Here is a 56,555-nt window from a genome sequence, read left to right as displayed (position 1 = left end):
TTGTAGAAGTCGTTGATCCAGGTTGCGATCTTCACGCGAGCCTCGGCCCGCGTCCGGAAGCGCTGCCGATACACGTACTCGACCTTGAGCGTGCTGTTGAACGCCTCGGCCGCGGCGTTGTCGAGAGCGCATCCCACCCGGCCCATCGACTGCACGACGCCGTGCTTGCGGCATTCGACCTGGTAACAGGCAGCGGTGTACTCCGACCCGCGGTCGGAATGAAAAATCACCCCGTCCACATTCCCGCCCCTGGTGGCCACCGCCATCTGGAGTGAAGCGACGGTCAGTGCCGCGTCGTGGTGCTCGGACATGGCGTAGCCGAGCAGCCGACGAGAGAACAGGTCCTCAACCGTGGCCAGGTACAGCGACCCTTCATCGGTGTCGATCATGGTGCCGTCGCCGACCCACAGCACGTCCGGCGCTACCGCGGTGAACGTGCGGCCGACCAGGTCCGGCGCCGCTCGCCGTTTGCCCTGCCGGGTCAGCGACCGGCGCTTCTTGGGCGGACGGCCGGCCAGCCCGAGCTCAGCCATCCGGGCTGCGACCGTGTTCTCCGACACCTTCCAGCCCTCGGCGTGCAGGTCCTGCGTGATCCGAGGCGAGCCGTAGGTGCCGCCCGATGCCGCAAACAGGCGCTTGATCTCCTCATCCAGGCGCGCCCGCCGCTGCTCACGCGCCGTCGAGGCGGTCTGGCCGATGCGGTTCTTCCACTTGTAGAACCACGACTGCGACACCCCCAGCGCCCGGCAGGAGGTGGCATGGTCGATGTCATGGTCGGTCTTCTGGGAGCAGATGAAGGCCGCCACGCTCACCGGCCCATCGCCTCTTTCACCCACAAGACCACGGAGCGCTTGAGAACATCACGCTCGTCTTCCAGCTCAGCGCGTTCCTTCTCCCACGCCGCCTTCTCTCGAGCGTGCTCCTTGACCAGCTCGGCCTTCTCCCGCCGCAGCCGCGCCAGCTCCTCGCTTTCGGACTCCTTCAGCGTCCCGCCTCCGCCGCTGTTACCGCCGGCCTGCCCGTTGGCGTGCCGGTCCATCTGCACCCAGTTGTGCAGCGTGTACTCGTTGATACCAAGGTCCCGCGCGACGTGCGAGACGGGTTTGCCGGTCTCCTTGACGATGCGCACCGCTCCAGCCCGAAACTCCGGATCAAAGCGGCGCCTCGTGGTACCTGCCACGACCAAACCTCTCTCGGTTCGGTCTCCACGCTAAGAGGGGAAGCTCAGACCGCTCACACATAGGGAGCACTCGCCTTCCGCAGCAGTGCCCGCACAGCGATGCCGCCAACGCCCACCGAGCATGGCCCCAATCCTGATGTTCCCGGCCAGGGATCAACGTCCGTGCCCTACCACGAAACCGTGATCTCACCGTTGAGCACCTTCATGGCGTTGGCGAGGCGAGCCTCGTTGAGCAGCCTGATCGTGTTCAGCCGGCCACGATGATCTCTGATGATCTTGTCTTGGTGCTCCGTGTACACCGCCTTACGTATGCCGTAGTAGTCGACCTCCCAGCGGCACGCGGAGTCCGCAAGCGCGGTGCGGATCTCCTCCGGTGTGCCGCGTGGCAGTTTTATCTCGTCGTTCGCGGCGGTCGTCGCCCAGCGCGGGTCGCCCAGCGCGTCGGACGTGGTCCGGTAGTCGAAGCCAGCCCGCTTCATGCAGTCGCTCCAGGACCGCTCGGCCGCCGCGACACGCTCGTCCCGCCAGGCCGCTTCGGCCGCTTCGGAGACCAGCATGCCGAGCTCGTCCTGGTTGAACCTCTTCACGATCTCGGCGGCGGGGACGCCCCTAGCTCCCTGATTGAGCACGCTGTCGACCTTGGTTTCGCACCCACCAGACGGCACCGCCTTGCCGTGGAAGCGTTTGACCCTTCCCACCAGCACCTTGAACTGCTCATCCGTGACCGAGTACGAATCGAAACCGTCCTCTGCCTTCCTTGACGCGTACCCAGGCGGCCCGGCATATCCGTACCGTCCGACCTGCAGATCCTCTAGCCATCCCAGCAAGCCGGCGTTCTTCGGATAGGTCGCCGGTTCGACGGCGGGCGCCTGGAAATCGATCCGGTACTGCCGCAGGCATTCCGTAATCAATCCGAACCGGGCGCGCAGCACCTGTGCGCGATCGACGGGACCGAGTTCGTAGGCGTCCAATGGAAGCACCAGATCAGCTGCCGTCCTGGGCGTGGGAATGCCGTCCCCGAAGACGCCGCCGATCAGACCGCATCCCGCGAGCGTGGCACCACACAGCGCCACCATGGCATGCCTGAGACCTCTGCGCATCGCCGTAAAGATCATCAGCCATTTGTATCCGACCGGCGGGAGTCACGTCTGTCAGAATCCAGAAAGATCCGCCCCGACTCAAAAAGCGAAAGACGGCCGGCCCCTTCCACAACGGCCGTCTCCCTCTCTCGCTCTCAGGTACAGGCAAGCAGGCGGCTTCGCCGGCCGCCCCGAAGGCGCCCTCGGCTGTGCCTGCCAGCCCTACCTCACCGCCCCCGGCATCTGTGCAGGCACCGCCCGCGACATCAGCTCCGAAGGACTCCCGGAGCCCGGCCATTTAGCGCGGACAGTTCCGACGGCAATCGGTTGCGACCTCATGCGTGCTCAGTGACAACTTTGTTAACTTCCGGCAAACGATGCACATCGTATGAAACCGGGCGGAAAGGGTAACGTAAGATCATATCTAGTATTAGACGTACGGAAGGTAGCTTTGTGGCGGATGCGTTCGAGGTGGGGATCAGGGAGCTCGCGGCCGAGATCAATCAGCAGATGACCCGCGTTCGCGAAGCGTACGGAGAGCTTTCCGTCATGGAGCACACGGCGCGTTCAGCGGACGGGATGGTGAGCGTAACCGTTGGCCGCCACGGTCAGCTGCTCGGCCTCAAGCTGAACCCCAGGGTCTATCGCTCTCTGTCCGCCTCGCAGTTGGCCGACGTGATCATGCAGGAAGTCAACAAGGCCACCGCCGCGGTCTCTGAGCAGAGCAAGCAGCTCTTGCAGCCCCTTATGCCGGAGAGCGTGCCGTACGAGGAGGCCTTCGGAGAGCAGGTCATGCTCGACGCGTTCTTCCCCAAGCCCGTGGAGCCGACCCCGTGAGCGGCTATTCCGTGCAGCCGGGGGCGCTGCATCGACAGTCCAAGGTCTACGACGAGTTGGCGCACAGCGCGGAGGAGGCTCGTGTCGAACTCCGCGCCGCCTTCGACCGGGACAGGAGCACGCTCGGCGACGACATGTACGGCGCCGAGCTGGCCAAGAAACTGCCTGGAATGGAAGGCGGCATCTTTGCCGCCCTGAAGACGCACATCGACGCGCTCGAGCGGGTCGCCGCAAACCTGAACGTCAGCGCTCGCAACTACGAGGCGGTGGAGCATCCCCCCGTCAAGCGCAGCTGATCGTCCATGGGCTTCGACGGGTTCCTCATCCCCGACTTCGCCAAGCCGTACGTCGGCTGGGTGGTTGGCATGGACTGGCCGGAAGGGGACGAGGCCGGCTGCTTCCGGTTGGCCGACGCCTGCATAACCGCCGCGCACCGACTCGTCCAGGGCACGGGGGCCGACCAGCCAGGAAGCGCAACCAAAATCGGTGCCGACTGGGACGGGGAGGCCCATCTCGCCTTCGCCGCCCACGTCAACAAGGTTGCCGGCGGTCAGCTCGCCGATGTGGTCAGGCGACTCGTGCGGACCGCTGTCGCGCTCAACGGCGTGGGGGTGCAGATCCAGTACACCAAGTACATGATCCAGATCACCGTCTGGCTGCTGGTCGCACAACTGATGTATCTGCTGGCCGCAGCCCTGGCCAGTGGCGGGGCGAGTCTGGCGCTCATCCCCGCGCGGGTACAGCTTGCCCGGATGACGGTTGCACAGATCGCCAAGAATTGCCTGCGCAACATGGCGATTTTCGCCGGGATTGTGGCCGGCATGGACCTGGGCGTCCAGACCCTGCAGATGATCAAGGGCCGCAGGGACGAGATCGACCTTCAGCAGCTCGCGACCTCGGCGCTGACCGGTGCCGCCATGGGCGGGCTCACGGGGCTGCTCTCCGGCGGGCTGAGCCGGCTGGCCACGTCGGCCCTGCGGGCCGGCCTGACCAGGGCTGAGATGACCATGGCGGAGAAACTGCTGGCCGCGGCCTCTTCGTCGTTGTACGGGCAGGCCGCGCAGTTTGCCGTGACCGGCGGGATCACGACCGCGGGAAGCTTGTTGGTCAACGGGGACTTCAGCTGGGACACGTTGGCCAAGGGCATCACGTCCAGTGCGCTCGGTGCGGACGGGCAGCACGGGGCCGCGGCCCTGCTCCATCGCGCCGACGGTTCGCCCTCATCCCACCCGGCCTCTCCGCCCGAACGTCCTTCGTCCGACCCGGCTGCCGGCCTCAAAGGCGTGCCCGAGCCCAATGCCGAAGCGACTCTGGCGGCGATGAGACATAACCAGGAGACCATCACGTCGCCTGGCTGGAAGAGCCCTGACACGCTGGTCCCACAGACCGAAGTTCCCGCGTCTCACCTGGCCTCCTATACGGAGTCGCCGCAGCCGACGGCGTATGCCTCTGCGTCGTCCCGGCCTGATGGTTCGCCGGTGTGGAAGCAGGCTGAGGGGTCGCGGTCGGAGGCGGTGAATGCCGCGCATCCGGTGAGTGGGCCGGTGTTGCGGCCTGATGGTTCGCCGACCTGGAAGCAGCTTGACACGTCGCCCAAGCCGGTGATCCATCCACCTCGCACCGTCGAGATCGGCGCCTTGGGCGAGACGGCCGTACACGACGTCAAGGTCCCGGAAAACGCGACGGCGGCGGCTCGGGCTCTGACCGACGGCATCACGGGTGTCACCCCGCGGGAACGACGCGCGATCCGCGAGTGGCTCGCGGAGGCGCTTTCCGACGGCAACCGCGACACCTGGACAGACCACCTCCAAAGGGGCGTCGCGCTCAGCGTCAATGACACCGTGATCTACCTCAAGCTGAGGCCGAGCGAGTTCACGCACGTGGAGCACCCGAGCCTGGCGCCCGAGAAGCCGGTCGCTTTCGGCGGGGACGGCGTGGAAGGAAAGTCCGCGCAGGCCTCCTCGCTGGATCGGACCGCGGGTCTGATGAAGGGGCTGTACCACTCGCCGGACGAGGCCGAGGCGAGCGCCCTGCCTCGTACGGGCATCAACAACACGTCGCGCACGACCCACACGAACGGCATCGAGGTCATCAGCGGTCACAAGGCTGTTTCCCCGACGCATGACTACTTCGTCGCGGGAATCTCCCTCGACGTCTACCGCAACGGTGCAAAGGTCACAGAAACCGCGGCAGTCTCCGAGCTGGCGATGACCCTCCCCTTCCCCCGGCAGTTCACCCGTGAAGGGCCGCTCCTGTCCGCCGACCACCCACCGTCGCTCCCTCGCCACGAGGTCCCGATCGGAGCCGAGCACAAGTTCCGTGATCACGGAATCGCCATCACCGGGATGGACGTCACACCTCTGGTGCTGGAGGTCCAGCGTCGGGCGTTGTCGGCAGGCGTGCCCGCGGGTGAGGTGGTCAAGATAGTTGCTCACCTCACGTCCACCGTGCTCAGCGAACAGGGAATGAAGAACCGCAGCCAGTCGATGCTGTCGAGCGGGGCCGCCTCCGAGGCGGTCCGGTACAAGAGTTCCGCGCTACGATCCGCGGAGGACTCTGTCAGGGTCACTGGCCGGATAACGCGGATCGAGCCCATCGACGGAAGCGCGCGGCCACCGATCGAGACGATGTTCCGGGACGACATGGGGCGGCGCGAGAGCGACGGGACGGCGCATCGCCAGGGAGCGAGCGTCAATGTCAATGCGGGCGGCAAGATCGGCTTGGCCCTTGGAGAGGGGACGGAGGTCGCCGCCAAGGCCGTTGGCGGGTTCGGATTCGGAACGGACCATGTGACGTCCACCAACCGGTCACACGGCAACCACACCGTCTTGACCAGGGTCGACGACGTCACCATGTACGACGCCCACATGGTGCTGCAGGTCGAAACCGAGAGGATGGGCACGTTCGAGGTCGGGGTGAAGGCCGAGCTGGTCGTACCGGCTCGCGACGCGCCCCGGATGGAGCGGGACGTCTTCGGGCGCGACCTCCGGCCGCCCGGGGAATTCAACGACATCCGGCGGAGACTCGCCGATCTCCACCGGGAGATGGACGAAGTACGTGCGGAGTACGCGCGGAGCGAGCCGCTCGGCGAATATCCGTCCAGGGGTGAGCATCCGAACGGTGGCTACGACCCTCACGTGCTGGAGCCGGAGACGCTCGCGGCCGGGCGGGGCACCGGACTGGGCAGCGGCGTCCGCGTCCACTCGGAGACGCTTCTCAGCGGGGAGATCCGCCAGGCTGTCGACCAGGCGCTGCCCGACCTCCCGCCGGGGATCAGGCGGCAGATCATGCGGGACGTCGAGAGCCGCTTCGGCGGCCCGGCCCTGGAAGCCGACCTGACGCATGCTCTCCACGGAATCAGATATGAGAAGACGATCGGCGGCCACACCTTCGAGATCGTGGCCGAGGGCGCTCTCGGCCGGCGGCACGAGGTCGGCTCGACCGAGATGAAGGTGAACGAGCGCAGGATCACGTCGCAGACCAGCACCAGCCAGCGGGAGACGTCAGCCGCAGGCCATGGGGAGGTGCTTGGTGTCGCGCGCGTCGAGGTGAACGACGGGCTCAAGATCGACCCGGTGAACCTTTCTCTCGCCGGCAGTGGCGCCAAGGCGGAGAGCGCCGGCTTCTCCGCTGGTCACACGAGGTACGACCGCACGGAGACCGGTGGCGGCTTCACCATTACGCGAGATCTCTCCTTCGACGTCAGGATGAGGATCTCGCGAAACGGCACAGAGGTGACGAACGCCCGGTGGGAGGTGCACGGAAGCAAGGCGGAGTTCCTCGTACCGAATGCCCACCTGCCGAAGTCGCCAGTACTCGCGCAGGACGTCGCACATGTGGGACGCGTGCGGTCGTCGACCGAACTGCCCGGTGATGTATGGCGGCCTCGTGCGGACGAGCTGTCCGCCATCGTCCGTCTGGGTGCCATGCCCGACCTGCCCGGGGCGGTGGCCGAGGCCTACGCCAGATGGGCGGGACTGCCGGCGCCGGCGGAGCGCCTGGACGTACCGCATGTGTTCGAGACCGCGACTGATGTGATCAAGCTGGAAACCATGGTCACGTCTCATCCTGACGGCCTGTACTACACAGTGTCCGATTCAGGGGGATCGCGGCACGATGTGCAGGTGAAGGTCCACGTGGCCGACATGAAGCACGTCAAGTCGGAGACCGGAGTAGAGCACGAAAGCTACTCGAACAGTAACTCGAGGATGACGGATGGCGAGCGCAGCAGACAGGACCTGGGCGGGCACGCCCGGAGTGGTCTGCGGGTCGCCCTCGGCGACGGTGAGGCGGCGGGCGGAACCGAGCGGAAGCTCGTGGCACGAGCGGGTGTGCACGGCGCCACGAAGCGGATGACCCAGGAAAGCTCCTACCTGGGTGGCAGCGACGTGGCCCGGGTCACCTACTCAGATGGGCACCCCTCGCACTGGTACCGCGCAGACCTGGTCGTGGAGGTGACACCGACCAGAACCGACGGGCGAACGGTCGAACGGGGCCCGACCACATACGTCCGGGTAGAAAAGATCATGGACCTCGTCCTTCCGGACGAGGTGGCGCGCCGTCACGGATTGGACGGCCCGGAGACCGTGGAGCCCGCCAAGCAGGCAGGGGACACGACCCGCGCCTATGCCGCGCCCGAGGCGGCGATGAGCGCCGCCTCCGTTCAGCATCTCGACGCGCACGGCGTACTCCCGAAGATCGTCGAGATGCTCCGCGACGACAGGCTGCTCTTCCCGGACCAGGAGTTCACGAACCACCCGGTGGCCGAGCACCTGCGTGGCCACTACGGCCAGGATGCGCTCGGCACGAGATTGGGGGAACTCCGCGGAAACGGAGTGTCCTCCTGGTTGTTCGTCACAGATGAACACGGCCGAGTCACCGAACGCGTGGGTATCCGGGTCACGGCCGAGGTCGGCGACGGAGTACACGTCGGTGAGCGTCCGGACACCGGCCTCATGCTCCGCAGCGAACGCCTCAGTGGCGACATGAAGGTGCGCGAAGCGGGATCGGACCGCGGCGCGGAACTGCTCGCGCGCTACCTGGAGTCCTCGGACGATGTCAGGGGGATCGAAGCGGGGTACTCGAACTACCGCGACTCCCACACCGCGGACACGCACGGAACGAACGAGAAAGCGATCAACCGGTACCAGACACGCGAAACCCCGCAGGAGTTCAGGCATCCGGTCGCGTACGAGATCACGCTTGAGCGCGTCCCGGTCCGCCCTGTCCTGGAACCCGTGCAGAACGCCACCCGCAACATGCTGCTCAAGGTGGGCGAGGTAACCGGACACGACGGAGCCGGGAGGTTCTTCGACAGGCATGTCGGGGTCACCTCGACGTCCAGGGCGGCCGCGAACGGTGAACTCGGCGTCCTGGTGCCGGGACACCTCACCACGGAGGTGCCGCAAGGCACCCCGGTCACGGCGCGTACGCCGGTCGTCGCCGCGGACCCGCGATGGGCGGAGACGGCGGGGCCCAACAGCATGTCCACCACGCTTGGGAACGGTGTCCCCAAGGGAGACGTCAGCCAGGTCGCGCTCCCCGCCGCCACCCTGGTGGAGGAATGGGCGCCGATGGCCGCGGTACCGCCGAAGCTCCGGGCGGAAGTGCCCTCGCTGGCCGACCGGCCGGGCGGATTCGAGCTCTCTCGCCCGGACGGCATGTCCCTGGCCGAGGCCACCAAGGAAAGGACCATGCGCGCCCATCTTGAGCAGTTGCTCGCGCATGACTACGAGCTCCCAGGGATCGGCAGGGTGGGGATCGACGTCAACGGGGCCCACGAGATCGCCGGTGCGCTGGTCAAGCAACGCGTCTACGCGCAGACCATGAGCACGAGCGGACACGGCCAGGAGCAAGGCCGGGGCCGGTCGCTTCGGGGTGGCGGGTCCGCCGGATCGAGTACCGACGGGAATCAGGCTTTCGGCGGCATCGGAGGCAGCACGAAGACGGCGGACGAAGCCGGTTCGCGGAACGCCAACATCGTCGAACGTAACTTCCTGGAGGAGCAGCACGAGAACACGTACCTCGCGTTGGACATCTCCATCGTGCTCTATGGCAAGGGCAAGCCTCTGGTGCTGGACGTTCCCGGCGGCCTCTACCTGCGGCTCACCCCTGAAGGGCTCGCCGGGTTCGATGCCGCGCATCCCGGGGTGATCACGCGCTGAACCTGCGAGGACGGTGCCCTGTACCGCTTCACAACGGAGATCACGACGTCATAGGGATTGTCCTGCCACGGGCTGAACGCGCGCACCGCGCGGGACCGCGTGGTCAGCGTCGATCGTTCGAGTGTCATCCGCCTGACAGAACGGATGCGATCGTGTGCGGACTCCCGTATGGGGAGGATGGCAGGACTGGCGCGGGAAGCTCGGCTTGGTCGAGCCGATCGTCGAGTTGGTCCACTGCCACCGAGGAGCCCAGGAGGGTGATGGTGGTCAGTGCCAGCAGTCCGACGGCGATGGCGCGGCGCGGGCGTGGTGCCGGTGCCAGCAGGGCGGCCGCACGCTGGGCGACCTGTCCACCGGTGGCCGACAGGCTGACGGAGGCGGTGCCGGTGGATCCTTGGCCGAGGACATCGGCGCGCAGCGCGGCCGCCTTGGCAAGTGCCGCACGGGCCAGCGCGCGGGCGACCAGCCGGCGGTTCCCGAGCCGGCGCGCCGCGGCTTCATCGGCGGCTCGCTCGACCGCGAACCGCACCGCGCGGGCGGTGGGGCGCAGGAGGGGGTTGGTCGCGGAGGCGAGGCGCGCCACTTGGACGTAGAGGTGGTGTCGGCCGGAGACATGGGCTGCCTCGTGGGCGAACAGCACACGGCTTTCCTCACCGTCCAGAGCGCTCAGCATGGCGGTCGTCACGACAACGCGTGCGGGGGTTCCGGGTAGGGCTGGAAGCGTGTAGGCGTCCGGCACGGCACCGGGAAGGATGACCACCCCGTCGGGGCCCGGTACCAGTCGCCGGGCCGTACCCGCGACTCTGACCAGCTCGCGAACCACCCGCGCCATCGTGTGGAAACCCGCGGCGAGCAGCAGTGCGGCGCATGTCCCCGCCATCGCCTCGGCCGTCACCGGCCACGGCTGTTCGGCGCCGAGCCGGCTCGCGGACCAGCTGCCGAGCCGCGCCACCTCGGGTACCTGCGCGAATGACAGGAATCCGAGTGTGGTCAGCACCGTCCCCGTGCCCATGGCCACGACCACCATCGTGATCGGGACCAGCCGGACGGCCAGCCCGGGCGGCAGGGTTCGCGTGATCCATGGGCCGAGAAGGCCGAGCACGAGATTGGCCACCAGCGGCGACCACACCAGCCACGCCACCGCTCACTCGCCCGTTGTCCGGCGGGTACTCCCCCGCCCCTGGCGACCGTCTTCGAGGCCGCGCAGCAGCTCGGTGAGCAGCCGCTCGTCCTCGGGATCGAGGTCGGCGACGAAGTGAGCGAGAACGCCGGCACGGTCGCCGCCCTTCCCGAGCAGGCGGCTCATCTGCGTGGCCACGGCGATCGACTGCGCCGCCTCGGCGTCGGAGGCCACCCGGTAGGCGTAGGCGCGGCCGGCGGGCTCGCGCTCGGCCAGCCCTCGCTTGTGCAGCCGGGCGAGGGTGGTCATGACGGTGGTGTAGGCGAGCTCGCCGCCTAGCCGGGTTTGCACCTCACCGGGGGTCAGCGGTCGACCGGCCTCGGTCAGGCAGTCCAGGATCTCCTGCTCCAGGACGCCCGGGGGACGCCTGCCTGACCTTCGCGACGGCTTGGTCATTCCCACCCCCGGGTCTACTACAGGCGCCAATCGTAGCTTGCGCCGTCGAGGTGCGGGCTCAGGCCTCCAGGTGTTTCAGGGTCTTCTCAAGGGTCCTCATCGCCGCGCCGCATCGCGCCTGGCTCGGGGAGTCGGCCCGCAACGCGGTCAGCGCCCCGTCGATCGCACCGTCCAGAGCGTGCCAGTCACTCGGCGAGCGGGGCTTGAGACCGGCCTCGGCGGCGTCCCAGGCCACCTCGAGATCCTTTCCCGGGCTTCATCGGCCAGGCGCTCGCTCTCGACCAGCAGCGACGCCTCTTCCGGAGATGGATCACCGGTCTGCCTGGGCTGTTGCCCACGCCTGACCGCAGCTTGATCTTCGTTTGCTGATCAGCCGGTGTTCACGTGGCCCTGGAACCCTCTCAGCCGAAGGCTGGCCTTCATCACCCCGGAGAAAGAAGCAGTAGTTGAAAGGCATCAACCGGTTCACCGCCGGTCCCGTAGTCCTGCTGATCGCGGCTCTCGTGTTCGCAGGACTTGGAGCGTCCCCCCCATCCGCGACCGCCGCGGATACAGGAACGGTCCACAATATCCTTGACCGCACCCGGCCCTGGGCCCTGACCAAGGCGGACAGCGCCGATGTGACGTGGCACGGCGACAGCGTGACCATGAGGAACCGGGTCGTCAACAGCACCGCGATGGTCGGCTGGCCCAGCATCGCCACCAAGGTCACGGACGTCATCGACCTGGGCGAGACGCCGTACCTCTATCTCGACATCGACGTCACGCCTGACGTCACCACCAGCGCGTGGAACATCTACTTCACCAACACGGCCGGCGCGAGCTCGGACATCGCGGTTCCCTTCGGCTACCCCCGGCAGAGCCAGGTGCCGCTGTCGGCCAAGGTGAAGGTGGACGCGGCGTCGGCGCTGAGCAGCATCGCCGTGGACGGCAAGATCAGCCTGAGTGACGTCTCGGTCTTCGCGGTCACCGAACTCGACACTTCGGTGACCTTCAACAGGATCTACTTCGCCGCCGGCAACGCGCCAGGCGACACCGCCACCTACGGGCCGCCGCCCGAGCGGCCTTCGGCCCACATGCCGCTGACCGTCGCCACCGGCGCCGATGACGGGTTCGACCCCGACAAGGACTACCAGCTCAACATCAAGGACGGCGCGAAGCTGAATGGCGACGTCAAGTTCGCCTACAAGGCGAAGACGCCGGGCGGCCTGGAGGTCAGGCTGGACGGCAAGCCGCTGACGGGCACCGACGTCCCGGACCCGGCGGCGTTCTCGCTGCTGCACATGGGGCTGGACGCAAAGAACTTCCCGGGTGACTCGCTGCTGGTCAACGGCCGGTTCTCCCAGCGCTTCACCACAAACAGCGCCAGCCCGAACGCGTGGCTGACCACACCGGACGCGCTGAACGTGGCGATCTCGGACCTGAAGGTCGGGACGAACGAGATCGCGATCACCCCCGGCACGGCGAGCGACTACTACAAGCTGAACGAGACGCCCTACGGCGTCACCAACGTCAACGACTTCAACGTCAAGCAGGTGCGGCTCACCATGCCGGACGGCACCGTGCTCACGCCGACGAAGGTCGTGTACTACAAGCCGGTCGCGATCGGCAGCACCGACTACACGACCGTGGACAAGCCCTACGCCGACACGACCGTCTACTCGGTCGGCGACGGATACCCGGCGGGCAGCGGACTGCCCGCCGGAATCCCGGTGGCAGCGGGCGTGGTCTTCGACGTGAGCGCCGCCAACCTCGTTCCGGTCGTACGGTCCAAGAGCTACGAGCTGGATACCGCCACGCTGACCGACGGGGCGCACACCTTCCAGCTGTACGCGCACGGCGAGCAGAAGGCGACCGTGAAGATCACGGTCGACAACAGTGCCGCGCGCATGGCCAACCAGCCGGTGTACAGCGTGGCCTCCTCTGTCCAGGAGAAGCAGCACCAGGTGAACGCGAGCCTCTCGGTCTCCTCACCGACCACGTCGGCGCTGGACGTCAACTTGTTCACGGCGAAGCCGCTGCCGGTTACCGCCAGGGCGAACACCGACGAGGGCCTGGTCCCGTTCAGCTCCAGCCAGCAGATGGGACTCACCGAACTCGGGCCCACGGTCGAGACGACCGGCAGCACCGCACGCCCGTACCACGAGTTCACGGTGTCCACCGGTGCGTACAAGGGCGACGTCGCGCTCTCCTACAACGGATCCTCCTCGACGGGTGAGCGGGTCCGCCTGTCGGTGCTGAACCCCGCCACCCGCCAGTACGACGAGCTGGGCACCGGCACGACCTCCCTGCAGGCCTCGGCGGTCGTCAACGCGGGCAGGTACGCGGAGAAGGGCGTCATCACGGCCCGAGCCGAGATGGTGCTCGTCGACAACGGCAGCGACACCGTCGCCTGGTTGAGCGACCCGCAGTATTACAGCTACTTCCAGGACCTGGCCCCGACGTACAGCGCCGTCATGAACTACTTCGCCGGCCAGTACCAGGACAAGAAGATCGCCTACTTCACCAACACCGGCGACATCGTCGAGGACCAGACGCGGCGGTCCAACTGGCAGGTCGCCGACGACGCCTTCAAGATCCTCGATGACGCGGGCGTGCCGTACGGCTTGGTCGCGGGCAACCACGACGTGGGCAACCACAACGCCGCGTGCGGCACCTCGACCTGCGGCGACTACAGCCAGTACGTCAAGTACTTCGGCGAGAGCCGGTACAAGAACAACGCCTGGTGGGGCGACGGCCTGGCGGACAACACCAGCCACTACGACCTGGTGACGATCGGCGGCCACGACTTCGTCTTCCTCTACCTGGGGATGGGGCGTGAGGGCGGCGACGCGACCGTGGCCTGGGCGAACAAGGTGCTCGCGCAGTACCCGAACCGCAACGCGATCGTCGCGCTGCACGAGTACCTGGACTTCGACGGCTCGCTCTACAAGGACCAGTTCGGGGACAACGTGGCGGTCGGCCAGACCGTCTACGACAAGATCGTGACCCCGAACTCCAACGTGGTGATGGTGCTGTGCGGCCACGTGGAGGGCGTCGTCACCACCATGCAGAAGGTCGGGAACCGTACGGTTCCCGCGATGCTCGCCAACTACCAGTCGGTCAACATCAGCCGCAAGCAGAAGTCGACCGACAACTTCTTCACCTCCAACGGCGACGGGTTCGTCCGGCTGCTGAGCTTCGGCAAGAACGCGGTCAAGTTCACGACGTACTCGCCGACGCTCAACCGCTACAACGCCTACACCCCGTCCGTCGACACCGGCGAGGTGCCCGTCAACCTGATTCCGGCCAAGCGCCAACTGGTGACCAACACGTTCTCGGCGGTCGCCGTCCCCGGCAAACCCGCGGCAGCGCTCAGCGGAGTGGCCAGCGGCACGGTCGTCAACCAGCACCTGACCGGACTCTCCGAGGGCGAGGGATGGTACGCGTCGATCACCGACAAGGACGGGGTCGTGACCTACTCACCGGTGACCGTGCAGCGCCTGACGGATCTGAAGGTGACCGGGACCGCGGCGGTGACCGCCGGCGACCGCCAGACCCTCACCGTGACCGGCGTCTATTCCGACGGCTCAACGCCCGCGCTGACCGACGGGCTGGAGATGACCAGCAGCGACCACAGTGTGGTCAAGGTCGAGCGGGACGGCTCACTCCGTGCGATCCGTGCGGGAACCGTCGTCGTCACGGTGTCCGTGGGCGGCATCAGCGCCAAATTCACGATCACCGTCGCCAAGCGCTGAGGCGGCCGTGACCGGCCGGGCCGAGGGAGGAGCGCTTCCCCGGGCCCGGCCGGCTCGCGGTGCTCGATGCCGGGGATGGCATGGGCGGTGAGCGTGGCCGGGACGACGCGGATGTCCCAGGCCCCTCGGGCGGACACGGGAAGGGCGGTCACTTCGGCCAGACGCCGGAGGAGCCGCGACGGTGCGAGCCGACGAGGTGGGTGTCGATGACGCCGATGGCTTCCATGAGCGCGAACATGGTGGTCGGCCCGACGAACGCGAAGCCTTCGGTGCGCAGCGCCTTGGACAGTGCCTCGGACTCGGGCGACCGGGTGGGGATCTGATCGAAGGTGACCGGCTCGGGGGTCACATCGGGCTGGAACGACCACACGAAATCGGCCAGGCCTCCCTTGTCGCGCAGGCGGATCGTGGCCTGGGCGTTCGTGATCGCTGCGCGGATCTTCGCGCTGTTGCGCACGATGCCCGGGTCGGCCAGCAGCCGCTCCACGTCCGAGTCGCCGTACCCTGCGACGACGTCGGGGGCGAAGCCGTCGAACGCGGCCCGGAACGCGGGGCGCTTGCGCAGGATCGTCGCCCACGACAGGCCGGCCTGGAACGCCTCCAGGCTGATCCGCTCGTACATGCCCTGCTCGTCGCGCACGGGCATGCCCCACTCGGTGTCGTAGTAGTCGCGCAGCAGCGGGTCGACGGACGCCCAGGCGGGTCGAGGCAGGCCGTCCTCGCCGATCACCACCCCAGGGTCGGGCCGCGCGGCGTCCAGGGCTGACTGTTCGGCGGTGGGTGCGTCGGTCATGCTCGTGCGGGTTCCTCGTTCTCGAGTCGATGCGGGCCGTCAGCCGGCGAGGCCGGTGACGCGCATGGTGATGTTGATCCGCCCGGTGTCCAGACCGCACCCGTCGGGGGCGCTGCGGGAATGGACCTTGGGGATGCCGTGGTAGGCGAGCCGTGAGGGCCCGCCGAAGACGAACAGGTCGCCGGAGGCCAGGGCGATGTCCTCGTAGGGCTTGTTCCGGTTCTCGGTGTTGCCGAAGCGGAAGGTGCAGGTGTCGCCGATGGACAGTGACACCACCGGGGCGAGCGAGCGCTCGTCCTTGTCCTGGTGCATGCCCATGCGGGCGGTGTCGTCGTAATAGTTCACCAGGGCGGTATCGGGAGTGTAGTCGTCGCCGGCGTGCGGGTCGCCGGTCGCCTCGACCAGTGCCCGGCGGCCCAGGCGAACCATCCAGTCGGGAAAGCCGAGCACCCGGTTGCCGTTCACGTCCACGGCCTCGCGTGTGTACTGGTAGGGCCGCCAGTGCCAGCCCAGGCACACCGTCTTCACGCTCATCTCGTGCCCCCCGACCATCGCCGCCCGCAACGGCACCGGGCCGCGGATCCACTCGTGGAACCGGGCGACGATCCACGCCTGCTGCTCAAGCGTCAGCCAGCCGGGCACCCACACCGCCCCGGGTGCGAGCTCCCGCCGTGGGCGATCCACAAGGTCATCGCCGAACAATGTGCTCATGCGTGCCTCCGTCCGCCTCGCGGCGCGGCCGCCTCCGCCCACGTGATCGTGGTGGCCAGGCCGTCGCGGATACACCAAAAGGTCCCGTCTTCACCGGCGCCGGCGAGGCCGTCGAGAACGCCGAGCCCGGCCAGACGCGCCGTCTGGTCGATGCCGGCGCGGGCAGCGAGGGTACGGCGCGGCGTCCAGGGGGTCGACCACACGAGGCGGCGGGTCATCTGGGCGAGCCCCACCGGGGTCCCGGCGAACACCCACAGGTCCGGCTCCGAGCGAGTGAGCCGGTGCGCCTGCCGCAACCAGGACGCCGCCTGCTCCGGCCAGTCGACCATCGCGACCACCTGGCCGCCCGCCTGCCTCCATGCGGTGGCGAAGCGGCGCCCGGCGTCCACGGATGCCGGGTCGCGGCCGGTGCCGACGGCGACCGTGGCCGCCCGTCGCGCCCGCGCCATCCGGACGAGCCCGGCCAGCTCGTCCTCGCTCATGGACGAACCTCGGTGCCGGCTCCATGCGGCGGTCGTGCCGTCGGGAAGTCGCGGCGATACCAGCGCGGTGTTCATCGGTGCTCCCGCTTCCAGGCCTGGTATTTCTCGGGTAGGCAGGTGCCGCAGGGGCGATAACCCGCGGCGATGGCGGTGGCCTCGTCGGCGAAGAACACCCGGTGCTTCACATACATGCCCTTGGCTATCGCCCGCAGCGCGGCGGGGCAGTTCAGGCGCCCGTAGACCTTCGAGCAGCTGTGCCCGCCCAGCTTGCCGGGCACGGCGGAGGAGTAGGGGCGCCGGTCGGCGTCCAGGAGGGTGTAGACCTTCCCGGCGCCGACCGGTGCTCCCCCGGTCTTGTCCGTGCCGCTCGTGTCGTGATCCGTCATGCGGCGTCGTGGAAGACGAGCGCGAGCGTGTGCCGCTCACCGGATCGGATCGCCGAGACACCGTGCCTCACCGGCGCGGCCGACCAGCCTCGCGCGGACTCCACCGGGCGGTCGCGCGTGGTGAACACGTAGCCGTGGCCCTGGGGCAGCAGGAACGCGGTGCCACGCGACTGAGCGCGGGGACGCTGCTCCAGCAGCAGGAACTCCCCACCGGTGTGGTCCACGCCCGGGTTGTTCAGATTGATGACCACCTGAAGAGGGAACACCAGATCCCCGTACAGGTCGCGGTGCAGCGCGTTCCAGTCCTTCTCCCCGTACTTCAACAGGATCGCGGTCGACTTCGTCTGTCCCGCCTTGTGGCACATCTGGAGCCACTCGTCCAGCGTGTCCGGCCAGACCTGATCCCGGCCAAGCTTGCCCCACCAGTCCCGGGCGATCGGCAGCAGCCGCGGGTAGAGGGCCTGTTTGAGCGGTTCGATCGGCTCCGGGTAAGGCGTGTTGAAGTACCGGTACTGGCCCTCGCCGAAGCGGTGCCGGCCCATGTCGACCGTGGTACGGAACACCCCGCCCTGGTCGTCGTACAGGGCGCGGATGCCGGCGGCCTCCTCAGGGGTGAGCAGCTGCGGCAGCAGCGCGCCGCCGTACTCGTTCACCTCCTGGGTGATCGCCTCCCAGTCCCCGGACGCGACGCGTTCCGCGTACACGTCCGAACCGGCCGTGGACGGGGTGTCCGCCGCCTTCGAGGTCTTCGTCATCGTGCTGATCGTGGTCATGCCGCCTTCTCCAAGGTAAGCAGGCTGGTCTTCGCGTCCAGGCCGCCGATGTAGCCACCCAGTCCCCCGTCGGTGCGCAGCACCCGGTGGCATGGCACGACGACCGGCAGCGGGTTGGTCGCGCACGCCGTGCCGACCGCGCGGACGGCCTTCGGGTTTCCCACCTGCTCGGCGACCTGCTTGTAGGTCAGGGTGTGCCCGTAGCCGATGCGGGGCAGGTAGTGCTGCACCGTCTGCCGGAACCCGGCCGACAGGGCGTAGTCCAGCGGCACGTCGAAGGCACGCCGGGTGCCGGCGAAGTACTCCTCCAGCTCCCGCGCGACGGTGTCCAGCCGCTTCGGGGCGGCCATGACACGCGGGCTGATCTTCGCCGCGAGTGTGTCCAGGACCTGGTCGAAGCGCTCACGTTCGAAGGCGACCCGGACCAGGCCGCGCTCGGTCGCGGCCAGCAGCAGCTCGCCGACCGGAGTGGCGACAGTGCGGTAGGCCACGTCCAGCAGGTCGCTGTCGGACGCCGCCTGCGCGAGGCGGGCCTGCAAGGCCGCGAGGTGCGTCTCCGGCACGGGCAGCAGGGCGGTCACGTCCGGCTCCCCGGCCTCGCCGTCCCAGCCGACATCGTCGATGATGATGTTCATCGGGGTGCTCCTTCCTGTGCCCCGCCCGCGTGATATCTCTTCCGTAGCGTCTTGACCCCATCCGCGGCGGCCCGGCGCACCGCCTCCGGGGTCCCGCCGATCAGTTCCGCCGCCTCGGTGTGCGGCAGCCCACCCAGGTAGTGGTACGCCACCGCGAGACGTTGCCGCTCCGGCAACGACCGGACCGCTCCCCACAGCTCCACGGCCTCCGCGTCGGGGATGTCGGCGGTCGAGGCCTGCTCCGGCAGCTCGTCGGTGGGGATCGCGTGCCGGGCTCGGGCTCGGGTGATGTCGATCGCCTTGCGGTGCGCGACCCGTACCAGCCACGCCTGCACGTTCGTATCCTCGTCCAGCCCCGGCCACGCGCGCAGCGCGGCCAGGAACGTCTCCGACCAGGCATCATCCGCGTCCGGGCCCGGGCCGAGCACGGCACGGCAGACCCGCAACACAGTCGCGCCATGCCGCTCCACGGCCTGCTCAAACGGTGCTCTCATAGTCATCACCCTGTAGACGCCCCAACCCCGCCGAACGTGAGATCAGGGCGGCGAATCAATCCCGTCGTCCCGCGCCCGGCGGCACAGGAGGTTGCGTAGCACTCGCCCGCGGCGCCGATGACCTGCCGCATTGCGCTCCGGCTCTCGATCCACTCCTTGGTGATCGCCGAATCGGTCGCGCCCTGCTAGTGCCCCTCCCGTCAATCTTTGCCCCGTCGCGTCGCCCAGGGCGGCACCTCGCGGCGTTGTCGTCGTCGGCCGTAGGCTCCGCTACGGCCTCCTCCTCCGCCTTGCGATGCACCACCCTGGACCACCGCTCCGTCCGGGCAAACCTTGCCGGTCACGGCACTAGAACAGGCGCCCCGCCCGCGCTTCCTCGGGCTCCTCCAGTTCCAGGAGCCGCCGTTTGCGTTCCAGCCCACCGGCATATCCCGTCAGTGCCCCATCGGCTCCGATCACCCGGTGGCAGGCCACGAACACGCACAACGGATTCCGCCCGACCGCCTGCCCGACTTTCTGCGCCAGGCGCCGGTCGCCGAGCTGCTCGGCCAACGCCCCGTATGTCGTCGTCCGCCCGTAGGGAATCTGCCGCAGCAGCGCCCACACCCGGGCCTGGAACTCGTCACCGCGAGCGGCCAGCGGCACAGCGAACTCGCGCCGCAGCCCAGCCAGATATTCGTCCAGCTCATGGGCGGCCTGCGCCAGGAGCGGATCCGAGGACGCGTCGACCTGTTCGCCGAAGGTCGAGGCATCCGGCCGACTCCAGTGGTGCGGAAAATACAAGCCCACCAGTTCGCCTCCGTCGGCGACCAACGTCACGTCGCCCAGCGTGCTCACCACCGGTGCGTAGCGTCGTGCGCTCATCTCAGCTCCTTCCATCACCAAGAAGACGCGGCAGGGAGCTGAAACGTGAGCCTGTCGCGAGCTGTGACCTTCTGGTCGAGACCGGGCTGCTCGGAAGTCATTAGGTCTTGACGACTGCTCCGCCATGGCCCATGGCTATGACCTGGACAAATGACATTATCGGCAGGCGCACTGCTCTACGTGGCACTCACCTGCGGCAGGCAGACGAGCACCCTCCTTTCTCCTGCCGAATTCTGAAGCGCATGGGAGTAGGCGGGCGTCCAAGGCGGACACCCGCAGACCGAGCCCTGCTGGCCTTCCGCGCATGGGAGCACCGATCCCGATGCCTGAGGTCAACGACAAGGGATAGGTGTCTGTCACCGCCGCACCCATTTTTGTCAATCTGACAAAAAGCTAGCCTCGCCGCATGACCGATGAGCAATGGACACCTCCCGTCGTTCTACTTGCCGTCGACTTGGTGATCTTGACCTTGCGTGAGTCACGCCTGCAGATACTGCTCGTCGAGCGCGGGATCGAGCCGTACAAGGGTGCGCTGGCGCTGCCGGGCGGTTTCCTTCAGCACCCCGAAGAGAGCCTCACCGCCGCGGCTCACCGAGAGCTGTCGGAGGAGGCCGACATGGACGTCGCGACCCTCACCCTGGAGCACTTGGGCGTATACGGCGATCCAGGTCGCGATCCGCGCGGCCGGGTGGTGTCCGTCGCCTTTCTGGCCATCGCTCCGTGGTTGCCCGAGCCGACCGCCGGAACGGACGCCGCCAACGCCGAATGGCAGGAGATCGATCGGGTGCTTTCCGGAGAGTTGGAGCTCGCCTTCGACCATCGGCGGATCGTGGCGGACGGTGTGGAGCGCGCCCGCGTCAAGCTCGAACATTCCGCGCTCGCGACGGCCTTCTGCGGGCCCACCTTCACGATCACCGATCTTCAGGAGGTGTACGAGGCGGTATGGGGGATCCGGCTCGACCCCAGGAACTTCTACCGGAAGGTCCAGAAGACCGACGGATTCATCGTCGCGGCCGGTTCGGAGCGGAAGTCCGCGACCGGGCGGCCCGCACGGCTGTTCAAAGCAGGACCGCGCAAGGTCTTGTATCCGCCGATGGTCCGTCCCACCGAGTTGTTGACACCCGAGGAGCAGTAGTGAACCACCGACCTATCGTGATTCTCGCCGCACTGGACCTGGAATACCAGGCGATCCGGGAGAAGCTGGTCGACCCGCGCGTCCACCGGCACCAGCAAGGCACCCGCTTCGAGGTCGGCCGTCTCGTGGACAGCCAGTGCCGAGTGGCGCTGGCGCACGTCGGCAAGGGCAATCAGTCAGCGGCGGTCCTGACCGAACGCGCGATCGCCGAGTTCACCCCGGCCGCCCTGCTCTTCGTGGGCGTGGCGGGCGCCCTGCACTCCCACATCTCCCTCGGAGATGTGGTCGTGGCGACGCACGTCTACGCGTTCCACGGTGGAACAAGCGAGGACGACGGGTTCAAGAGCCGCCCCCGCGTCTGGGAGACATCGCACGCCGCCGACCAGATCGCCCGGCACATCGCGCGTACCGGTTCGTGGGTACGTGATCTTCCTGTTCGCGGCCGTACGCCGGAAGTCCACTTCGGGCCGATCGCCGCCGGCGAAGTGGTCCTGAATTCCCGACTTTCCGCACACGCTCGGTGGATCCGCGACCACTACAACGACGCTCTGGCCATCGAGATGGAAGGTGCGGGTGTGGTGCAGGCCGGACACCTCAACGGGGCGCTGCCGGTCGTCGTGATACGGGGCATCAGCGACCGGGCCGACGGCACCAAGGAGACCACGGACCGCGAGCAGTGGCAGCCGCGAGCAGTGGCCAACGCGGCCGCTTTCGCCGCGGTTCTGGCCGAAGAACTGGCCGCCGAAAGGCAGAACAGCGGCCAGCCCATGGCAGCGGAGACGGCGAGGAGCTTGCCCATGCACGAGACGACCCGGAACATCGCACAGGGGAACGCGAGGGTGGGAGTCCAGGCCGGCACCGTGCACGGCGGTATCCGCGTCACCCTCAAGCCGAACGCCCCGACGACCGACCTCGCGGAGGCGCTCGCCGGCTTCCGCGCCCAACTCCAGCGCACGCGCATGGCCGGCCATCTGGACGAGGACACCTACGCGGCGGCGGAAGCCGAACTGAACGTGGCCGACGAGGCACTGCAGACGGATACATCGCAAAACCGAGGCAGGTTGGTGCTCGCGCTCAAGAAGGTACGCGGGCTCATCGGCGACGTAGCCGAGCTGGCCGGGGAGCTGGCGGTCATCATCGCCTTAGCCCAGGGGCTGTCATGAGTACGTTCGACGACACCGCAACAAATATCGCCCGGGATTCCGCGTACGTCGGAGTCCAGGCGAGCGTCGTACACGGCGACATCTACACCTACACGACGTCCCCGGACGCCACCCCGGCGGAGAAGTTCGAGACGGGTGTCCGCCTCCTCGAGATCGGTGCCTCCGGACGGGCATGGGAACTCATCAGCGAAGCCGTCGCGGCCCGGCACCTCACCAACAGAGTCTGCTTCTACTGGCTGCTCGCTCTGATGAGCGGCAGGACCCGGCTCGAACTGTCCAAGGAAGAGGCAGCCCAGCTGCGGAACGCGCCGAACACGCTCCGGCTCACCGGCGATGACCCATGGGCGGACGCCGTGAAGATGATTCACCGTCTATTGGAGTGCGCGGAGAAACGGGACGCGGATCTTCGCCTCCTGTTCAAAGAGTTCGACGAACTCGGCGACGCTCAGCGCTCCATGATCCTGCGGCATATGGAACTGTTCTTGGGAGGGTCACTCAAAGAGCAGGTGTGGCACCGCACCATAATCCGGGCCGAGCGCGAGCAGACGGCCGGCAAGCGAGAGAAGCGGGTCTGGAAGTTCTTCGAGCCGGATCCTGCCGGCCCTCGAAGGCGCGAACCACGGTCGGCCACGATTCCCTTCACCACCTGGCTCCAGGCCGTGCCGGCGACGGCGGTTTTCGGCGCCGCGGCTATCCACATCGGGTACCTGCTGGCGCAGGGAGGCCGGATCTCTGCCCTCCTCCTCTACCTTCTCAGCATCGCCGGCGGCTATTTCGGCGCGCGCAACGCTGTGGAATGGCGCTTCCGGACAGTGCGACTCCGTACCAAGGACAAGGAGTACGCGACGCCGCATCTGCGCAGGAGCGCTCCATCCGGCGGCTTCGCCAGCAAAGTGGATCAACGTTTCGATTACTACTTCGCCAAGTACGTACCGCGGGGCGCGAGCCGCGACATGTGGCTGGCTGCGACGGCGGGGATCCGCAGCAGCATCCGCGACGAGATAGTCGAGGTGTACCGGGAGACAAGCGTCAGCGTCGAGAAGATCACCTGGCTGATCCGTCACCGGGTCAGTAGCGTCAGGAGCCGCTGGGAGAAGGGCACGCTGTGGAGCTACCGCAGGGAACTCGCCACACCTACGCCCGCCAAAGCCGCAGCGGTCTTCGGGGTCGCCGTGCTCCTCGGCGGAGGGATCTGGGCGGCCGGCAGTGCGGTACTGGTCAGTCCCCTGAGCGGGGCGCGTTCCTCATTGCTCGCGCTGGCAGGCGGGTGGATCGCCGCCCGCGCCTGGCTACGCATCGCCCTGGAGCGCCGCCGGGCCGCGGCCGACAAGTTCGAAAGCGAGCGGGTGCTGGAGGGCAGCAAGAAGGCCTTCATCCGATGGCAGGCGGAGCTGGCTGACAAGCCGGAAGACCGGGAAATGGCCGAGTGGCTGGACTGCGACCGGAAAGTGCTGCTGAACGAGGCACTGCAGCACTACAAGCTGACCATGAGCAACATCATCGCCCACGCCTTCATCGAAACGCCCGCCGCGTCGAACCACAAACGCGCGCAAGTGGTGAACGGCCCCTGGCGTTACCTGAAATACCAGATCCTCATCTTCGTCCTCACTCAAGATGGAGTGCGCCAGCTCACCGTCACCCTCGATTTCGAACGAGGCACATTTCACGTCCGGCAACGGGCCAACTTCCGCTTCGAGGCGATCGCGGCCGTACACGTGAGCCAGGCGGACAACAATGAACGGACCTTCGAGCTCGCGCTCGTCAACGGGCAGAACATCCGCGTCCAGGTGATGGGCCCGGAAGGGGAGAAAATCCAGGAAGGCGAGGATCCCGGAGCGGTATCCGATGTAACGCTGGACGCCGCAGGCCTCCACCACACCCTGCACGTCCTGGAAGGGATCGCCGCGGAAGGGAAGAAGTGGATTCTGCCGTGATTTCAGCGTCGATGCGCCCCTCCCGGACAAGCAATAGATTATACATCGATGGACTGACAATGAGGAGTCGATAAATGCATTCGGCAACATACCTGCACGACCTTCTGGTATCGACCATATTTACCGAAGATCTCGATGCGGACATGGACCTCTGGACATTGGGATTCGATGCCATATGGGTCCATGGAGCGGATATCGAAACCCTTGCATCGCACTTTTCGCTGGATCTCAGCACCCGAAGCCCGTGCCACCTAAGTGACATTCTTGATCACAACATCGACGACGGTTCCAATTGGGTAGCCGAGGCCGGAAGCTGGATCGGTGTCGTTCCCGGAGGCTCCGAAGAATTCATGCTGTCCCTCACCGCCGGCGACCGGCACGCCCTCAGCTTCAGCATGGACATCAGCGGAAACGCGCGGTTCACGTATGCCCGCGATGGGCGCCTGATCGTCGCTTTCGATCCCATGTCGCCCGACGACCGGGTCGGCGATGATCCACACGCGCTCGATCACATGATGGAGGGTCTGCGCTTTGAGATCAGCGGTCCGGAAGTCCACGAAAATTACGTGGACACGGACGAGAGCATTAGTTCAGCATTGGAGCTGATCGGACGTGTCACGGAAACAGATATGGCCGCCGACTGGTTCGAGGCATTGCACTCTCGCATCAGGCCCACCTCTTCCTGATGGTTTTAGGACGAGGTCTGGAGCCCTCGCGCAGGTCAATGGCCGAGTTTCCGGCACCGACAGGGGCCCCACCCACGCGTTCCGCCGTATGCGCGAGCACCCGCATACGCGGTAGAACGTAGGGGTCAACCGGCGCGCCCGGGGCGGACCAAGCCGGACTCGTAGGCGAAGACGACCAACTGCGCGCGGTCGCGCGCGGTGAGCTTCACCATGGCCCGGGAGACATGCGTGCGGGCGGTCGCCGGACTGATCACCAGCTGCTCGGCGATCTCATCGTTGGACAGGCCCCGGCCGACCAACGCGACGATCTCCCGTTCTCTGCCGGTGAGCAGGCCCAAGGATCGCGCGGCAGGCCCCGTCGGCGACGCGCCGGACGCGAACGCCGCGACCAGCCTGCGCGCGGCTTGCGGAGCGAGAAGGCTGTCACCGGCAGCCGCCACCCGGATCCCGCGCAGCAGCTCGGCCGGTTCCGCGTCCTTGAGCAGGAATCCAGCCGCGCCCGCCTTGATCGCTTCGAAGACCAACTCGTCCTTGTCGTATGTGGTGAGCACAAGCACCCGTACGTCGGACATGTTCGGGTCCGCCGCGATCGCTCGAGTGGCCTCCAGCCCGTCCATCACCGGCATCTGGATGTCCATCACGATGACGTCCGGACGCTGGGCCCGAGCGGCGGCGACCGCCTGCCACCCGTCGCCGGCCTCGGCGACCACCTCCAGATCCTGCTCGGCAGCCAGCAGCGCGCGCAGCCCGGCGCGGATCATGATCTGGTCGTCGGCGAGTACGACCCGCAGCATGCTCACTCCGTCCCCTTCAGCGGGAGACGGGCATGGAGGGTGAACCCGGTACCAGGTGTCGCTCCCGCACGCATCTCCCCGCCCACCGTGCTGACGCGCTCGGCCATTCCCCGCAACCCGTGGCCAGGAGGGCCGACCGGCCCCGTGGCACTCACGCCGTCGTCTGTCACATCGATCTCCAGCCAGCCGTCGACACACCTGAGACGGGCCCGAGCGTGAGCACCGTCCCCCGCGTGGCGCATCACGTTGGTCAGCGCCTCCTGCACCACTCGATAGGCGGTGGAGCCGATCATCTCGGGAACCGCCCGGTCATCGAGATCGATGTCCGCTTCGACGCGCAAACCGCTTCCCCGCGCCGTCGCGATCAACTCCTCCAGGTCAGCCAGACCCGGTGCCGCCTCCTCGCCCGGCGTCCGGACCACGGCCAGCGCGGCCCGGGCCTGCGCCAGAGCGTCGGTGCTGATCTGCCGGATCCCTCGCAACGCTTCACGCGCCTGCTCCGGCTGCCGGTCCACCAGATGCAGCCCGACGCCGGCCTGCAGGCTGATCGAGGCCAGGCTGTGGGACAGCACGTCATGCAGCTCCCGGGCGATCCGCAGCCGCTCCTGCACGACCCGAGCCGCGGCCTCCCGCTCCATGAGCCGTCGGCGGGTGTGTGCGAACCGTGCGGCGACCACCGCCACAACCGTCCACACCGCCGCCACAGTGAGCATCCTGACCGGGTCCCAGCCCTCCGGCGGCCCCGTGGCGACCGCTGTCGCCGCACCGCCGACCGCGGCGAGCGGAACCCACAACCTCGTCCTGCCGACCTCCGAGACCAATACCAGCAAACCGGCGAACGCGCCCAGGTACACCGGCCAGCCGGCGAACCGCATCCCGAGGTAGGCCGCCGCGGCGCCCACCGCGAGCGTGAAGGACACCAACGGCGCCACCCGCCGTACGGCGAGCGCGGCCCCGGAGAGCACCAGCAGCACCACTCCGAGAGTGGTTACCGGCCGGGCCTCGGGCTGGACCACACGCGCCGCGGCCGACACCGCGACCATGAATGCGGACAGCATCACCGCCGCGGCCACATCCCAGGCGGGCACACGCATAGCAGAAGAATAGATCTTCCGTTCCTCCGGAGGACACCCTCGCCGTCGTCTGCGCAACTCGGGCAAATGCGCACGCCCAGGAGGACTTCCCTTGGGTTGTCAGTCCGCAACCCACGTCTCGCGGGCAATGGTCAGACTCGCCGCCCGCGATCGCGTGCGACTACGTCGTCTCCGCCGGCGAATCCGGCCTCGTCCACCCCGGCGACACCAGCTGACCTGCGCGGTTCCCTCCTGGATACGTTCAGCAACGTACGACGGGATCCCCGGATACCCGGGCGCACGTAGACGAAGTGCCGCCGGGCGGCCGACGACGCGGCCCATGTCCGAGCGGGAAGCTACTGGCAGCAGCGTGACGGCGAGCTCCCCCATCGAGACGTCAGCGGTTTCCCAGGAGGTACCCGAAATGATTCTTTCCGCGTCCAGGCGCTCATCCCGCCCGGTAACCCTGAATGAGCACACATTAGATTCATCCATCCCGGACGAGAATTCTTCCGAGAAGATGCCCGGATACGAGCGGCTGTGGCGGCGTGTCCTGGCGGTGGCGATCGTCGGCGGACCGCTCGGTTACGCCGTCGGAAGCATCCTCATCCCGTCCGTCCACGAGGACGGAGCGACAAGCATCGCGGCGAACGCCGCCGCGAATCCGATCACCAACGCCGTGCACCTGGTCGCGTACGTCCTCGCCTCCTTTCTGCTCCCTCTCGGAGCGGTCGGCCTCGCGTATCTCGCCTATGCCCGGGCGCCGCGGCTGGCCACGATCGGTGGGCTGCTCGCGGTGGTGGGCTGGCTGCCGTTCTCGGCCCTGACCGCACTGGACGACGTCAGCATGGCCATGGCCGCCCTACCCGACAGCGGTTCCTACGCCACGCTGTTGGATCGGTTCGCGAACGACGCGGTGATGGGCGGCTACCTGCTCGTCTACGTCGTCGGGCATCTGGTGGCGTACGTGCTGCTCGCTGTCGCGCTGCGCCGAGCCGGAGTCATCCCGAGATGGGCGGCCTGGTCCATGCTGGTCAGCAGCCCCCTGACGGTCGCCGCCTTCGTGGTGCCGGGCCGTCCCATTGTCCTGGGTGACGTCGCGCTGGCCCTGCTCGTGATCGGCAGCATCCCCGCAGCCCGGGCCATGGCCACTCGCCACCGACTCGGGCACTGATCGGCGAGGCCCTGCTCAACCCCTAGGTCGCCGCAGCACTCAACGACCACTTCATCACCCCGCAAGCGGAGAAGTCCGTCGCCCGGCTGCATACCGCGCCGGGCGAGTGGCCGTCATCAAGCCCCCGTTCCGTGGTGCGTGAATCACATCGATAACGGATCGAAAGACGTCACGCCTAGCGTCTCCCTGGACATAGCGATTTCGAACGAGGGGATCTGGAATGCGACTGCACACGAAGATCGCGATGGCGGCCGGGGGGCTGGCGCTGATCGGCACGTGCGTGCTGGTGACGGCTCCGGCGCAGGCCCAGGGCAACCCGCCCTGCTACGCCAGCAGCGGGCACCTGTACTGCGGGAACAAGGCGGGGGTGAGCGTGTGGCGCAGCCCGAGCTACAGCGAGTACGACAAGGATGCCGTGGACACGCTGATGTCGAACCCCAGCTACTTCGAGTGCTACGTCTCCGGGCAGAAGCACGGAGGCGGGAACAGCATCTGGTACCGGACGTACGGCGACGTCAGCGGGCGCACCGGCTACGTCGCGGCCGAAAACGTCTACACCTGGAAGGACCCGTTCCCGGGCGTCAACCACTGCTAGCTGCTAGTGCTGCGTTCCTCAATGCGGGTGGGATCGCCTCTGTCCAGGAGCTCTGGGCGGGGGCATCCCTGCGTGACAGGAGCGTTTCCGCGTCTAGAGTTGCTGCGAGATGGCGTCGGGGGGGTCAGGATCGGGGTCGAGTTCGATCGCGCGGGCTTCGTGGTAGGTGATCAGACCCAGCTCGTGGAGGATTGCCGCTGACTTGTTCAGGCAGGCACGGTCACCGGTTGCCCGGCCGAGCCCCCACAAGTGCTCTGCCTCCCAATAGGTGTCGGACAAGCCGCGCTGCCGATCCAGTCGGAGGGCCTCCCGGAAGCAGGTCACCGCCTCATCCGCCTGCCCAGCCAGTCTGTGTGCCTCCCCGAGGTTGCCCAGCGCCATCACCTCGGTGACCCTGGCATTCGACTCTCTTGCCAGCGCCAGAGCTTTCCGGTGAGCGGCGATCGCCTCGCTGTACCGTCCGAGTCGTTGATGGGTCAGTCCGATGCCGGTCAGACACGATGCCTCATGCCGGGCATGGCCCAGTCGGTGCCACATCGCGCTCGCCTGTTCCAGGGCAAGAAGCGACTCCTCATGGCGCCCCAACGAGCGAAGAGCCGCACCTCGTCCGTTCAGGGCCAAAGCCTGGCCGGTGTCGTAGCCGATCGGTCTCCAGGAATCGAGAGCACGATCGAAGGACGCCAGAGCCTCTGCGGGCTTTCCCAGCGCGTGCAATGCCCAACCGAGATCATTGTTGCCGAGCCCCGCCTGGCGGAGGTTACCGGTGGAACGCGCCGCCTCCAGAGCGAGGTGTCCCAGAGCCAGTTGCTCGCGCCATCGCGCTCGCTGTTCCAACGGCGTGTTCAAGCATGCGGACAGGTAGGCCGCGATCGCCGGATCAGCACCGGCCACGGCCTGACGGGCGGCGGCGACAAGGTTCTCGATCTCCGTGTCGAGCCATGCGTTGACCGCCTCAACGGAGTCCAGTGGCACCCCCGAATGGGTGAGCGCCTCGGGTACGAAGTCGATCCGCCAGGCGATCAGCGGCTCGACCGACAGCGCCGCGCGTCGCGCCGTGGCGAGATAGCAGTGGAAAGCTCCTTGCACGGCGAGGGCTCGGGCTTCCTCGCTCTCCTGTTCCATCGCGAGTTCCTTGGCGAACAACCGCAGGAGGTCGTGCGTGCGATATCGCCCGGGAACGTCGGACACCACGAGCTGGCTCTCCAGCAGGTGATCGAGAAGCTCAGCCGTACGCCGCTCCGGCAGCCCCGCGAGAGCTGCGGCGACAGGAACGCCGATATCCGGCCCGCCCAGGAGGCCGAGCAACCGGAACAGCCGGGCCGCCGGTCCATCGCCCAGGTCCTCGTAGCTGACCATGAAACTGGCGCGTACCGCCTGGTCGTCGATCTCGAGCTCGGCCAGCCGCCGCTGCTCGTTGGCGAGTCTGTCGGCGAGGGCGCGAACCGACATGTCCGGACGCCCGAGCAGTCGCGCTGCGACAATGGACAGCGCCAGTGGTAGTTCGCCGCACAGTGGGATGACCTCGGCCACCGCCTGGGCTTCGCGGTCGAGCCGGTCAGCACCGAGAAGCCTGGTGAGAAGTGCGCCGGCCTCCTCTGGCATCAGCCCTCGGAGCTGAGAATGGCTCGCGGCGTCGATCGAGCTCAACATCCGCCTGCTGGTGATGAGCACGCAGCACGTCGCGCTGCCGGGCAGCAGATGGCGTACCTGCTCGGCGCTCGCCGCATTGTCCAGAAGGATCAGCAGGCGCTTCCCGTGTGTCAGCGAGCGGAAGATGGCGACCGCCTCCTCCGGCTCGCTCAGGATCGTCGGGGCGGCGACTCCCATGGAGCGCAGGAATCGGCCGAGCACCTCCGCAGTGGGCAGGGGATCCGTATCGGGAGTGGATCCCTGCAGGTTGACGTAGAGCTGCCCATCAGGGAAGAGGTGGGAGATGCGGTGGGCCACCTGGAGAGCGAGAGCCGACTTGCCGATGCCGGCCGGTCCGGAGATGGCCACGGCGCGTTCGGAGCCATCGGTCAGCAGCGTGCACAGCCTCTCGACCTCTGCCTCACGGCCGGTGAACGTCGCGACGGGGCTGGGCAGCTGTGCGGGTATCGGTCGTTTGAGTGCCGTGAGCTGGGCAACGACCTGCGACGGGACACCCCGGCTCGGCTCTGGCCGGCCTTCCGGTTGGCTGGACTCCCCCACTATGAGCCCTCGCGGGCAGTGGCTACGCCGTTCCACGGGCCCACGACCACTCGGCCGGCGGCGGTGCTCAGCAACGCTGCGGCCGACATGATTTCCAAGGCGACCGGCCGACCGGCTGATCCGGCAATCAGGAAATCCACCCCACTACCCATCAACCCTCATTTTAGGGACCAGGCATCGTAGCGGAGTGTCCGACAGAGGGGTCTGGCCGGGCACGTCTCCGAGCCGCTGGAAGCAGCTCAAGAGCTGCTTCCAGCAGGTCGGCGGCCTGGGACGGCCAGCGTTGATTCAGGTTCAGGGAGCCGAGGGAGAACAGCATCGCCGGCCTGGCCCGGCAGGTGGGAGACGGCGCGGCAGGCTTCGAGGGCCCGGGTGGCGGCCGACCGCCAGTCGTCGAAGTGAGCCCGCGGCTCGAACATGTGCACGAAGCCGGCCGCGAGGTCGCGGCACAGATCGGCGAGCTGCAACTCGGCGCTCTGCGTCACCGCGGAGACGAGGTTCGGTCGCTCGCTCTCCAGCCACGCCAGCGGGTCGCTCAGCAGCGCCGCCTGCGATGCGTCTTCCGGTAACCAGCGCGAAGCATGACCGCGGGGGACCATCGGGTAGCGGTTGCCGTATCGCGCGTCGCGGGCCTGCTCCGCCAGACCCAGCAACGCGCCGAAGGCCCGGCTCAGCACGGCCAGCCTGGCGTCAGGCGGCTCTGCGGCCTCCGCCTGTTCACGGGCGAACAGGCGGTTCAGATCATGGAACCGGTAACGCGGCTGGCCGGCTCCGTCCCTGCCGAGCGGCTGCAGCAACTGGGCATCGACCAGTTGCTCCAGTAGCCGCTCACCGTCGTGCACCGTCGTGTCAAGCAGCGCCGCCACCAGCCAGGGCGCGAATCCGCCCGGGGCATCCACCAGCCCCAGCCGCCGGAACGCCAGGGCCGCCCGCGTCGACAGTTCACGGCAGGACAGCTCGATGCCGGCCCGTACCTCCAGCCCTCCTCGGCTGAGCTGATCCAACCGGCTCCGCTCGTCGGCCAGCCGCTCGGCCATTTCGGCGACCGGCCACTGCGGCCGCATGACCAGTTTCGCCGCCGCGACGCGCAACGCCAGCGGCGACCCGTGACACAGAGCGGCCAGTTTCGCCACCGCCTCCCGCTCGGCAGCCGCTCGCTCAGCTCCCAGCACACGCGCCAGCAGTTCCGCGGACTCCTGCTCGGTCAGAACCTCCACCGGCACCGGCAGCGCGCCACCACCCACCATCAACCCTTCCAGCCGCCGCCTGGAGGTGATGATCACGGAACAGCCCGGCGTCGCCGGCAGCAATGGCCGCACCTGTGCCGCCGACTCGGCGTTGTCCAGTACGACCAGCACCTGCCGCCCGTCCACGATGCTGCGGAACAACGCGGTCCGCTCCTCCACCCCGGCCGGAATCGCCGCCCCGTCGACTCCGAGCGCTCGCAGGAACCGTTCCAGCACCGCCATCGGCTGCGCCGACTCTCTGTCGAGGTCATAGCCACGAAGATCGGCGAACAACTGGCCGTCGGGGAACCGGTCGACCACCTGATGAGCCCACTGCAGGGCCAACGCGGTCTTGCCCACCCCGGCCGCCCCGCTGATCACGCCCATGGGAAGGTGCCGCCCGTCCTGCCCCAGCAATCGATCCAGCGTCCGCATCTGCGTCATCCGACCCACGAACGCTGATATCACCGGCGGCAACTGCGCCGGCCGTACCATCACGACTGGCCCTGAACCCACCCGAAGAGGCTCATCGTCCGGGTTCCCGCCACGGCGCGGCGCCAGCAGCCTGGGAACCTGCGGTTGCGTGACATCACAGGCAGGCGGTCCGGCCAGGATCGCCTTCTGGACATCTCGCAGCCCTCTGCCCGGTTCCACGCCCAGTTCTTCCAGAAGATGTTCGCGTCCCTGCTGATAGCTTTCCAGCGCGTCGGCCTGCCGTCCCGAGTGCCACAGCGCCAACATCAACTGCGCGCGCAGTCCCTCACGCAGCGGGTGCTCCTCCACCAGCCCTGCCAGCCGTGCCACCACCTCGCGAGGACGGCCACAGGCCAACTCCGCCTCGGCCCACTCCTCCGCGATGCCCAGCCGGGCATCCTCCAGGCCGCGGGCCACCGCGGCGATCTCGGCGGTGTCGATCTCGGCCAGCACCGGCCCCCGCCACAGCCCGAGCACCCGCCCCAGCATCGCCGCCGCCTGCTCGCTCTGCCCGGCCGCGGCCGCCCTTCGGGCCGCTCCCGCCTGTTCCTCCGCCTCACGCGTGTCCAACCACACGCCGTCGGTGCGCAGGCGATAGCCGGCCTGCTCAGTGGCGATCACCTGCACGCCGCAGCCGGCGGCCTTGAACGCCTTGCGTAACGCGTGCACATGGATCGGGATCTGGGTGCGTACCGATTCGGGCAGGCGCTCGCCCCAGACCGCGGCCGCCAGTCGATCGACCGACACGACCCGCCCGGCATCCAGCAACAGCGCGGCCAGCAGTGAACGTTGCCGAGGCCCTCCCAACCGGACAGGGCGCCCCCTGACGCCGACTTCCAGCGGACCAAGAACTCGAAACTCAATGTGAGTTGTCATGAAATCCCCCGTCGATCACCCAGTGTCCTGCGTTCGAAACTCGTCGGCAACAGGCGGGCAAGGGATTCGAGGGTCATTTCGGTGGTCTGCCCCACAGATGGGTGGGATCGTGTTCGACCGAATCGGTGTCGGCCACTCGCGGGCGCCTCGCCCTCGCCCGGGACGGACCCCCAGGTGAGGTACCCGCGTGCCTGCTTGGTCCTGCCACAGGCTGCGGGGCCCATCCCGTTCGCCGCAGGCGTTCAGCCGTTGATCTCTCTGCTTTCTCCACGAGGGTGGTCGGCCACCGCTGCCTGCTCGATAGAGTTGGGTCTCCTCCAGCGCCCCACCCGCACCACACCGGAAAGGCCAAGATCACCCGTGGCTGATTCGTTCGTTCACCTGCACGTTCACACCGAGTACTCGATGCTGGACGGCGCGGCGAAGATCGGCAAACTGGCCTCGCGAGCGGCCGAGCTGGGGATGCCCGCCATCGCGATGAGCGATCACGGCAACATGTTCGGCGCCTACGAATTCCAGGCGAAGATGAAAGCCGCCGGGGTGAAGCCGATCATCGGGATCGAGGGCTATGTCAGCCCCGAGTCCCGCTTCCACAAACAGTCCGTGTTCTGGGGGGAGCCCCACCAGCGCAAGTCGGATGAGCGGACCGGCCTGGGCGGCGACGTGTCCGCCAGCGGCACCTACCTGCACAAGACGATGTGGGCGATCAACGCCCAAGGCCTGCGCAACCTGTTCAAGATCTCTTCACTGGCCTCCCTTCAGGGCCACATGAAGAAGTACCCGCGCATGGACGATGAGCTGTTCGCGGAGTATCACGAAGGGATCGTCGCCACCACGGGCTGCCCGTCCGGCGCGATCCAGACCCGGCTCCGGCTCGGGCAGTACGACAAGGCGCTGGAGACCGCGGCCAAGTACCAGGAAATCTTCGGGCGGGACAACTACTTCCTGGAGATCATGGATCATGGCGGGATCCCGATCGAGACGGGAGTCCGCAAGGACCTGCTGCGGATCGGCGAGGCTCTCGGCATCCCTCCCCTGGTGACGAACGACTCCCACTACGTCACCGCGGACCAGTCCACCGCGCACGACGCGCTGCTGTGCGTCGGCACCAACTCCCAGATCAGTGACCCGAGTCGGTTCCGGTTCTCCGGAAACGGCTACTACGTGCGCTCCGCTGAGGAGATGTGGGCGCTCGACAGCTCGGAGACATGGGCGCAGGGCTGCAAGAACACCCTGCTGATCGCCGAGCGTGTCGAGCCCTATGACGAGGTGTTCGCCCACCGCGACCTTGCCGCCAAGTTCCCGGTCCCCGAGGGCGAGACCGAGATGAGCTGGCTCCGCAAGGAGGCCTACCGCGGTGCCGCCCGCCGTTACGGCGACCCCGTGCCGGACGATGTCCGGGAACGGATCGACTACGAACTGCGTGTCATCGAGGACATGGGGTTCCCCGGCTACTTCCTCGTCGTCGCCGACATCTGCCAGTACGCCCGCGACAGCGGCATCTGGATCGGCCCCGGTCGAGGATCGGCCACCGGGTCCATGGTCGCCTACGTCACCGGCATCACCGAGCTCGACCCCATCGAGCACTCTCTGCTGTTCGAGCGGTTCCTGAACCCCGAACGTATCTCCATGCCCGACGTCGACCTCGACTTCGACGAGCGTAGGCGCGGTGACATGATCCGCTATGTCACCGAGAAGTACGGCGAGGACAACGTCTCGCTGATCATCACCTACATGACGATCAAGTCGAAGGCGGCCGTCAAGGACGCGGCGCGCGTCCTCGGTTACCCCTTCGTGGTGGGCGAAAAGATCACCAAAGCGTTCCCGCCCGCTGTCATGGGCAAGGAGATCCCGCTCACCGGCATCTTCGACGAGAAGCACCCGCGATACCCCGAGGCGACCGAACTCCGCAAGCTGTATGACGAAGACCAGGACGTCAAGCAGGTCATCGACACCGCGCTCGGCCTGGAAGGACTGACCCGGGGCACCGGCGTGCACGCCGCGGGAGTCATCTTGTCCTCCCAGCCCCTGCTCGACGTGATGCCGATCTTCATGCGGCCCGACGACGGCGCCCGCATCACCGGCTTCGACGGGCCCAGCAGCGAGAACATGGGCGCGCTGAAGATGGACTTCCTCGGCCTGCGCAACCTGACCGTCATCGGCGACGCCGTCCAGAACGTCAAGGACAACCGCGGCATCGACCTGGACATGCTGTCCCTGGCTCTGGACGACAAGAAGACCTACGAACTGCTGGCGCGCGGCGACACGCTTGGGGTGTTCCAGCTCGACAGTTCGATGATGCGCGACCTCACCAAGCTGATCGCCCCGGCCCGATTCGAGGACATCTCGTCGGTCCTGGCGCTCGGCCGCCCCGGCCCCATGGGAGCCAACGCCCACACCAACTACGCCCTCCGCAAGGCCGGCCAGCAGGACATCACACCGATCCACCCCTCCCTCAAGGAGGCGCTGGAGCCGATCCTGGGCACCACCTACCACCTGGTGGTCTACCAAGAGCAGGTCATGGCCATCGCCCAGCAACTCGCCGGATACACCCTCGGCGGCGCCGACATCCTGCGCAGGGCGATGGGCAAGAAGAAGAAGGAGGAGATGGACAAACAATGGGCCACCTTCTCCTCCGGAATGACCGACAAGGGGTATACGGAGGAAGCGGCGAAGGCCGTCTGGGACGTTCTCGAGCCGTTCAGCTCCTACGGATTCAACAAGTCCCACACCGCCGGCTACGGGCTCGTTTCCTACTGGACCGCCTACCTCAAGGCCAACTACCCGGCCGAGTACATGGCCGCCCTCCTCACCTCGGTCGGCACCAACAAGGACCGGATGGCGCTCTACCTCGCTGAATGCCGCCGCATGAAGCTGAAGGTCCTCCCGCCCGACGTCAACGAATCCGGACTGCGGTTCAGCGCCGTCGGCGATGACGTCAGGTTCGGGCTCGGCGCGATCCAGAACGTCGGGGAGAACGCCATCAATGGCATCATCAGCACCCGCACCACGAAGAGCGCCTACACCGACTTCAATGATTTCCTGACGAAGGTGCCACAGGTCGTCTGCAACAAGCGCACCATCGAATCGCTCATCAAAGCCGGTGCGTTCGACGGGCTCGGCCACCCCCGCCGGGGCCTGGTCCACATCCACGAGCAAGCCATCGACGCGGTCATCGACGTCAAGCGCAAAGAGGCTTTGGGACAGGACTCGCTGTTCGGCGCGTTCGACGACGATGAAGACAACGGAATGAGCAGCGTCTTCCAAGTCGCGGTTCCCGAAGGCGAGTGGGACAAGAAGACCAAGCTGTCATTTGAGCGAGAGATGCTCGGCCTCTACGTCTCCGATCACCCGCTCAACGGAGCGGAACGCGTGCTGGAGCGCAACCGCGATCTGACGATCGCTCAGGTGCTCGACGGCCAGGCGGGGGCCGGCAACGTCCGCATCGCCGGAATCATCTCCGGCGTCGACAAGAAGGTCACCAAGAAGGGTGACGTGTGGGCGATCCTCAAGATCGAGGACCACGACGCGTCCATTGAGGTTCCCTGCTTCCCTCAGACCTACCAGCTGTACGGGACCAACCTCGCGCCCGACCTGGTCGTCTCCGTCACCGGACGTATCCGCTCGCGTGGTGACGGTGACGAAGCGACCATCTCGTTCAACGCCACTGACATCACGTTCCTCGACATCTCCGGGATCCAGGCAGATGGCCGCGAGCCGATCGTGCTCTTCCTTCGCGAGGAACGCGTAAACAAGGATGTCGTCAGAGAACTCAAACGAATCCTCACGCTGCATAACGGCGACACCCCCGTTCTTCTCCGGGTGGAGCGCCTCAACCGCAGAATCAACGTCGTCGAACTTCCTGACTATGCGGTGAACCTCAAGAATGGAGCATTCGCAGGGGACATCAAGGTCCTTCTCGGCGCGAACGCACTGGTCGCCCCATGACCGGGGACATATCCACCGTTTTGGGGCCGTAGAGGTCGAGTTGTCCGAACGGCAACCCGAATGCGGACGATGCACGACGGCCCGGAACTCCTTTAGCTACGGTGAGCCGCCACCCGACGGTCCAGCGAAGAGGCGCGGGGTCATTCGTCGTCTGGATCTGCCGGCGCCACGATCGGTGCGATCTGCAATGGTGTAGCAGCCCCGCCGGCGATCTCGCGCGCGTGATTCAGGGTGTAGTCAAGCTGCCTGGCCAGGAGTGGGAGGGTCGCCGGAGGTAGATACGCGTCAGCGCCGGCGTCGAGCAGGCGTCGGACCGGGCCGTGGTATTGAACTCCGAGCTCGTGGTCCTCGATTTCGGTGACGACGACGCGAGCTTTCGGAAACATCGACCGGAGCGCTGCAATCAGCTGCGGGCTGCCTGGGGGTACCAGCAGCACATCGGTCGTCGCGGGAGCCGCATGCATGTCGAGCACTACGTAGTCCGGCCCGAGCTGTGTCGACAGCGCAACCCGAGCCGCGGTCGACAGCTCCATCGCGGTGGCCACGACTGTCACGCCCTCGTAGTCCATCGGTGCTTGATCGTTGGCCTCATCTGACGCGTCGCGATCGACGATGGCGCCGTGGACCACGTCAATGGTGCTGGAGATTGTGGCTATCGACGCGCCGTCACGCGTGACGACCAAGTTCTCATCAGGCCCGAGGGCGTCGATGAGCGCCACGACGTCTTCGGGAAGGCGGGCCACGTCGATGCGCCGCATCGAGCGTGGGGCGCGTTTGCGGGTCACCATGCCTGGGACACGCTCACGGCTGCGAGAGCACCCTGCGTCATGAGTAACCCCGGTTGCTCATCGAAAGGCCCATCCGCGGTGACCTGGTCGCTGCCTTGGACGTGCCGTTCAACCAGCTGATCACATGAGTCCCTTCCGATACTGTGATCTTGTTGGACTCCGCTGAACGCTCATTGGTTCGAGCCGCGCCGGAGATTCCTTCGTCGACCATATCCGCGCCCATCAACGGCGACGCGGAAATGGAGCTAGGCAGAGGCGGCCAGGCCGCGTAGAGCCGGCCCCGGCCGCGAGCAGCTCGGGCCGCCCGCCGCACCCAGCATCAGCCACACCCAAGGCGACCACGGACCCGCCGTCGCCCGGGTCATCTCATGAGATCAACAGGCGCGGGCATCCCCCGCATGGCCTCCAGCACCACACGCTCGCCCAGGGGACGGCCGAGCCGTACGATCACCTGCCTGCGGTATCCCACATCCGGGCAATCCCAGGAACTCCCCCTCTCGTGTGGATGCTCCTCCACCACGATCAGTGCCGCATGCGCGGACTCGACGGCTTGCGCCGTATAGTCCGCGCCGCACGGCCCAGTGGTCTGAGCCCCGGTGAACTCGGCGGTGAGCGTCTGTCCGTCCCGGTGAACGGTCACTTTCTTGACGGACGGAGTGCCAAGAAGGGGGCCGTACCCGTCCCGCCGCGGAGGTGTCGGAGTGGCCCCTGCCCCCTCTTCCGCGAACGCCTGCTCATAACCTTCAAGAGCCTGCCGTATGTGCCTATCGAGCTGCCGGTCGTCCTCAGTCGTGATCCACCACAGCAGCCCCACCGAGACCAGAACGGCGACAGTCATGATGAGCAGGACCCAGCGCGCACGCGTCATGATCATGAGACGCTGCCCAGATGGCGCTGGTTCACGCGCGTCGCCTCGGCCCCGCCCGCTTTCCCTCCGCCCAAGGACGCCTCCGGCGGGGCCTCAGGAGACCGTTCGTGCCGTCATGGTGCTACGAGTCAGCCCGGGTAGCCGCCCCGTGATCGCTCAACTCGCAGCGGCTGGGTCAGGTCGAAGGCGCTGGCCGGCATCGTCGGCCGGCCGCGACCCCACCTTGGTACGCGTAGTTTTTTGAAGTCCCCCAGGAAATATCGCGGTGGGATGTCGAGAACCCGCGTGTGGTTTCGTCCTCGCGGTGAACATGGCCACACAGGGCCGTACCACTCGAAGGAGAATCTGATGGCCAAGTACCTGCTGCTCAAGCACTACCGGGGCGCGCCGGCATCGGTCAACGACGTACCGATGGACCGGTGGACGCCGGAGGAGGTTTCGGCCCACATGCAGTACATGCGGGACTTCGCCGCTCGACTCGAGGAGACCGGCGAGTTCGTCGACAGTCAGGCGCTCTCCCCGGAGGGCACGTTCGTCCGCTACGACGGCGAGGGGCGGCCGCCGGTCACCGACGGCCCGTTCGCCGAGACCAAGGACCTGATCGCCGGCTGGATGGTGATCGACGTCGAGTCCTACGAGCGGGCGCTCGAACTGGCCGGCGAGTTGTCCGCGGCTCCGGGTGCGGGTGGGAAGCCGATCCACGAATGGCTCGAGCTGCGCCCGTTCCTGACCGCGTGCCCGACCATCACGGAGTGACGCACGGTGGACGAGACCCTGCTGCGGCGCCTCACCCCCGCCGTGATCGGCATCCTCGTCCGTCGCGGAGCCGACTTCGCGGCGGCCGAGGATGCCGTGCAGGACTCCCTGGTCGAGGCCGTGCGCGTGTGGCCGGGCAGCCCGTCACAGGACCCCAAAGGCTGGCTGGTCACCGTCGCCTGGCGTAAGTTCCTTGACGCCGCCCGTGCCGACACCTCTCGACGGCACCGCGAGGTACGCGTCGAGGTCGAGCCCGTGCCCGGCCCGGGCGAGGCGGTGGACGACACGCTCCAGCTGTACTTCCTGTGCGCGCACCCGTCCCTGACACCGGCCTCGGCCGTCGCGCTCACGCTGCGCGCGGTCGGCGGCCTGACCACGCGCCAGATCGCGCAGGCCTACCTCGTGCCGGAAGCGACCATGGCCCAGCGCATCAGCCGGGCCAAGCGCACCATCTCGGGCGTGCGGTTCAACCAGCCCGGTGACGTCGCCACCGTGCTGCGCGTGCTCTACCTGGTTTTCAACGAGGGCTACTCCGGCGACGTCGACCTCGCCGACGAGGCGATCCGGCTCACTCGCCAGCTGGCGGTCAAGACCTACCATGAGGAGGTCGCGGGCCTGCTCGCGCTCATGCTGCTCCACCACGCACGGCGCCCGGCCCGGACCGCTCCCGACGGGCGGCTCGTGCCGCTTGCCGAGCAGGACCGCAGCCTGTGGAACACCCGTCTGATCGCCGAGGGCGTCGACGTGCTCCAGACAGCCCTCACCCGCGACCGCCTGGGCGAGTTCCAGGCCCAAGCCGCCATCGCCGCGCTCCACGCCGACGCCCAGACGGCCGAGGAGACCGACTGGGTGCAGATCGTCGAGTGGTACGACGAACTGGTGCGCCTCACCGACAGCCCGGTGGCCCGCCTCAACCGGGCCGTCGCCGTCGGTGAGGCCGACGGTCCGCGGGCCGGTCTGGCCGCCCTGGCGGGGCTCGACCCCGCCCTGCCACGCCACGCCGCCGCCGCGGCGTACCTACACGAGCGTGACGGTGACCCGGTCACCGCGGCACGGCTCTACGCCGAAGCCGCACGATCGGCGCCCAGCCTCCCCGAACGCGACCACCTCACGCGACAGGCCGCACGGCTCAACGCGCGGCTGCGCCGTTGAGCGGCAAGACGGTTGGATCACGCAGCGGTGCCGCCCAGGCAGTGCCTGACTGAACATGCCTGCCACGCGTGGCCCGCACCACGCGTCACCGCCTTCCGCGAAGCCGGGCGTTCGGCGCGTCGGCGGCGGGGCAGGCTGCCGGCCACGAGAGTGAGCGAACTCGGCCGCTTCAACAGGCGGCGGCGCGATGATCGCCGAACGCACTGGGATGTGCTGAATTACGGATGCTGTGCAGATTCTGGGCGTTTGTCGCTTTTATGACGAGGTCACGGGTGATCACTGATGAGGTCTCTGGCTTGACGATCAACGACCCGGCAGAGTCGTGGACATCCGCAGAACCGAAAGGATCCTGATGAAAACCCCCGCCCTCTTGTCCGCAGCCGCCCTGACGACCGCACTGCTCGCGGCCCCGGCGCACGCCGCCGCCACGCAGTGGGGCGCCTGCCTGCCCGGCGAGGGCGTCGATCCCCGGCAGGAGTGCACGACGATCGAGGTGCCGATGGACTACTCCGCCCCCGGCGGTCCGTCGGTCACGCTGGCGGTGTCGAGGATCAAGACGGCTCGCCCCGAGGTCCGCCGTGGCGTGTTGCTGATCATCCCGGGTGGTCCCGGCAGCCCGGGGTTGAACCGGCCCAGCACCCTGGTCAAGAAGCTGCCCCAGGAAGTGCTCGACCGCTACGACATCATCGGGTTCGACCCGCGCGGCGTGGGAAAGAGCTCACCCGTCTCCTGTGGGCTCGCGCCCGCCGACCTCTCCCTCACGCGGCTCAAGCCGTACCCCGACGCGGCCGGCGGCATCACCGAGAACGCGGCGTGGTCGCGCCGGATCGCCGAGGCCTGCGCCCGCAACGGCGGGCCGCTGATCCGGCACATCAGCACCCGCAACCACGCCAGGGACATCGACCGGATCCGCGTGGCGCTCGGCGAGGACAAGATCTCCTACTGGGGCGTCTCGTACGGCACCTACGCGGGCGCCGTCCACGCCACGATGTTCCCCGGCACCACCGATCGAGTGGTCCTCGACAGCAATGACGACCCCGATCCGCACAAGGTGTCGCGCCAGTGGCTGGCCAACTACGCCGTCGGTGTGGAGGACAGCTTCCCCGACTTCGGAGCCTGGGCGGCGGCGCGCGACAGCGACTACGGCCTCGGTGCCGACGCGGCCGCCGTGCGCCGGACCTTCCTCGATCTCGCCGCCCGGCTGGACCGCGAGCCGCTGGCGTGGCCGGGCGCCAAGCCGGAGCAGCAGTTGACCGGCAACCTCCTGAGGGAGACCCTGCTCAACGCGCTCTACTCCACGGCCAATTACCCGATGCTGGCCGGGCTCATGAAAGCCGCGCTGAACCGCGCCGAGCTGCCCACTCCGAACCAGCCGGAGGAGGCCGCTCTCCAGAACACCGCCGCGCACGCCGGTGCCACGATGTGCAACGACATCGAATGGCCGAACTCGATCGCCCGGCACGAGCAGCAGGTCAAGCGCAACCGGGCCGCCTACCCGCTGACCGCGGGCATGCCGGTCAATCTCGGGCCGTGCGCGTACTGGCCGTTCAAGCCTGTGGAGAAAGCCACCAGGATCAGCTCGCGCGGCCCGGCCAACGTCCTGCTGATTCAGAATCTGCGCGATCCGTCCACGCCTTACAGCGGGGCCCTGAAGATGCGCGAGGCGTTCGGGCAGCGGGCTCGCATGGTCGCCGTCGACTCCGGCGGTCACGGCGTCTACCTCGCCAACGGCAACGCCTGCGGCGACCGGACCGTCACCGACTTCCTCGTCACCGGCCACCTGCCCGCGCGTGACCGGAAGTGCTGATGACTCGGCCATGACACACGCCGGCTCGGTTCGGGCGGAACCACGGTACCAATGTGAGGAATATCGCCCCCATGTGGTGACATAGCGATCCGTCATGATTCTGGGGGGTCGCTGTGTCGCGTCGTGCACGCTGGATCGTCGTCGCCGTGCTCGCCGGATTCTCCAGCGTCTACGCCTTAGCCGCCCCCTATGGCGTCCTTCTGGCGGCCCCGATGTTCGCCATGCAGCTGCCGTACGTTCTGCGGCTCTCCCGTCCCGCTCGCCTCCTTCCCGCCCAGGCCGTGATCGCCTACGCCGCCACGGCCTGGCTGGACGTGCCGGTCGGCCTGCTCGGCTTCCTCGGCGGCTCGCTGCTGCTGACACGGCTGTGGCCGCTGGCGATCCCCGTCGCGGTGAGCGCCGCGATCATCGATCGTGAATCATTCGACTCCACGATCTCCATGATCCTCATCTCGCTGATCATCTATGGTCTGACGCGGCTCATCGAGCAGGTCGACGAGGTGCAGGCCACCAGGCGCGCCCTGGCCGCCGCAGCGGTGTCGGAGGAACGGCTGCGCATCGCCGCCCAGCTCAACGACGGTCTTGGCCGGGCCCTGGCAGGAATCACCCAGGGGTTGTCGGCCGAGGCTCCCAGCCGCGAGTCCATCGCCGAGGTTGTCGGCACCGCGCGCCTGGCCCTGGCCGAGGCCAGGTCCGCGGCCTCCGACTACCGCGCCACCTCGCTGGCGCCCGAGATCACCACGGCTCGGGCGATGCTGAGCGCCGCCGGCGTCCCGGTCGAGGTCCAGATCGGCCACACCGAACCGCTCGGCCCCCCGGGGGCGCTGCTCGCGACGGTGTTGCGGGAGTCGGTCACCCAGGTCGTACGGCACGGCGGCGCCACCTTCTGCGCCATCGAGACCCGCGTCCTCGCCCATCAGGTACGGCTCCGCGTGACGAACGACGGCGTGCCCAACGCCGGCGAGGAACTCCTCGGCGACCTGCCCGCCCGGCTCGCGGAGGCAGGCGGCACCCTCACCACCAGCCTGTCGCCCCAGGGCCACCACGTCGTCGAGGCCGTGCTCCCGCGGCTGGCCGAAGAGAGCGCCACCCTGTACGGCGAGGAGCACGCCTACGCTCTGTCGATCAGCCTCCTGACCGCGATCCTCGTGGGCTTCAGCGCCAAGGCACTGCTCCAGGCCCCCTCCGGCCTCCTCGTCCCCGGCCTCGTCCTGCTGGCGGCGATCGTCTTCATGCACCTGAGCTTGTTCAGGGGACGGCACACGGTGGGACTGCTGGTCATGGCGGCGCTGGCGTACGCGCCGATAGCGCTGTTCGGCCGGGCCTGGCTGGGTATCGCCGGGTTCCTGGCCGGGCCACTGCTGCTCACCTTCCCGTGGGCATTGGGGCTGTCCCTGGTCGCCGGGGAGATGGCCAGCGTGGCGGTGATCGGCGTCCTGCTCGGGCTGCCGACGCCCGTCGTGGTCAACTACACGGTGAGCACCCTGGTGACGGGGCTGGTCATCTACAGCCTGAGCAGGCTCGGCCAGGTAGTGAAGGAGTTGCGGGAGGCCAAGGAGGAGCTGGCCAGGACCGCGGTCGTCGAAGAGCGGCTGCGCGCCGCCCGCGACCTGCACGACCTGCTCGGGCACAGCCTGGCGGCAATCTTGCTGAAGTGCGAGCTGGCCAGGCGGCTCGACGCTCCGCGGGCGCGCGTGGAGCTCGCCGAGGCCCTGGAGATGGCCGAGCGGGCCAAGACTGATCTGCGCGCCGTGTCCGGTGGACAGCTGGAGTTGGAGCTCACCGCCGAGGCGGAGTCCGCGCGCTCCGTGCTGACGGCCGCGGGGATCGAGGTGTCGTTGTCGCTCGGGCATGAGGCGCTCACCTCCGACGCCGAGACCGTGCTGAGCGCGGTGCTGCGTGAGGCGGTCACCAACGTACTCAGGCACAGCTCCGCACGGCACTGCGCGATCGCGACGGTGACGGAGGGGAAGGGGATACGGCTGCGCGTCCGCAATGACGGGGTGGCCTCGGTGAAGGGGCGTCCTGGTTCGGCGGGGGTGGGGAATCTGACCACCCGGCTCGAGACCCTGGGCGGGCGGCTCGCCACCTCGCACGGGGACGGGCGGTTCGAGCTGACCGCCTGGGCGCCGTACGAGGTCGCCGCGGTGGGCAGCCGTTAGAAGGCGTTCGGGCCGAAGCGGCCCCAGGCGATGAGGACGGCCAGCGCGAGCAGCACCGCGTTGACGGCGACGGCCGCCGGCTCCTTTCGGCGGACGTGGGTGACGGCGGCGCCGAGCATGATGATCGCCAGACCGACTGCGGCCAGCGGGGTGAGGATCGGGGCGATGCCCGTGGCGGCGGGCAGGATCAGACCGAGGGCGCCGAGAAGTTCGACCACGCCGATCAGGCGGATCCGGGCCGGGGCGAAGTCCTCCACCCAGGGCAGCATGGGGCGCAGTCTCTCCTTGGGCAGGGTGGAATGCAGGACCCCGGCCAGGCCGAAGACGGCGGCCAGGACGGCCTGCGCCACCCACAAGAACACATTCACGTCGATTGCTCTCTTCCTTCAGGTTCTTGGCCTAGTAGCGGCCGAGGGTGCCGCGGTGCCGGGCGAGGTGTTCGAGCCGGTTGAACAGGATGACCCCGGCGGCCGTGATGAGCAGCGGCTGGGTCAGCAGCCAGCCAAGGCCCCAGCCGGTGGGGAGTGCGGCCAGGGAATGCCCGCCGAGCAGGATGTCGCGCATCGCCTCGATGCCCGGCGCGATGGGGACGACCAGCCGGCTGAGGAAGGCGATCGGGTCGGGCAGGGCGGCCAGCGGGACCAGGGTGCCGCCGGCGATGGCGTAGAGGGCCACGGACAGCTGGGTGATGATCTCGATGCGTTTGAACACCAGGGTCAGCCCGCACAGGATCAGCGCCAGCCCGCAGGTGCCCAGCACGATGGCGGCCAGCGGGACGATCACCTGCGCGTCGAAGGGCAGTTGCCCGCCCTGGATGCTGATGGCGACCGCGCCGGTGGTCAGGACGGCCAGCGCGGTGGGTACGGCCGCGATCACGGCGGCGACCTGCCGGCCGAGGATACTCGCGGCCGAGGGCAGCGGGGTCAGGTAGGTCTGTTCCAGCACGCCGGACTGGATGTCGCCCAGGTAGCTCCAGAACACCCGGTTGACCTGCTCATGGATGAAGGTCAGCGCCACCATGCCGAGCAGCACCGGCAGCAGCAGGTCCGCACGCAGCTCCCCGCGTCCCATGAAGAGCACGATGAGAAGGTAGAACAGCGGAAACGTGATCATCTCCATGAGGACCTCACGCCATCCGGCGAGCAGGTTGAGCAGGCCCTTGCGGACTTCGGCGGCCAATCCGCGGGCGAAGGTCATGACGACTCCAGGGCTCGGCGGTGGTTGCGGACGAACAGCAGGCCGGCGACGGCGGTGAGGGCGAGGGTGTGGGCCAGTAGCCAGGGCAGGGTGCCGCCGCTCCAGAGCTGTGTCAGGGTTCGGCTCTCGAACAGCGTCTGGGTGAGCGCCTCGATGCCCAGCGTGGTGGGCAGGACTCTGGCCGCTGCGGCGAGCCAGTCCGGATACAGGTTCAGCGGCAGGAACGAGCCGTTGAGCAGGAGCACCAGCGAGGTGAACAGCGACTGCAGGGCGCCGATCATCGGGGAGACCAGGGCGAGGCCGGCCAGCAGGAAAGTGAAAGCCAGCGCGTTGATTCCCAGAAGCGCGGCGGGCAGGAGCGCGGCCCAGCGGAAGGGGATGGTGATCCCGGCCACCAGCATCGGGACGAGGGCGGCGACGGCGGCCACGGCCAGCCCGAAGATCGAGGCGGTGATCAGCCGGCCGAGCATCGGCAGCCACGGCGGCGCCGGGCTCATCTGGGACTGGGCGAAGGTGCCGGCGCGTTTCTCCTCGATGAGGTCGGCCACCATCACCAGGCCGGCGTACTGCAGGAACCAGTAGCCGCCGATGGCGACCAGGGTTTGCGGCAGCAGGTCCTGACGCAGTTCGCCCTGGCCCAGGACGAACTGCAGGCCGAGGTACATCATGGTGCTGATCAGCAGCGTGATCACATGTCCGACCGGGTGAGCGAGCTGAACCCGCAGGCCCTTGCCGATCTCCGCTCGCACGATCTCACGCATGGGACGGCTCGTTCACCAGAGCGAGGAACACATCCTCCAGATCGGGCTGCACCTGCGTCAGCGACTCCAGCACAACCCCCTGTGCGCGCAGCCGCTCAACCACCTCATACACCTCGCTCGGATCGCTCACCCGCACGCTGATCGTGGTGACGCCCTCCCGGGTAACGGCGTCGAAGCCGGGCGGCGCCGCTCCCTCGACGCGGATCTCGTACCGGTCGCGTTCCCGGAAGCGCGCCAGCAGTTCCCGTGTGGGCAGGTCGGCCACGAGCCTCCCCTGGCGCATGACGGCCACCCGGTCGCACAGTTCCTCGGCCACATCCAGCTGGTGGGTGGTGAGCAGGATGGTGGTGCCGAGCTCACGGGCCTGCTCGGCGATCCAGTTCTTGACGGTGCGGGTCGCCTCGACGTCCAGGCCGAGGGTCGGCTCGTCCAGCAGGACGACAGGTGGGTCGGCGATCAGCGCGACGGCGATCGCGACCTTCTGCTGCATGCCCCGGGAGAAGCCGCCCACCTTGTCGTGGCGGCGCTCCCACAGGCCCAGATCCGTCAGGAGATCCTGGGCGCGCTCGGCGACCCGGGCCTTGCGCATGCCCTTGAGCCGGCCGAAGTACATCAGGTTCTGCCAGGCCGACAGACTCCAGTAGACGTTTCGTGAGCCCTCCAGCACGGCGCCGAACTGCGCCATCGCGGCTGAGCGCTGCCGGGTCACGTCGAAGCCGCCCAGCCGGACCTGACCGGAGGTGGGGGTCAGCAGGCCGGCCAGCATCTTGATGGTGGTGGTCTTGCCGGCCCCGTTGGGGCCCAGAAAGCCGAAGACCGATCCGGCGGGGACGGTCAGCGACACCTCGTCGACCGCCCGGACCTGCGCCGAGCCGTACACCTTGGTCAACGCGTCGATTTCGATCATGTCATGTCCTTGAATCGGGGATCCCGGCCCCGGGTTCCGGGGCCGGGACAGGCGGTCAGATCTCGGCCAGGACCTCGATGTCCTCCGCCGTGACGTCGCGGACCACCTCGAACGCCGCGACGGCCGCGGGGGTGCCGGGCGCGGACTGGCGTGCCGCCTGGAGGCTGGCGGCCGAATCCCAGCGCCAGACGCCGACCCACGTCTCGTCGTTCAGCCGTCCGAGGCGTGCCTCGGTGAGGCCGGGCAGGGTGGCTCTGATCGCGGTGACCAGGGCGGCGTGCCGGGCCTGAACCTGCTCGGCGTCGGCGGGATCGGCCTGGAAGCGGGTAACGCTGATGACCGGCATTAGCTGGACCTTCTCTCTAGAGTTGACTTCTATTGAACAAATCTAGAGATAGACTCTAGCCATGAGTGATGTCAAGCGGCCGAACAAACGAGCGCAGAAAGCCGGGGAGACGCGTCGGCGCATCCTCGACGCGGCGATGGAACTGTTCGTGCAGGACGGATACGGCGCGACGAACCTGCAGGACGTCGCGGACAAGGCCGGGGTCGCGGTGCAGACGATCTACTTCGTCTTCGGCAACAAGCGCGCCCTGCTCAAGGAGCTGGTCGACGTCACGATCGCCGGAGATGACGAGCCGGTGGCCACGATGGACCGGCCCTGGTACGTCGACGCGCTGGCCGCCGGCACCGCCCCGGACATGCTGCGCGCCTACGTCGCGGGCACGACCTCGGTCCTGGAGCGGGTCGCGCCGATCGGCAAGGTGCTGGACGGGGCGTGCGCGAGCGACCCCGAGGTCGCCGCGCTGTGGCCCCACGACGTCGATCCCCGGTACGTCGTCCAGCAGGGCGCGGCCAAGGCGCTTGCCGGCAAACCCGGGGCGCGAGCCGAGGTGTCCGTGGAGGAGGCCGCCGACCTGCTGTACGGCCTGCTCAGCCCCGAGCTGTACCTGCTGTTCGTCCGCGAGCGCGGGTGGACGCGCGAGCGCTGGGAGCGATGGGTCGGCGACACCCTCTGCGCCCACCTCTGCTCCATGCGAGGTGACTCATGATGGACGACGCCATCCTGAGCCCCGTCGCCCGCGTCCTCGGCGGGCGGCCGGAGATGTACGAGGACAACTGGTACGACGTCAAGGCCGTCATCCGGCTGGAGGACCGCTTCGAGCCGTCGGCCCTGCAGGGCTTACAGGAGTTCTCCCACCTGGAGATCGTCTTCCGGTTCGACCGGATCGACGAGGCGGACGTGCAGAGCCGCCCCCGGCCGCCGCGCAAGAATCCCGACGGCCCGCTCGTTGGTGTCTTCGCGCACCGTGGGCCGTATCGGCCCAACCGGCTCGGCGTCTCGGTGTGCCGGCTGCTGGCCGTTGATGGCCGCGACCTGCATGTGGCCGACCTGGACGCGCTGGAGGGCACCCCCGTGCTGGACATCAAGCCCTATCTGGTCGAGTTCGCGCCCACCGACCCGGTCCGGCAACCGGCCTGGGCCACCCATCTCATGCGCGAGTACTACAAGGCGTGATCAGGCCTGGCGGCGGCTGACTTGATCGACCGCACGCCGACGGAGCGGCCCCGGTGGTGTTCGCACAACCGATGAAAACCATGACACAAGGTGTCGGGTTTTTAGGCGAGCATTGTTCGCTGGTCGGCGCCGATGGAGGACGCGGACCGAGCCCTACGGACAAGGACCGCAATGCGCGAAACGCGAGAAGATCTCAAAGAGCTACAGGCCCTGCTGGACGCTTCTCTCTCCCGTTCCACCTCGCATCTCCGCTCGATCATCAACACCGAGAGCACACTGACCGCAGAGGAGCTCACCGGGGTCCTCACCGGGATGTGCACCCTGGCGCTGTCCACCGTGACGGCGAAGGGCGAGCCGCGGATCAGCGGGGTGGACGGGCACTTCCTGCACGGTAAGTGGCACTTCGGCACGGCCCGCAAGGCCGCCAAGGCCCGCCATCTGGCCGCCCGTCCCGCCGCCAGCGCCGCGCACATGCGCGGTGAGGACCTGGGCGTGTTCACGCACGGCACGGTGGAGATCCTCAACCCCCCAGGCGGCGAGCCGGCCGCGGACTGGCCGGACCTGCTCGCCTACTTCAAGGACTTCTACGGCGACAACCTCTTCGACTGGGACAACGACGTGGTCTACTACCGGCTGCATCCGCACTGGATGAGCGTCTTCGCCCCCGACATCGCCAAGCTCACTGCGGCGTCCCGTTCTTGATCTGTCTGCAGCACGTGCCGCATCGGGACCGGCCACGTGCTGAAAGACCTGATGAAGCGGTCGCTCAGCGCCATCTGGTGATGAGCGGCCGCCGCGTTGTGGCGTGATCGGTTCGTTCGGCATGGGGGTCTGTACGCCCATGTTCTGCTGTGTTGCGAGAGGTTGGACGAAGGATGACTGAATTCGTACGGAACGTCGCGAGTATGGGTCGCGAGACCATCGACGTGGTGGGGGCTCGTACCAACAATCTGCGGGATGTGTCGGTGAGCATCCCCAAGGGGCAGCTCGTCGCCTTCACCGGAGTGAGCGGCAGCGGCAAGACCTCGCTGGCCATCGACACCCTGCACAACGAGGCCCAACTGCGGTATCTGGAGGGGCTTTCGCCGTTCGTACGGCAGTACATCACCCAGCGCAACCGCCCGAAGGTCGACCGCATCCTGGGACTCGGCGCGACGCTCGCGGTCGACCAGCGCCGCCTGAACCGCAACCCCCGCTCCACGGTCGCGACGATCACCGGCATCGATGGGCACCTGGGACTGCTGTACTCGCGCCTTCCGGGAATCGGCGCGGGCCCGGCGGCGGAGAGCGGAGACGGGCATCTGACGACCGCTCACTTCGACCGCGATACGCCGGAAGGGAGCTGTGCGGACTGCCACGGGGTGGGCGGACGCTGGCAGGCGCAAGAGGACCTGATCATCCCCCACCCGGAGCTTCCGCTCTTCGAGGGGGCTTCACCCTGGTACGCGAAGTGGCGGTCGGGGGAGCACGCGTTCGTGCCGGCGCTTGCCGAGAAGCGGGGCGTGGACCTCGGTCGGCCGTGGCAGTCGCTGCCTGAGGAGTTCCGCCACTGTGTGCTGTACGGCACAGGTGAGGAGAAGGTCGAGGCGACCGTCGACATGTCCAGCAAAAAGGAGACGGTTTCGGTGACCTACACCTCGAGCCAGCCGCTGCGGGGCGCGCTCGCCGAGGTGGAGCGGGTGTTCATGAACGCCCAGACCTCCAGTGCCAAGCAGCGCTACCTGCCGTACATGCGCAAGCAGCCCTGCGGCACCTGCGGCGGCAGCGGGTACAACCAGGTGGCCAGATCCGTGCGGCTCGGCGGGCTGACCTATCCCGACCTGCTCGAGGTGGACGTACGGGAAGTGCGCAGCTGGGCGGAACGTGTGGCGAATGACCTGGGCGCCCGGCAGCGCGAGGTGGGTGAGCCACTGCTGCAGGACCTGGGCCGCAGGCTCGGAATCCTGGACCGGCTCGGCCTGGCCCATCTCCAGCTGTCCCGGAGCGCGGCGACACTGTCCGGGGGTGAGCTGCAGCGGACCCGGCTCGCCGCGCAGCTCAGCACCGAGCTGAGCGGCATCATCTTCGTCCTGGACGAGCCCGGGACCGGGCTGCATCCGGCGGACAAGGCACACCTGCTCGACATCGCCCTGGAACTACGAAAGGCCGGCAACACGGTGCTCCTTGTCGAGCACGACCCTGAGCTGATCGCCCGGGCCGACTGGGTGATCGATATGGGGCCCGGCGCGGGCCGCCTCGGCGGTGAGATCCTGGTGTCGGGTCCTCCCGCCGACGCGGCCGCCCATCCGACGTCGCTGACCGGACGTTATCTTGCCGGCGAGGGGCCGAGGCTGCGCCGGACCCGCCGCCCGGCCACGGACGACACCGGCTGGGTGGAGTTGCACGGCCTGCGTGCGCACAACGTGACCGCGGACCTGGTGCGTTTCCCCGCAGGTCGGCTCACCTGCCTGACCGGGGTGAGCGGCAGCGGCAAGAGCAGCCTGCTCGGCGCGCTCGCAGCGGGCGCGGAGGCCGCCCTCAACGGAACGGCGACCGACACGGTGCGGAAGGTGACCGGGCTGGAGGGGTTCGACTGGGTCGCCGTCGTCGATCAGGAACCTCTCGGGCGGACGCCGCGGTCCAACCCGGCCACCTACAGCAAGGCGTTCGACATTGTCCGCAAGCTGTTCGCCGAAACCGACATGGCGCGCGGGCACGGGGTCAATGCCTCCTGGTTCAGCTTCAACACCGCGGGTGGTGGCCGCTGCGAGATCTGCACCGGTTATGGCCGCAAGTTGGTCGACATGCACTTTCTGCCGGATGTGTGGGTGGTCTGCGACGCGTGTGAGGGCCGGCGCTACAAGCCGGAGGCCTTGGAAATCAGGTATCAGGGGCTGGCCATCGATCAGGTGCTGGAGCTGACCGTCGCCGAGGCCGTGGAGCAGTTCTCCGAACCCCGGCAACTCGCGGAGACCCTGGGAGCCTTGAACCAGGTCGGGCTTGGCTATCTCCAGCTCGGCCAGAGCGCCACCGAGTTGTCCGGCGGCGAGGCGCAGCGGCTGAAGCTGGCGTCCGCGATCCAGCGCGGTGCGGCGAGCCGCAAGGCCGGGCTCGTCGTTCTCGACGAGCCCGTCTCGGGCCTGCACCCGTCTGACATCCAGCGTGTGGTGGATGCGCTCGATGTGTTGCTCGACTCGGGCAACACCGTCGTTGTGGCCGAACATGACATCCCCGTCGCCGCGTCCGCGGACTGGGTGATCGACCTGGGGCCGGGGGCTGGTCCGGACGGGGGTGCGGTGGTCGCGGAGGGCACTCCGGACGCCGTCGCGACGGCGGACACCCCGACGGCCGGATTCTTCCGGCGGTACGCGGCGGGCCTGCCGCTCCTGGAGTTGCGAGAAGGCGCGCGCTGCTGAGACGCCGGGGCAAGCGGACTGATTCATCACTTCAATTCCGGGCCAGTCGAGTCAGGCCGGATGGCACGGGGCAGAATACGTCACGGTTAGTCCGAGAAACTCAGAACGGAAAGTCACGCCGGCGTTAGCCCGGATGACCGCCTAACGCGACTTTTCGTGCTGATGCTTGTCGCACCCGGTGACCTGGGCGAGGCCATGGCCGCCCATCGAGGAACGTGCTCCCCCGCGTCGACCCGGCTCCCGCCGACCACGTGAGCCAGGTACCTGAGACGGTCCTGCTCGGCGGCCAGAACGCCTGAGCGATCACACGGTCATGCTGTCTCGATCAACCAGCCGGCTAATGGAGACGTCCCGCGCCCGGGGAGCGGGTACCGGGATCATCCACGGTCCGGCGAGGAGCGCGACGGCGACTTGTGCGACACCGGCGACGACCAGCGTCGGCCCCGCGCCGGCCAGGCCGATGATCGCTCCGCCGCCGAGCAGGCCGAGTGACACTGCCCCGTCGTGCACCAGGCTCTCGGCGGCGAAGGCCGCTCGCCGTTCCGCGCCGTCGGTCCGAACGGTGATCAGCCGGTTCATCGCTCCGATGCCGAGCGGCATGGCGAAGCCGCCGACTGCGGCCAGGCAAGCGATCAGCGTGAGCGACGAGGTCACCGCGGGCAGGGCGGCGAAGGCCATTCCGAGGACGATCCATCCGGTGGCCATGGTGCCCAGTGACGGTAGTCGGGGGACGACCGTCGGCGCCATGAGCGCGCCGATGAGGGAGCCCACTCCGTACCCGGTCATGCCGGCCGAGATGAGCAGCCCGGGCCGGCCGGTCTCGGCGCCGAGGATCGCCAGCCCGAGGGTGAAAGCGAACCAGACGAGGCCGCCGACGCCGGACATGGTCACGGCGCGGCGTACCTCCGGGTGACGGGCCAGTATGTGCCGGAGGGCCGGCGCGTCCGTTACCTCGCCGTCGGCGGTGGCCGTCGCATCGCCTCTTACTGTCAGCAGTACGGCCGCGCCGAGGCCGACGCCCGCCGCCTCCGCCCAGAGCAGCTCGAACGGGCCGCTGACGCTGATCGCCCACCCGGCCAGCGGCGGCGCCAGGATCATCGTGCTCCGGTGGGCGAAGTCCTGCCAGGCGAGCATCCGGGCGGCGACGCCGGAACCCAGACCGTCGCAGATGTCGGCGAGTAGTGCCCGCTGGGCCGGTGCGCTCACGGCGGTGGCGCAGCCGGTGATCAGCCCGGCGGCGGCCAGGTGGATCGGGCCGACGGTGCCGAGGGCGGCGCCGATCGGGACGACGAGCAACCCCACCACCTGGACGGCGAGCACGCCGGCGAGAGCGTGGCCGGTCGTCAGTCGTTGCCGTAGTCCCCGGGCCCACCACGCCGATGTGAGCATGGGCAGCCCGACAGCCCCGCCGACCAACCCGGTGGCCCAGGCCGATCCGGTCTCGGCGAGCGCGACGAGAGGGAGCGCCACGGCGGTCGTGCGCTGTCCCATCCAGGTCAGGAACGTTGTGATCAGCATGGCGGCGATATCGCGGCGGGCGGTCATGGAGCCAATCCTGAAATCAGGTGGGATTCCCGGGTAGGTCGCGGATCGCCCTGTCGGCTCATAATGTGGACTTATGAGCTCATTACCCACGGTCGAGGATCTGCGGCTCGTCGAGGCGCTCGCCCGGCACGGCTCGCTCGGCGCGGCCGGGCGAGAACTGCTCATCAGTCAGCCGGCCGCGAGCAATCGGCTGGCCGCGCTGGAGCGGCGGATCGGCGAACGACTCTTCGACCGGGACACGACCGGAGCACGACCGACGCCGGCCGGGCGGGCGCTCGCCGCGGAGGCGGCCCACGTCCTTGAACACTTGGAGGCGATCTTCGATCGGACCCGGGCGGCGGCGCGCGCGGGCACCCTCACCGTCGGCACGTTCGGCAGCCTCGCCCCGTGGCTGTTTCCGGCGTTGGAGGGACTACTGGGCGACGTGACGGTGCACCAGGTCACCGACCACGGCGATCGGCTGGTCGAGTGGGTCGGCGAGGGTTCATTGGACGTGGCCTTCGTCGCGATCGCCAATCAGATGCGGTTGCCCAGTACGGTCGGGGCGTTGCCCGTGGCCCGCGATCGGCTCGCCGTCCTCATCCCACCGGGTGTGCCGCTCGGCTCCGGGCGCAAGCCGTTCGCCGGGCTCGATGTGGTCGCGTACACCTACGACGCGTCCACCGCCACGCTGCACCGGCGGCTCTCCGAGCTGGGCGCCCGGCCCCGTACGGCGGCCACGGCGGAAACGGCCGTACGGATGGGCCGCCTGCTTCGCTGCCCGATCGTCCTGCCCCGCGGGATGGGCATCTCGTACGCCGAACCGGAGGAGCAGGTCTCGACGGTGGCCGTTCCGGGCAGGCTCACCCTCTTCATGGTGACCCGTCGCCCTACCCCACCTCAGTTGATGGCGGCCGCCGACCGCCTGTCGGCTCGCATGGGCCTGGAGCCCGCGTCGGAGTCACCTGTTGACGCCCAAGAGTGGGTACAGCGGTGAGTGACACCCAAGGGAGCGTCACCACGGATGCCGGGGATCGGCGTGCGACGCGGCCGCCGGGGGAAACGGTGGAGGTTCGGATGACGACAACCGGTGAGGGGCCGGCATGAAGGCGGTCGTCTTCGCCGGCACCCGCTCGGTCGCGGTCGAGGACGTCCCCGACGCGGTGCTGGAGGAACCCGAAGACGTCGTCGTCAGGGTCACCTCGAGCGCGATCTGCGGGACCGATCTGCACATGTACGACGGGCGCACAGGAGCCACCCAGGGGCTGGTTCTGGGGCACGAGCCTCTCGGGATCGTCGAGCGGGCCGGTTCGGCGGTCGAGATGGTCAAGCCCGGGGACCGGGTGGTGATCCCGACCCATGTGTATTGCGGGGTGTGCGTCAACTGCGCGCGGGGGCTGTCTGCCGCCTGCCTGCGAGTGCGCCCCGGCGGCTTCGGCGCGGCCTACGGCTACGCGGGCATGGGTCCGTACCGCGGCGCGCAGGCCGAGCTGCTGAGGGTGCCCTTCGCTGACGCCAACTGCGTCCCTGTGCCCGGGGAACCGGGCGACGCCCACGAAGATGATCTGGTGTTGCTGGCCGACGCGTTCGTGACGGGCTGGCACGCGACCGTGTTGGGCGAGGTGACCGCGGGCGCGACGGTCGCGGTGTTCGGCGCGGGGACCATCGGCCTGCTCGCGGCTTACAGTTCCCTGCTGAAGGGTGCCGCCGAGGTCTACGTCGTCGACGCGATACCCGAACGGCTGGACAAGGCCGGCGAAATCGGTGCCGTTCCCGTCGACTACCGGCAGGGGGATCCGGTCGACCAGATTCGCGAGCTACGCCGGGCCGGCGGCCTGGCGCCCGGCGAGACGGCGATGGGCGGGGTCCAGGTGGGCATCGACGCGGTGGGATTCCAGGCCCACGACCGCCTGACCCCCGGAGCGGAGAACCCGACGCAGGTCGTTTCCGATCTCGCCAGGCTGATCAACCCGACCGGGCATCTGGGCATCATCGGTGTCTACGCCGAGAAGGACCTGCACCCGGCCCCCGAGGGGCACGCCGACGGCCGCCTGACGGCGCCGTGGGCGACCTTCTTCTCCAAGGGGGTTTCGGTGAGGTTCGGCCGCACGCATGATCGTCGCTACACAGTGTTGCTGCGTGATCTCGTGTTGTCCGGCCGGGCCCGTCCCAGCGTGGTGGTCACCCATCACGGCAGGCTCGATGACGCGCCCGGCTTGTACCGGGCCTTCGACCAGCGCGCCGACGGAGTCATCAAGGCCGTCCTGCGGCCGTGACAGCGGCCCCGTAGGTGCGCGCGAGCGGTACTCCAGCCGGCCTCCCCTGACACGCCTTCCGGTCGCCGGTCAGCAGCAGGTCGAAGAGGAGACCGCGGGTGGCGGCCAGGCTCAGCCGAGCGAACGCGGGGGCCTCCGTCCGGCCCATCCCACTCCGTAGGCAGATCTCGGTCAGCGGGGACCGGGCCCGAGCGCCGCCGTGTGGCGAAATTCGTCACGCTCCGGCGGGAATGGCGGCTAACGTGTGGAGGTCGCCGGGAATCTTCCGGACATCATCGCGATCCGTGACAGCAAGAGTCCCGAGCTGCTTTTCCGTCCTGCCGAGTGGCCAGCCTCCATCAGTGGCGTCAAGGACGGCGATTCGACCGAACACCTGAAATCAGGAACTGCCGACGGTGGCCATGTCCGCCTTACGGCTTCGCCATTTCGTGGAGTGAACCCAACGTGATCGATGGATGGCAGTG

Annotated in this window: 48 protein-coding genes; 22 read left to right on the top strand and 26 right to left on the bottom strand. The window is 68.1% G+C overall.

Translation table 11 applies throughout. The features are described from left to right. The 3 genes from AWQ71_RS38295 to AWQ71_RS38285 all read right to left on the bottom strand — a co-directional run. The coding region (locus AWQ71_RS38295; RefSeq protein ID WP_067143834.1) for an IS3 family transposase at nt 1–812 on the bottom strand (812 nt) is incomplete at its 3' end. Beyond that, nucleotides 809–1,180: a transposase gene (locus tag AWQ71_RS38290; protein WP_067136881.1), complete on the bottom strand. Its 372-nt coding sequence runs from the start codon at nt 1,178–1,180 to the stop codon at nt 809–811. The genes AWQ71_RS38295 and AWQ71_RS38290, both read right to left, overlap by 4 nt. Nucleotides 1,181–1,347: 167 nt before the next feature. Then, nucleotides 1,348–2,295 (bottom strand): hypothetical protein, encoded by a 948-nt coding sequence (locus tag AWQ71_RS38285; protein WP_157570834.1) that lies wholly within the window; start codon nt 2,293–2,295, stop codon nt 1,348–1,350. 417 nt (nt 2,296–2,712) lie between these two features. Between AWQ71_RS38285 and AWQ71_RS38280 the strand changes: the two genes are divergently transcribed. From AWQ71_RS38280 to AWQ71_RS38270, 3 genes are read left to right on the top strand one after another with little or no spacing between them, the layout of a single operon-like run. After that, nucleotides 2,713–3,096 carry a YbaB/EbfC family nucleoid-associated protein gene (locus AWQ71_RS38280; protein WP_067143830.1) on the top strand — a complete coding sequence of 128 codons (384 nt, stop codon included), beginning with the start codon at nt 2,713–2,715 and terminating at the stop codon, nt 3,094–3,096. Continuing rightward, entirely contained in the window at nt 3,093–3,392 is a 300-nt protein-coding gene (locus AWQ71_RS38275; RefSeq protein ID WP_067143828.1) for a hypothetical protein, read from the top strand. The genes AWQ71_RS38280 and AWQ71_RS38275 overlap by 4 nt, the downstream gene beginning before the upstream one ends. A gap of 6 nt (nt 3,393–3,398) precedes the next feature. Beyond that, nucleotides 3,399–9,260 carry a WXG100-like domain-containing protein gene (locus tag AWQ71_RS38270; protein WP_067143826.1) on the top strand — a complete coding sequence of 1,954 codons (5,862 nt, stop codon included), beginning with the start codon at nt 3,399–3,401 and terminating at the stop codon, nt 9,258–9,260. Nucleotides 9,261–9,384: 124 nt separating this feature from the next. Here the strand turns inward: AWQ71_RS38270 and AWQ71_RS38265 are convergent, their stop codons facing one another. From AWQ71_RS38265 to AWQ71_RS38255, 3 genes are read right to left on the bottom strand one after another with little or no spacing between them, the layout of a single operon-like run. After that, a complete protein-coding gene (locus AWQ71_RS38265; RefSeq protein WP_067143823.1) occupies nt 9,385–10,401 on the bottom strand; it encodes a M48 family metalloprotease in 1,017 nt (338 codons plus the stop codon). A gap of 3 nt (nt 10,402–10,404) precedes the next feature. Beyond that, nucleotides 10,405–10,836 (bottom strand): BlaI/MecI/CopY family transcriptional regulator, encoded by a 432-nt coding sequence (locus AWQ71_RS38260; RefSeq protein ID WP_067143821.1) that lies wholly within the window; start codon nt 10,834–10,836, stop codon nt 10,405–10,407. Between the two features lie 58 nt (nt 10,837–10,894). Continuing rightward, nucleotides 10,895–11,071 (bottom strand): hypothetical protein, encoded by a 177-nt coding sequence (locus AWQ71_RS38255; RefSeq protein WP_218002145.1) that lies wholly within the window; start codon nt 11,069–11,071, stop codon nt 10,895–10,897. A gap of 406 nt (nt 11,072–11,477) precedes the next feature. On the opposite strand from AWQ71_RS38255, the gene AWQ71_RS38250 reads away from it, so the two are divergent. Beyond that, nucleotides 11,478–14,573, top strand: a complete 3,096-nt coding sequence (locus tag AWQ71_RS38250) for a metallophosphoesterase (RefSeq protein ID WP_157570833.1) — start codon at nt 11,478–11,480, stop codon at nt 14,571–14,573. Nucleotides 14,574–14,721: 148 nt separating this feature from the next. On the opposite strand, the gene AWQ71_RS38245 is transcribed toward AWQ71_RS38250, so the two are convergent. From AWQ71_RS38245 to AWQ71_RS38210, 8 genes are all read right to left on the bottom strand, one after another. Further along, nucleotides 14,722–15,366 (bottom strand): DNA-3-methyladenine glycosylase I, encoded by a 645-nt coding sequence (locus tag AWQ71_RS38245; protein WP_067143817.1) that lies wholly within the window; start codon nt 15,364–15,366, stop codon nt 14,722–14,724. 39 nt (nt 15,367–15,405) lie between these two features. Further along, nucleotides 15,406–16,077: an alpha-ketoglutarate-dependent dioxygenase AlkB family protein gene (locus AWQ71_RS38240; protein ID WP_067143842.1), complete on the bottom strand. Its 672-nt coding sequence runs from the start codon at nt 16,075–16,077 to the stop codon at nt 15,406–15,408. Next, the gene (locus AWQ71_RS38235; protein WP_169806729.1) at nt 16,074–16,559 is read right to left on the bottom strand and encodes an ABC transporter substrate-binding protein; all 486 of its coding nucleotides are present in this window, start codon (nt 16,557–16,559) and stop codon (nt 16,074–16,076) included. The genes AWQ71_RS38240 and AWQ71_RS38235 overlap by 4 nt, the downstream gene beginning before the upstream one ends. A gap of 71 nt (nt 16,560–16,630) precedes the next feature. Then, entirely contained in the window at nt 16,631–16,945 is a 315-nt protein-coding gene (locus AWQ71_RS38230; RefSeq protein ID WP_067143814.1) for an Ada metal-binding domain-containing protein, read from the bottom strand. Next, complete coding sequence (locus AWQ71_RS38225; protein ID WP_174550793.1) at nt 16,942–17,718, bottom strand: 2OG-Fe(II) oxygenase; 777 nt, start codon at nt 17,716–17,718, stop codon at nt 16,942–16,944. The genes AWQ71_RS38230 and AWQ71_RS38225 overlap by 4 nt, the downstream gene beginning before the upstream one ends. Then, nucleotides 17,715–18,353: a methylated-DNA--[protein]-cysteine S-methyltransferase gene (locus AWQ71_RS38220; protein WP_067143812.1), complete on the bottom strand. Its 639-nt coding sequence runs from the start codon at nt 18,351–18,353 to the stop codon at nt 17,715–17,717. Before AWQ71_RS38220 ends, AWQ71_RS38225 begins: the two co-directional genes overlap by 4 nt. Beyond that, complete coding sequence (locus AWQ71_RS38215; RefSeq protein ID WP_067143811.1) at nt 18,350–18,847, bottom strand: RNA polymerase sigma factor; 498 nt, start codon at nt 18,845–18,847, stop codon at nt 18,350–18,352. Before AWQ71_RS38215 ends, AWQ71_RS38220 begins: the two co-directional genes overlap by 4 nt. Nucleotides 18,848–19,195: 348 nt before the next feature. After that, nucleotides 19,196–19,711 (bottom strand): methylated-DNA--[protein]-cysteine S-methyltransferase, encoded by a 516-nt coding sequence (locus AWQ71_RS38210; RefSeq protein WP_067143809.1) that lies wholly within the window; start codon nt 19,709–19,711, stop codon nt 19,196–19,198. Between the two features lie 469 nt (nt 19,712–20,180). Between AWQ71_RS38210 and AWQ71_RS38205 the strand changes: the two genes are divergently transcribed. The 4 genes from AWQ71_RS38205 to AWQ71_RS38190 all read left to right on the top strand — a co-directional run bounded on the left by AWQ71_RS38205 (nt 20,181) and on the right by AWQ71_RS38190 (nt 24,629). After that, the gene (locus AWQ71_RS38205) at nt 20,181–20,846 is read left to right on the top strand and encodes an NUDIX hydrolase (protein WP_369407240.1); all 666 of its coding nucleotides are present in this window, start codon (nt 20,181–20,183) and stop codon (nt 20,844–20,846) included. Further along, nucleotides 20,846–22,009, top strand: coding sequence for a 5'-methylthioadenosine/S-adenosylhomocysteine nucleosidase (locus AWQ71_RS38200; protein ID WP_067143801.1), 1,164 nt, complete (start codon nt 20,846–20,848; stop codon nt 22,007–22,009). The genes AWQ71_RS38205 and AWQ71_RS38200 overlap by 1 nt, the downstream gene beginning before the upstream one ends. Beyond that, nucleotides 22,006–23,943: a hypothetical protein gene (locus tag AWQ71_RS38195; protein WP_067143799.1), complete on the top strand. Its 1,938-nt coding sequence runs from the start codon at nt 22,006–22,008 to the stop codon at nt 23,941–23,943. Before AWQ71_RS38200 ends, AWQ71_RS38195 begins: the two co-directional genes overlap by 4 nt. Before the next feature lie 74 nt (nt 23,944–24,017). Further along, a complete protein-coding gene (locus AWQ71_RS38190) occupies nt 24,018–24,629 on the top strand; it encodes a DUF6461 domain-containing protein (RefSeq protein WP_067143798.1) in 612 nt (203 codons plus the stop codon). A gap of 125 nt (nt 24,630–24,754) precedes the next feature. Here AWQ71_RS38190 and AWQ71_RS38185 read toward each other — a convergent pair whose 3' ends face one another. Together AWQ71_RS38185 and AWQ71_RS38180 are read right to left on the bottom strand one after the other, a co-directional pair. Continuing rightward, on the bottom strand, nt 24,755–25,423 hold the full coding sequence (locus AWQ71_RS38185) for a response regulator (RefSeq protein WP_067143796.1): 669 nt from the start codon (nt 25,421–25,423) through the stop codon (nt 24,755–24,757). 2 nt (nt 25,424–25,425) lie between these two features. Further along, nucleotides 25,426–26,517, bottom strand: a complete 1,092-nt coding sequence (locus AWQ71_RS38180; RefSeq protein ID WP_067143794.1) for a sensor histidine kinase — start codon at nt 26,515–26,517, stop codon at nt 25,426–25,428. Nucleotides 26,518–27,016: 499 nt separating this feature from the next. Here AWQ71_RS38180 and AWQ71_RS38175 point away from each other — a divergent pair, with 499 nt between their 5' ends. Both AWQ71_RS38175 and AWQ71_RS38170 read left to right on the top strand, forming a co-directional pair. Continuing rightward, nucleotides 27,017–27,670 carry a hypothetical protein gene (locus AWQ71_RS38175; protein ID WP_067143792.1) on the top strand — a complete coding sequence of 218 codons (654 nt, stop codon included), beginning with the start codon at nt 27,017–27,019 and terminating at the stop codon, nt 27,668–27,670. A 220-nt stretch (nt 27,671–27,890) separates the two neighbouring features. Next, a complete protein-coding gene (locus tag AWQ71_RS38170) occupies nt 27,891–28,265 on the top strand; it encodes a hypothetical protein (RefSeq protein WP_067143790.1) in 375 nt (124 codons plus the stop codon). Nucleotides 28,266–28,358: 93 nt separating this feature from the next. On the opposite strand, the gene AWQ71_RS38165 is transcribed toward AWQ71_RS38170, so the two are convergent. Together AWQ71_RS38165 and AWQ71_RS38160 are read right to left on the bottom strand one after the other, a co-directional pair. Next, on the bottom strand, nt 28,359–30,455 hold the full coding sequence (locus AWQ71_RS38165; RefSeq protein WP_067143788.1) for a tetratricopeptide repeat protein: 2,097 nt from the start codon (nt 30,453–30,455) through the stop codon (nt 28,359–28,361). A 239-nt stretch (nt 30,456–30,694) separates the two neighbouring features. Beyond that, nucleotides 30,695–33,031, bottom strand: a complete 2,337-nt coding sequence (locus tag AWQ71_RS38160; protein ID WP_084259761.1) for an AfsR/SARP family transcriptional regulator — start codon at nt 33,029–33,031, stop codon at nt 30,695–30,697. Between the two features lie 360 nt (nt 33,032–33,391). Here AWQ71_RS38160 and dnaE point away from each other — a divergent pair, with 360 nt between their 5' ends. After that, nucleotides 33,392–36,979, top strand: coding sequence for a DNA polymerase III subunit alpha (gene dnaE, locus AWQ71_RS38155; protein WP_067143784.1), 3,588 nt, complete (start codon nt 33,392–33,394; stop codon nt 36,977–36,979). Nucleotides 36,980–37,119: 140 nt separating this feature from the next. Here dnaE and AWQ71_RS38150 read toward each other — a convergent pair whose 3' ends face one another. Then, a complete protein-coding gene (locus AWQ71_RS38150) occupies nt 37,120–37,767 on the bottom strand; it encodes a hypothetical protein (protein ID WP_067143782.1) in 648 nt (215 codons plus the stop codon). Between the two features lie 361 nt (nt 37,768–38,128). Next, nucleotides 38,129–38,641 carry a hypothetical protein gene (locus tag AWQ71_RS38145; protein WP_067143780.1) on the bottom strand — a complete coding sequence of 171 codons (513 nt, stop codon included), beginning with the start codon at nt 38,639–38,641 and terminating at the stop codon, nt 38,129–38,131. 342 nt (nt 38,642–38,983) lie between these two features. Between AWQ71_RS38145 and AWQ71_RS38140 the strand changes: the two genes are divergently transcribed. The 4 genes from AWQ71_RS38140 (at nt 38,984) to AWQ71_RS38125 (ending at nt 44,512) form a co-directional block, all read left to right on the top strand. Next, complete coding sequence (locus AWQ71_RS38140; protein WP_067143779.1) at nt 38,984–39,391, top strand: YciI family protein; 408 nt, start codon at nt 38,984–38,986, stop codon at nt 39,389–39,391. Nucleotides 39,392–39,397: 6 nt separating this feature from the next. Further along, on the top strand, nt 39,398–40,543 hold the full coding sequence (locus AWQ71_RS38135) for an RNA polymerase sigma factor (RefSeq protein WP_067143777.1): 1,146 nt from the start codon (nt 39,398–39,400) through the stop codon (nt 40,541–40,543). Nucleotides 40,544–40,895: 352 nt separating this feature from the next. Further along, nucleotides 40,896–42,350, top strand: coding sequence for an alpha/beta hydrolase (locus tag AWQ71_RS38130; RefSeq protein WP_067143775.1), 1,455 nt, complete (start codon nt 40,896–40,898; stop codon nt 42,348–42,350). A gap of 113 nt (nt 42,351–42,463) precedes the next feature. After that, nucleotides 42,464–44,512, top strand: a complete 2,049-nt coding sequence (locus tag AWQ71_RS38125) for a sensor histidine kinase (RefSeq protein ID WP_157570832.1) — start codon at nt 42,464–42,466, stop codon at nt 44,510–44,512. Here the strand turns inward: AWQ71_RS38125 and AWQ71_RS38120 are convergent. From AWQ71_RS38120 to AWQ71_RS38100, 5 genes are read right to left on the bottom strand one after another with little or no spacing between them, the layout of a single operon-like run. Continuing rightward, nucleotides 44,509–44,880 (bottom strand): DoxX family protein, encoded by a 372-nt coding sequence (locus AWQ71_RS38120; RefSeq protein WP_067143773.1) that lies wholly within the window; start codon nt 44,878–44,880, stop codon nt 44,509–44,511. The two genes, AWQ71_RS38125 and AWQ71_RS38120, sit on opposite strands and share 4 nt — an antisense overlap. 31 nt (nt 44,881–44,911) lie before the next feature. Beyond that, nucleotides 44,912–45,709 (bottom strand): ABC-2 family transporter protein, encoded by a 798-nt coding sequence (locus AWQ71_RS38115; protein ID WP_067143771.1) that lies wholly within the window; start codon nt 45,707–45,709, stop codon nt 44,912–44,914. Then, on the bottom strand, nt 45,706–46,470 hold the full coding sequence (locus AWQ71_RS38110) for an ABC transporter permease (RefSeq protein WP_067143769.1): 765 nt from the start codon (nt 46,468–46,470) through the stop codon (nt 45,706–45,708). The genes AWQ71_RS38115 and AWQ71_RS38110 overlap by 4 nt, the downstream gene beginning before the upstream one ends. Then, nucleotides 46,463–47,377, bottom strand: coding sequence for an ABC transporter ATP-binding protein (locus tag AWQ71_RS38105; RefSeq protein WP_067143767.1), 915 nt, complete (start codon nt 47,375–47,377; stop codon nt 46,463–46,465). Before AWQ71_RS38105 ends, AWQ71_RS38110 begins: the two co-directional genes overlap by 8 nt. Nucleotides 47,378–47,432: 55 nt before the next feature. After that, nucleotides 47,433–47,723 carry an antibiotic biosynthesis monooxygenase gene (locus AWQ71_RS38100; RefSeq protein ID WP_067143765.1) on the bottom strand — a complete coding sequence of 97 codons (291 nt, stop codon included), beginning with the start codon at nt 47,721–47,723 and terminating at the stop codon, nt 47,433–47,435. A gap of 61 nt (nt 47,724–47,784) precedes the next feature. On the opposite strand from AWQ71_RS38100, the gene AWQ71_RS38095 reads away from it, so the two are divergent. The 4 genes from AWQ71_RS38095 (at nt 47,785) to AWQ71_RS38080 (ending at nt 52,291) form a co-directional block, all read left to right on the top strand. Then, complete coding sequence (locus AWQ71_RS38095; protein WP_067143763.1) at nt 47,785–48,429, top strand: TetR/AcrR family transcriptional regulator; 645 nt, start codon at nt 47,785–47,787, stop codon at nt 48,427–48,429. Then, a complete protein-coding gene (locus AWQ71_RS38090; protein WP_157570831.1) occupies nt 48,429–48,896 on the top strand; it encodes an SAM-dependent methyltransferase in 468 nt (155 codons plus the stop codon). Before AWQ71_RS38095 ends, AWQ71_RS38090 begins: the two co-directional genes overlap by 1 nt. A 171-nt stretch (nt 48,897–49,067) precedes the next feature. Beyond that, nucleotides 49,068–49,598: a pyridoxamine 5'-phosphate oxidase family protein gene (locus AWQ71_RS38085; RefSeq protein ID WP_067143759.1), complete on the top strand. Its 531-nt coding sequence runs from the start codon at nt 49,068–49,070 to the stop codon at nt 49,596–49,598. Between the two features lie 203 nt (nt 49,599–49,801). Continuing rightward, on the top strand, nt 49,802–52,291 hold the full coding sequence (locus tag AWQ71_RS38080) for an excinuclease ABC subunit UvrA (protein WP_157570830.1): 2,490 nt from the start codon (nt 49,802–49,804) through the stop codon (nt 52,289–52,291). Nucleotides 52,292–52,594: 303 nt separating this feature from the next. Here the strand turns inward: AWQ71_RS38080 and AWQ71_RS38075 are convergent, their stop codons facing one another. Next, nucleotides 52,595–53,836, bottom strand: coding sequence for an MFS transporter (locus AWQ71_RS38075; RefSeq protein ID WP_084259760.1), 1,242 nt, complete (start codon nt 53,834–53,836; stop codon nt 52,595–52,597). 73 nt (nt 53,837–53,909) lie between these two features. Here AWQ71_RS38075 and AWQ71_RS38070 point away from each other — a divergent pair, with 73 nt between their 5' ends. The 3 genes from AWQ71_RS38070 (at nt 53,910) to AWQ71_RS41085 (ending at nt 56,539) form a co-directional block, all read left to right on the top strand. Continuing rightward, a complete protein-coding gene (locus AWQ71_RS38070) occupies nt 53,910–54,812 on the top strand; it encodes a LysR family transcriptional regulator (RefSeq protein ID WP_067143755.1) in 903 nt (300 codons plus the stop codon). A 106-nt stretch (nt 54,813–54,918) separates the two neighbouring features. Beyond that, the gene (locus AWQ71_RS38065; protein ID WP_067143752.1) at nt 54,919–56,091 is read left to right on the top strand and encodes a glutathione-independent formaldehyde dehydrogenase; all 1,173 of its coding nucleotides are present in this window, start codon (nt 54,919–54,921) and stop codon (nt 56,089–56,091) included. Nucleotides 56,092–56,335: 244 nt separating this feature from the next. Then, on the top strand, nt 56,336–56,539 hold the full coding sequence (locus tag AWQ71_RS41085; RefSeq protein WP_245658939.1) for a DUF397 domain-containing protein: 204 nt from the start codon (nt 56,336–56,338) through the stop codon (nt 56,537–56,539). The last annotated feature ends 16 nt before the right edge of the window (nt 56,540–56,555 follow it).

Origin of the sequence: Microtetraspora malaysiensis (assembly GCF_001528665.1) — a bacterium.
Lineage (GTDB): Bacteria > Actinomycetota > Actinomycetes > Streptosporangiales > Streptosporangiaceae > Microtetraspora_A > Microtetraspora_A malaysiensis.
The sequence above is the reverse complement of the archived record's forward strand: the minus strand, read 5'-3'. Positions and strand labels throughout refer to the sequence as shown.

What these genes read in the sequence shown, in the direction of transcription:
- AWQ71_RS38225 (WP_174550793.1), bottom strand. Translation starts at nt 17,718, where the DNA reads ATGACCACGATCAGCACGATGACGAAGACCTCGAAGGCGGCGGACACC.
- AWQ71_RS38100 (WP_067143765.1), bottom strand. Translation starts at nt 47,723, where the DNA reads ATGCCGGTCATCAGCGTTACCCGCTTCCAGGCCGATCCCGCCGACGCC.
- AWQ71_RS38145 (WP_067143780.1), bottom strand. Translation starts at nt 38,641, where the DNA reads ATGATCATGACGCGTGCGCGCTGGGTCCTGCTCATCATGACTGTCGCC.
- AWQ71_RS38215 (WP_067143811.1), bottom strand. Translation starts at nt 18,847, where the DNA reads ATGAGAGCACCGTTTGAGCAGGCCGTGGAGCGGCATGGCGCGACTGTG.
- AWQ71_RS38110 (WP_067143769.1), bottom strand. Translation starts at nt 46,470, where the DNA reads ATGCGTGAGATCGTGCGAGCGGAGATCGGCAAGGGCCTGCGGGTTCAG.
- AWQ71_RS38180 (WP_067143794.1), bottom strand. Translation starts at nt 26,517, where the DNA reads ATGCGTGTGCCCGCCTGGGATGTGGCCGCGGCGGTGATGCTGTCCGCA.
- AWQ71_RS38160 (WP_084259761.1), bottom strand. Translation starts at nt 33,031, where the DNA reads ATGACAACTCACATTGAGTTTCGAGTTCTTGGTCCGCTGGAAGTCGGC.
- AWQ71_RS38175 (WP_067143792.1), top strand. Translation starts at nt 27,017, where the DNA reads ATGCCCGGATACGAGCGGCTGTGGCGGCGTGTCCTGGCGGTGGCGATC.
- AWQ71_RS38085 (WP_067143759.1), top strand. Translation starts at nt 49,068, where the DNA reads ATGCGCGAAACGCGAGAAGATCTCAAAGAGCTACAGGCCCTGCTGGAC.
- AWQ71_RS38150 (WP_067143782.1), bottom strand. Translation starts at nt 37,767, where the DNA reads ATGGTGACCCGCAAACGCGCCCCACGCTCGATGCGGCGCATCGACGTG.
- AWQ71_RS38075 (WP_084259760.1), bottom strand. Translation starts at nt 53,836, where the DNA reads ATGACCGCCCGCCGCGATATCGCCGCCATGCTGATCACAACGTTCCTG.
- AWQ71_RS38080 (WP_157570830.1), top strand. Translation starts at nt 49,802, where the DNA reads ATGGGTCGCGAGACCATCGACGTGGTGGGGGCTCGTACCAACAATCTG.
- AWQ71_RS38235 (WP_169806729.1), bottom strand. Translation starts at nt 16,559, where the DNA reads ATGAGCGAGGACGAGCTGGCCGGGCTCGTCCGGATGGCGCGGGCGCGA.
- AWQ71_RS38070 (WP_067143755.1), top strand. Translation starts at nt 53,910, where the DNA reads ATGAGCTCATTACCCACGGTCGAGGATCTGCGGCTCGTCGAGGCGCTC.
- AWQ71_RS38195 (WP_067143799.1), top strand. Translation starts at nt 22,006, where the DNA reads ATGAGTACGTTCGACGACACCGCAACAAATATCGCCCGGGATTCCGCG.
- AWQ71_RS38105 (WP_067143767.1), bottom strand. Translation starts at nt 47,377, where the DNA reads ATGATCGAAATCGACGCGTTGACCAAGGTGTACGGCTCGGCGCAGGTC.
- AWQ71_RS38240 (WP_067143842.1), bottom strand. Translation starts at nt 16,077, where the DNA reads ATGAGCACATTGTTCGGCGATGACCTTGTGGATCGCCCACGGCGGGAG.
- AWQ71_RS38170 (WP_067143790.1), top strand. Translation starts at nt 27,891, where the DNA reads ATGCGACTGCACACGAAGATCGCGATGGCGGCCGGGGGGCTGGCGCTG.
- AWQ71_RS38190 (WP_067143798.1), top strand. Translation starts at nt 24,018, where the DNA reads ATGCATTCGGCAACATACCTGCACGACCTTCTGGTATCGACCATATTT.
- AWQ71_RS38260 (WP_067143821.1), bottom strand. Translation starts at nt 10,836, where the DNA reads ATGACCAAGCCGTCGCGAAGGTCAGGCAGGCGTCCCCCGGGCGTCCTG.
- AWQ71_RS38185 (WP_067143796.1), bottom strand. Translation starts at nt 25,423, where the DNA reads ATGCTGCGGGTCGTACTCGCCGACGACCAGATCATGATCCGCGCCGGG.
- AWQ71_RS38245 (WP_067143817.1), bottom strand. Translation starts at nt 15,366, where the DNA reads ATGACCGACGCACCCACCGCCGAACAGTCAGCCCTGGACGCCGCGCGG.
- AWQ71_RS38090 (WP_157570831.1), top strand. Translation starts at nt 48,429, where the DNA reads ATGGACGACGCCATCCTGAGCCCCGTCGCCCGCGTCCTCGGCGGGCGG.
- AWQ71_RS38270 (WP_067143826.1), top strand. Translation starts at nt 3,399, where the DNA reads ATGGGCTTCGACGGGTTCCTCATCCCCGACTTCGCCAAGCCGTACGTC.
- AWQ71_RS38115 (WP_067143771.1), bottom strand. Translation starts at nt 45,709, where the DNA reads ATGACCTTCGCCCGCGGATTGGCCGCCGAAGTCCGCAAGGGCCTGCTC.
- AWQ71_RS38285 (WP_157570834.1), bottom strand. Translation starts at nt 2,295, where the DNA reads ATGATCTTTACGGCGATGCGCAGAGGTCTCAGGCATGCCATGGTGGCG.
- AWQ71_RS38140 (WP_067143779.1), top strand. Translation starts at nt 38,984, where the DNA reads ATGGCCAAGTACCTGCTGCTCAAGCACTACCGGGGCGCGCCGGCATCG.
- AWQ71_RS38095 (WP_067143763.1), top strand. Translation starts at nt 47,785, where the DNA reads ATGAGTGATGTCAAGCGGCCGAACAAACGAGCGCAGAAAGCCGGGGAG.
- AWQ71_RS38210 (WP_067143809.1), bottom strand. Translation starts at nt 19,711, where the DNA reads ATGAGCGCACGACGCTACGCACCGGTGGTGAGCACGCTGGGCGACGTG.
- AWQ71_RS38220 (WP_067143812.1), bottom strand. Translation starts at nt 18,353, where the DNA reads ATGAACATCATCATCGACGATGTCGGCTGGGACGGCGAGGCCGGGGAG.
- AWQ71_RS38065 (WP_067143752.1), top strand. Translation starts at nt 54,919, where the DNA reads ATGAAGGCGGTCGTCTTCGCCGGCACCCGCTCGGTCGCGGTCGAGGAC.
- AWQ71_RS38130 (WP_067143775.1), top strand. Translation starts at nt 40,896, where the DNA reads ATGAAAACCCCCGCCCTCTTGTCCGCAGCCGCCCTGACGACCGCACTG.
- AWQ71_RS38230 (WP_067143814.1), bottom strand. Translation starts at nt 16,945, where the DNA reads ATGACGGATCACGACACGAGCGGCACGGACAAGACCGGGGGAGCACCG.